Raw genomic sequence first — 48593 nt, 5'->3', positions numbered from 1 at the left:
CTCTCATCCCACCCCTAAAGGGGGTGCTATCGCACCGTAGTGGACTTTCCCGTTCGGAAAATCTGTAATAGCTCATAGGATTAAGGGTGGCTGAAAAAAAGATTCGAGACTTAAAGCTTTTTCCTGCCTGTTTAATCAAATGAGAGGGATCCAGACAAAACTGTTTAATTCGCACATCATTTTTTCGATTTCAGCATATAAAATGAACCGTTCATCATATAATCTGGTGATTCTTTGCCAATTTTGGGCAACGAAAAAAGTTTCAAGCAGTAAGTCTGATTCTCCTGCTCTAATGAGTTCATTTTCAGCATGTTCAATGAACTCTGCCACCAACTGATTCAATTCCTCGAGCGGCTCCTCAAACTCCATAGTTTTTGATGAACCAACCTGTTTTCTTAATTGAATAAAATAGTTATTAAGACGTTTGGATATATCACCTAATGAATGATTTTTTTCTTTAAATTCCCTTTTCAACTGAAGAAAAGGTGATTTTTCCAATGTCGCAGAGAATATATCCCGTCCTCGATCCACGAGATTATGTGCCTCATCGACAAGAAGGATGGTTTTCCTTTTTTGTTCATCGAACAGTTTTTTCAATGAGACTTTTGGATCAAATATATAATTATAATCGCATATGACCGCATCTGCGGCATATGCCAGGTCCAATGAAAACTCAAAAGGGCAGACTCTATGTTTTTTGGCATATTTTTCAATGCAGCTTCTATCCAGAATTGCTTCCTTGCGGAGGATATCAAGCACTGCATCGATTTATCCTGTCATAATATCCATTTGCATATTCACAATCGTTCTTGTTGCACTTTCCCTCACTGGTAAAACACACCTTAGCTTTTGCGGTGATTGTCACCGTCCTTATTTCCAAGCCTTTTTTTATCATAAGACTGAACGCTTCCTCCGCGGTTTGCCTTGTTGTTGTTTTGGCAGTTAAATAAAATAACTTCCTAATTCGTTCCTCCCTTATTGCCTTAACTGCAGGAAATATCGTTGAAATGGTTTTGCCAATCCCAGTCGGTGCATTGGCAAATAACGTCCTTCCTTCCGTGACTGTCTTATAGACGGCCCCAGCAAGCTGTCGCTGGCCCTGCCGATATCGTGGAAATGGAAAGTTCAGCTTTTTTATGCTCAGATCCCTTTTCAAACCATGTTCCACCTGCAATCGGGCATATGGTGCAAAATTTGCGATCATTTCTCTAACGGAATCTTCTAATTCAACTAAGGAAAATGTTCTTGTGAAAAACTTCTTGTCACCAGAAATTTTGTGAACATAAGTCAGCCGGAGATCTATCTGGTCTTTCCCCTGTTCCTTTAAAAACATAAAGCCATAGCATTGTGCTTGCGCCCAGTGAGCAGGATTTGTTCGCTCATCCATACTCTCCAAAGGCAAAGACGTCGACTTAATTTCTTCAATCGTGATATTATACTCTCCCGAAAAAAGCAATCCGTCACAACGGCCTTCAAGCAGAAATAAAAGATTCTCAAATTCCATTTCTGCTTTTAAAAAAACTTCACTTCGATCCCTCTTTTAATACGTTTTTTGGATTTCCCGATGGATCCTTGAGCCTTCAGAGAAAGAGGATGCGGATTTAAAACCCAATTCAATGCTTCCGGTTTTAAATACATATTCAGCCAGTACCCTTACCGGAATTTTTATTATCTTCTTCATCCTGTTCACTCCCTGCTTAACCTTCTATTCCATTATAGTACATATGTTCTCTATGATTCAATCAAAAAAAACCGCCCAGCAAGACCTGGAACGGATTTATTTCTAATTTACCAATGTCGTGTATCTTCAAGCAAACTGTCAATTTCAATCTGGCTCAGTGAAAAACGTAAATCATCGTCAGCCTTTTCCGTTGTTTCTTCTAACAGCTCGTCAATATCCGTGCTAATTCTTCCCATACCGAACCTCCTCAGTCAATAAGACGATCGATTGTCCATGCGGGCTTCATGAATATAGTTCGGTTTTTATTTGAGGGGTCTGGGGGTTAATGAACGCAGTAAAAATTTTCCCAAGTCATTGCTACATTTTTTAACACCGTAATTAAATTTGAAAGAAGTGTCTTTGATTTATTAAAAACAAAAAGGCCTAAATTAGGCCTTTTTGATAGTTATTCATGCTGGAGGTAAAATTGGCGGCATGCTCGCTGCCATAGCACTTGTCTGTAATGCTGTTACCATCTTTTTCATACAATTTCCTCCTCAATTAATTTTTTCTATATATTTTACTGCTTGATCAAATCTTCCCATCTTTCGATAGTGATTTGATAGCATTTTGTAAAACCAAATTAATTCTTCACTTTTGCCATCACTTTTTTCAAGAAATGGTATCACCAAGGTTTCAGAGTAGTCTAACGATTTTTCTGGAGCATCCCAAGTCAGTAAATAATAATTTGCTAATAATCTATACTTTCGATTTTCTGTGTCTTTAGATAATTCGTATACTTCCTCAAAAGCTTTCCTTGCTTTTTCTTTATTTTGCAGCTCATATTGGATTTCTCCGATTGAAAAGAGAGTAATGAGATAGTGTTGTGTTCCTTTAGTTTGTAAAGACAAGCTTTTCTCAAAGAAGAAAATCGCCTTTTTATAGTTTTTAAGCTTTTTTTGAAGATATGCCATATTGTGATATATTTCAGGTAATAATTTCTTTTCCTGTAAAATTTCTGCGTTTCTGATGAGATTTTTATAGCAATCTTCGGCTTCTTCATAGATCTTAGAATTGGTGTAGTTGATACCAAGCAACATCAACGCATGCAAAATTCTTTTAAAATTATGTTGTTCCATGAATTCTTGCAGTGCCATCTTCCCATAATAAATAGCGTAACCTAAATCTTCTGGAGAAGTTTTAGCCAAAGCACGATGATAAAGTAATTCTCCATCCGGTATGTCAAACTTTGATCCCTTACCAATAGTGTCTAAGATCTTATCTGCTTTCTTATATATTCTCTTCTTTAATAACATTACAGCATGCAGATAGGAAAATAAAGTCATTTGAGGTTGGGAAAATATTTTCTTTTGTTTCTTCAATGATTCATATTGTTCATGGGCTTCGGTAAATCTGTGCTTGAAAATCAAATACCTAAATTTGGTAAGTTCATATGTATGTAAATAGGTCGTGAATGGAATAATTTCTTCGAATTGCTTTCCTAATTGCATAATTGTATCTGCTTCTTCCTCTTGTATAAAATCGATTTTTTCATTTAGTTCTTTAATTAGCTGCTTAATCTGTTCTTCATTTTTTGTGATGGATACCAGGTTGACGCCCAGCCTTTCGAGGAGGAGGCTCATTGTTTCGCCATTCGCTTCTTTTGAGTTGCTTTCAATTTTGCTTAAATGTGAAACTGAACATATGCCTTTAGCCAGTTCCGTTTGTGTTAGCCCATGCCGGATTCTGTAAAATTTGATTAATGGTCCAAATTGCATACGTTCACCTACTGTTTTCTTATTAATCTACCACCTTTTCCAGAAATTAAAACTGTCCAAAAGTACTATTTTTAAAAAATTCTATATTTTAAAAATTATACCTTCAGATAATACTGTAAATAAAAAAATAAAGCCACTGGAATCAATCTTTTCATCCAGATGGCTTTCAAGTGTAAGCATTTAAATTATTTTACCCGAGAGAAACCGAATCCGGATGCGTAGTCATCACCTGTGCTAGCTCCTGTTCCTCCTTTAATGTCATAAAGTTTTGCCCGCCTTTGGATTTCCGAACGAAGTTGGGCGTTGCTCCATGATTTATTCGAAGACCATAGTTTCGCAGCAAGTCCAGAAACATGCGGAGTTGCCATGGAAGTTCCGCTCATAGTCGTATAGTTGCCATCTACTGCAGTAGAATAAATTCCGCCGCCAGGTGCTGCAACTTCAACATCCTTTTCCTGAATATAATAATCCCCATCAGTATTTGGGTTGCCACGAGAAGAAAAGTCGGATACTTTATAGGTACCATTTACAAATGTATTATCAAGTGATGCAACAGCAATTGCATTCGTAAGTGCACCTGGATACCCGATTGTATTGGCACTCGGACCACTGTTTCCAGCTGCAGCAACCACTAAAGCACCTTTGCTGTATGCATAGTCAACTGCGCTTGCAATCATCGAATCTTTGCCGCTAGATCCTAAAGACATGGAGATGACAACCCGCGTTCCGGTTCGGACACCTTCATCAGCAGCATGACGGATTGCTCCAGCGATATCATCAGAATACCCAGATCCATTGTCTCCAAGAACCTTATATCCCCATAGTTCAGCTTCCGGTGCTACACCGTAAACCCCAGCACCATCATAACCTCCATTCGCTACGGCCGTTCCGGCAACGTGTGTACCATGTCCTTGGCGGTCAGTACAAGACCCATCGACCAGTGAAGAGGAAGATTGGGTAAAGTCCTTACACTGTTCAACATTGTCTGTCAAATCAATGTGATCTCGGTTGATGCCTGTGTCCAGAACAGCTACCTTGATTCCGTCTCCACCACTAGTTGATTGGATATAGTTATCGTTATAGACTGCTTGAATGCCCCATGGTGTCTGGTCGGATGGGTAGGATGCCTGGACAGTATAGTCACCCTTGCCTTTCCCCTTTCCATTGCTATTTCCTTCGACTCGGCCATCGACTGTATACATACCAACTTGAGAGATTTCGATATTCTTATTTTTCAACAATGCCTGATATTGCTTGCTGTTCACTTCAGTCGTAAAACCTTGTTTTCCAAATTCCCACCGTTTGCCGTATTGTCCTTTCACTTTTGCTTTTTCTGCACTCGGACCCTGAATTAACACTCGGTAAGTATCCTGACTTTCCTGTGTACCGGCGCCAAAAGCACCTGTTGCGAACATGGAAATACCCATTGCCAAACTAAGTACAGCGGCTCCGAACACTCTTTTCTTCTTCATCCTTATGCTCCTCTCCTCTTAAAAAATTTGCAGCATGCCAGGCTACACTATTAGTATATTTCAAATTTTCTGTTTTCAGCAAGCCCGCATAGTTGGGAAAAAAGCAGAGCACTACTCTTTTCCCATTAGGAGAAATATATAATATATAGTCCATTTATAAATTCCGCTCTCACTTCTACCTTTCAAAATACCATTTTAAAGAATTTCTAAGCTAGTAATAAAATGGAATGAAAAAATAGCTAACTCCGCATCAACTATTAAGAAAACTCATTATCAGCGATTGTACGCGCAAGGAATGAAGAAGAAAAAAGCTTCCAAAGCTCTTCATAGATCTAAAAAATTCTTTTCTATGATAATTCTGGTCCACAACAAATATCGGCATGTGGATAACGTTTAGAAAAGAATCAAGGCTGGATGCAGAACATCCAGCCTTCTTTTAATCTTTGGCTACTTTTGCAATTGCTTCAATCGCCTTCTGAATTTGATCCTCACTTACATCGTAATGAGTAACGAAACGCACAAGGGTTGGACCAAAAGTTCCAGAAATTACTCCTTCTGACCGCAGTTTTTTCACAAATTCCTCAGAGGTGATATTTAAATCTGTAACATCGGCGACTACAATATTTGTTTCTGGCTGCCTAGCCAGTTTCATCCCTGGAATCGATTCGATTCCTTCTGCGAGAATCCTGGCATTCCATTGATCTTCTCCAAGCCGATCTTTCATTTTCGTCAAAGCTATTAATCCTGGCGCAGCGATGATACCAGCCTGTCTCATTCCGCCACCTAATCGTTTTCTCCATTTTCTTGCTGTTTTAATAAAATCGGAACTTCCTGCAATAATGGAACCAATTGGGGCTCCTAATCCCTTTGAAAGACATATTTGAACTGTATCCGTGTATTTAGCAAATTCCTTTACATCGACTCCCGCTGCAGCCGCAGCATTGAATAATCTGGCACCATCGAGATGAACAGGTACATTATTTGCTTTTGCGGTATTGTAAACTGCTTCCATGTTTTCAACTGGGATAACTGCCCCTCCCGCCCTATTATGGGTATTTTCGAGGCAAATCAATCCTGTTTCGGGATAATGGATATCTTCTGTACGGATGGCGTTTAGAACATCGTTTGGATCCATAGCCCCTTTTTTTCCTGCGATTGTCCTCGTTTGGACTCCAGCAAGTGCAGCTACTGCTCCTGATTCGTAATAAAAAATATGGGATTCTTCTTCAAGCAACAGTTCCTGACCCGGACGGCAATGAGTAAGTACCGCAATTTGATTTCCCTGTGTTCCACTAGTAACAAATAACGCTTTTTCTTTTCCAAGTATCTCAGCAGCAGTTTCTTCTAGTTCATTAACAGTGGGATCTTCCTGATATACATCATCACCCACTTCTGCAGCATACATTGCTCTGCGCATTTCATCAGTCGGTTTGGTAACGGTATCACTTCGTAAATCGATCATTCTTATTCCTCATTTCTATGTAAATTTTACAATTTTCCCCTTTTGCGTTTTTCTACTTTTTCGTTGCGTGGAAAAATTTCATTATTTGGACAAATATCATATGTTGGTTAAATTTAACATAATTTTCCGCAGAACACAATGAAAAAAATTCTTGTTCGTGGAAAATTTAGATATTTCTATTTCTTCAGCGTAATTTATTTTTTTGCACTTTCAGCGTACGGCTTCCAATATTTTTTTCGATTCCATCAAAAAGAATAAAAGGTCTTTCTTGGGTAGAAACAGGATAATAACTTCGGTTATCTTATCCATTTCGTAATGATGATTTTTGTTCCGACACCAACCGTTGAGTCAATATCAAAAGTATCCATTAACCTTTTCACTCCAGGAAGGCCTGCACCAAGTCCGCCAGATGTTGAATAGCCATCTTGCAATACCATCCTGATATCATTAATTCCTGTTCCATTATCAGCAGCTATAATTTTGATTCCTTTTCTGCCGTTTTCATGCAATATCTCTATCGTGATCTGACCGCTGCCTGCATACAAATATATATTCCTGGCAAGTTCAGAAATTGCTGTCGTGATCCTTGCCTGATCGACCCCTCCAAATTGAAGCTTTTTTGAAACTTCTCTCCCTTTTTGCCGAGCAAGTACTATATCGAATTCATTTTTTATATTTACTAAAATCGATTCGGTCATGTGGTTAAACCTCTAACAACTGACTTAATATCGAAATGCCCTGTTCCAGATCCAGAGCGGTATGGACATTATCCAATGTAATGCCCAATTCGATCAAAGTTATGGCTACTGCTGGCTGTATGCCTGTAACAACGGACTTTGTTCCCATCAAGCTTGTCATTACGATAACATCGCCCAAAACCTTTGCTATGAAGGAATCAACCATATCAACAGAAGTAAGATCGATCACAACACCTTTTGCACTTGTAGCTTTAATTTTATCCAACAAATCCTCCTGAAAGGTCAATACAGTCTGGTCATCCAATTCAACTTGGATAGAAACCAGCAGATAATCTTTTAATTTTAAGATCGGGATCCTCACTTTATATGCCTCCAAGTCGTAAACTAACAAGAAATCTTTTTGACTTAAAAAAGATTTTAATTGGATTATACGTTATGTAAGATATGCTTTACAAATTAAAAGCAGTATTTATAGTACTAAAGTGTAAGTTACTCATGATAAAACAATAAAATAAAAAAACCTCCCCTAAAGGAGGTTTCCAGCACCAAAATTACGGATAACGAGTTAAAAAGTAGTTTTTGCACCAAGGTAACGAGCTTTCCAGTAAGAGTTATTCATATCACTAATTTCTACTCCTCTAGAGGACCCGGCATGAATAAATTTGCCATTGCCAAGATAAATGCCTGCATGTGATGGACCAGTTTTATATGTTTCATAAAATACTAGGTCTCCTACACGTGGGGAGGAAACAGATTTAGTTGCGTCCCAAATGGAAGATACTGTTCTTGGAATAGAAATTCCTGCTTTATTATAGACATAGTTCAGAAATCCAGAACAATCAAATCCAGATGGAGAGCTACCAGCCCAAACGTATGGCACTCCCAAGTATTTTTTTGATTCTGCAATCAATCTATTCACCTGTGAAGTGGAGCCGTATGTTGCAACTACAGGTGCAGATGCAGTTGACACTTTTGTTGCAATCGGAGTGGCAACAGTTCCTGATAATCTCAATACTTGCCCCGGAAAAATAAGGTCTGATTTAAGATTATTGATCGATTTCAACTTCGACACCGTTTGTTGATGGCGAGAAGCAATCGTTGACAAATTATCACCGCTACGGACTGTGTATGTATTCGATGTACTTGCAGGCACGACTGAAGCAGGCTGAGCAGCCGTATCAGAAACCTTTAATTTTTGACCAGGATAAAGAACATCAGAAGATAATCGATTGAGAGATTTTAAGGTACTGATCGACATTCCGTTTGATTTTGCAATCCCCCATAAAGTGTCCCCTGACTTTACAATATAGCCGTCTACACTCGCACTTTGAGCGGCAGTATTGGAGTGACCATGTGGGGCCTGGACGGAAAGTTTTTGATTTACATAGATTGTCGAATTTGATAGATCATTCCATTTTTGAAGATCATTCACCGCAACATTGTATGTGTTAGAAAGCTTCCATAAAGAATCTCCAGATTGTACCGTGTATACTTTTTCATGTGCACTAGCAGAACCATTGAATGATGTAAATAAAATGCCAGCTGTTGCAGCTACCGTCAGAATTTGTTTTTTCATGTTGAGCAACTCCCTTTGATTTCGTTTACAAATTAATAGTAGAGTTTCTCAAACTAGTTTTGAATCTATAAATATTGGTTTACAAGGAATAGTTTTCCTGTGATCATTCATTCGTTCTCTTCTCAAACTATTCAATAAACCTTTTATTTACAGGCTATACAGTCTATATTTTTCACTTTTATTTTTTTGTTGTAATGTTCTTGCAACAAAAGCTTAACTTCATTGTAATGTAATCTAACTATGTAACTATTCCTATTTTGAGTGTAAGACAAGAGGAAAAAGGACTAATAACATGGCAATCTCGTAACATTTTATAAAATAACGCAGAACGGCCCGCTAAATTTCAGCGGGCCGTTCTGCATTTCCTGTTAGAGATTTCGCTTAATTAATTGTTCTGTCATTTGGTCAACCTTTTGCCCATTTCCTTCTTGCTTAGCGGCTGCAGCAATTTGATTGATCATATTACTGCTCTCAGGATCAGTCGCATTTTGAGCATGGTCAACAGAAGTATTGTTTGTTTTTTGAGAATTCGGCATGCCTGAGGTTATTTCTTTGGCGAACTCCGTTAATCCGGCAGATATGGGCTGGTTTTGCGAATTTCCAGTGCTTGTGTTCTGAAAAAGCTGCCTCATTCCATTTCCCATTCTATTTCGGAAAGCAAATGCGGCTGCGGCACTTGCTACAACACCCATAACTGAAAACGTCATGGAGCGTGATTTCTTGCGTTTATACCCAAACATCTTCAGTAAAGATTGAAGAATATTCGACTTCATCAACCCAGACATCCAAGCAGTTCGATTCATCGAAAGCACCCCTTTATAATTTAGAGGAGAAAAAATATCCCCTCCTCTCTTTAGTATTAGGCATTGGACATTCAATATACGGGAAAAGTTCTTCATTCTTTTTGTTGCTATCATGTAACATTCCTTACATGCAAACCTACCCGCCTATTTTATAATGTAGGAATAAAACGATAAAAGCAGGTGATGAAAGTGCAAAATACAGGAAATGGTCATTCCACAAACAGTTCATTAGCTGAACTGGATTTTAACATAAATCCTTTTATTGTTATTTGGGAAGTAACTAGAGCTTGTCAGTTAAAATGTATCCACTGCCGGGCTGATGCACAAAACAAGCCTGATCCTATGGAGTTAAGTCCTGAGGAAGGACTGAAGCTTATCGATCAAATTCATGAAATGGGCAACCCTATGCTTGTGTTTACAGGCGGCGACTGCATGATGCGAGAAGATCTATTCGAACTGGCTGAATATGCGGTGAAGAAGGGCATGCGCGTCTCGATGACACCAAGTGCTACTGAAAATGTTACAAAAGAAAAAATGCTACGAGCCAAGGAAGTTGGTTTATCCAGATGGGCTTTCAGCCTTGACGGACCAACTCCAGAGATACATGATCATTTTCGTGGTACTCCAGGGTCATTCCATCTGACAATTGAAAAAGTCAAATATTTAAATGAATTAAAAATGCCGCTGCAGCTTAATACTGTCATCTCACGTTATAATTATGATCATTTAGAACAAATGGCGGAACTGATGAAAGAACTAAAAGTTGTGATGTGGTACATATTCCTTTTGGTTCCTACCGGCAGAGGTCAGCTAGATGCCTGCTTGACACCTGCAGAGCATGAAAAAGTGTTCCGTTGGCTGTACGAAGTAAGTAAGACTGCTCCATATGATATTAAAACAACAGCAGCTCAGCATTACCGCAGGGTTGTATTCCAACAAAAAGCCAAAGAACATCGCGTGAACAAAGATGAAATTCGTTATGAAGACACATTAACAAAAGATATGGCTTCCGTCGTCGATGGCCTGAAACGCGCCCCAAAAGGTGTCAATGATGGCAATGGATTTGTTTTCATTTCTCACACAGGAGATGTGATGCCATCCGGATTGCTGCCTTTAGTTGGCGGAAATGTTCGGGAGAAACCTTTGGCGGAGATTTATCGACACTCTCCGATCTTCAAGAATCTCCGAAGTCCTGATCAATACAAAGGAAAATGCGGTGTTTGCGAATTCCGTTATGTCTGTGGGGGTTCCCGTTCACGAACCTATGCAGTCACAGGAGACTACATGGAAAGCGAGCCATTCTGTGTCTATATCCCGGAAGTTTTTCGCAAAGGAAAAAATCGTTAATAATATTGCCTGAAAGCTCCGGTTTAAGGAGCTTTCTTTATAAAAATCCATCGAATTCCTTTAGTGAAATATTGATCCTTTTATGACATCTTTTTTTCTGTGACATAAAGCATGGAAAAAGATAGCTTCCAACCTATACAATATAGGTAACGAAAGGATGGTGCCAAGATGACAATCAAAATTGATCAAGAAGCATTAAAATGGTTTGAAAGAGAATTCGATACTTCAAAACCGTTTCACATCCGCCTTTATCCTCAATATGCAGGGTTTGGTGACAAGAATAAAGGCTACAGCTTAGCATTTTCGCTAGAAGCTCCAGCCGTTGCTGCCGAACAGCAGGAACTGAACGGAATAACCTTTTATGTTGAATCCAATGACACATGGTTTTTTGATGATACAGAAGTAGAAATCAAATACAGCGATACTGATGGTGAAATATTCACAAACTATAAGGAGCATCATTAATCATACACTTTTGCAATCTGGCTGAGCTCCCGGAGGCCCAGGAGCTCTTTCGTATTTCATTTTATCGAACGTTGGTTCTCAAATTATTCTTTTTTTATTTCTTGATGATCACCTGAATAACATGACCAGTTCCCCTGTGCAATTCTCCTTCTACTCTTTCTTGCTCTCCATAAAAAAAATGAAGAACATGATAGTCCTTAATCCATTGCAATACATCAAATGGGTTATAAAGCATATCAACGGACTTTGGTCCGCCTGTACCGTATTTCACTTGGTCTTCTGAGTATACTTCAAACATGATGATCCCCTCTGGTTTGACAGTGGAAATCAATTTGTTGATCACGTTTTTTTGATCGTTTTTACTAAAATGTCCAAACACCATAAAGGCTGCTTCAAATTCTTCAACGGGTACTGAGTCTCGTGTTAAATCCTTTAGCTCCGTTGACAATTTCACCTCATACCGTTTTGCTAACGCCTCAGTTTTACTCAAACCATTTTCCGCATAATCATATGCTGTAACATGATGCCCCTGCCTCGCAATAAATACTGCATTTCGTCCTTCGCCTTCTGCAAACGCGACAATACTGCTACCCTTTTTCAGTCTGTGGAACTGTTCTCTGATAAATTGATTTGGTTCTTCCCCATAAATATATTGGTCTGAACCAAAACGTTCATGCCAAGTATTTCCCATACGATCACTCCTCCTTATTATTATACCCTTTCCCCTTTTTTTAGTATGATAAAAGTTCAAGTGGCTATTCTATTTTAAAGAAAGGAGTTTATTTCAGATGAAGGAATTAACATCCATGGATGAGGTTACAAAGTTGATCAACGAAAACGAATTAAGTTTTATTTACGTTTTAACCGATAGTTGAAGTGTCTGTCATGGATTGCTTCCTCAGGTCGAGGATGTTTTGAAAGATTTTCCTAAAATCGAGACAGGACTGGTTAATGCGGGGAAGGTCACCGAAATTGCTGGATTCCTAATGGTGTTCACAGTACCTGTTCTCGTCCTGTATGCAGATGGCAGAGAATATATTAGGGAGGCAAGGATCGTCCAAGTTGAAAAATTAAGGGCGGATGTCTCGAAGGTATATGAAGGTTTTTTTGGAGAATAAGTGAGCCGTATTAATTTTAAACTATTGACAATAATAATGTTATGTAAACAAATACATGATGAAAAGAACAGCAGACCTCTTTCTCTTGGCTTCTGCTGTTCTTCTGGTTATTTCTTTTTCCAGATCCTCTTATTGTCGATTCTTTTTGTATATCCTAGTGAATCGAGACGTTCAAGAAATGGAATCAAATACTTACGTGATAACTCTACTGCTTCCTTGGCTTGTGAAACTTCAAATTCATCCTTTGTATGGTCTTTTAACTTCCGGACAGCTTCTGCAAAATGTTCTCCATACCAGGCATATTGGTCATCTAGCATCACAATTACTCCCTGGTCTTCCAAGAATCGTTTTAACTCTATGGAAATGGAGTCAGGAATGCCTGCTTTTTTTAAATAATCATTCAAATAGGCCACCTGCAAGCCGTCCTTTTTCAGTTCATTGACCAGAGTTTCTGTCCGTTTTTCCCAACTTTTTGGGACATGTGGAGAAAATGCGGAAAGAGAGATATATTGGTCTTTTCTCACAAATAAGCCCTTGCTAATACCATTATCGATTATGAATTCCAGCAATGATCTCGAGAATGCTGTTTGCAAAGTTTGCAGCAATTCAGCTTTGTACATGCCCGGACGCATTGCATTTCCCGAGTGATAGTCTTCCAGTCGATCTTTGATATCTTCTTCGATAAAGTCAATGACTGATGTCAAGGCATATTCTTTATTAGAAATTTTGACAAACTGATCATCTTTAAGATTGGCTAAAATAGATTGCTCATCCAGTGCTGTCCGCTTAATAAGCTCTTCGATCGTCAGGCTTTTTGCCTCATATAAGGCAGCGTTCATTCTTTCGATTGGGGTTCCTGCTTTCTTTTTTTCCAACTCCTCCATTGTCTGCTGGCCAAAACGATACTTGTTTCCACGCGGGTCGATTACCCAACCGCCTCCGATCGTCTCTTGCGGACTTGGCCTGCGAACAATGAACCGATCTCCACGTTTAGTGACGATCTTTTCATCAAGACGCAGCTGACAAAGAATTTCCCCATTGTCTTCTTTTAGTTCGTTTCGGTCAAAAAAGACAATCCGTCCCATTACTTCAGCAGTACCGATATGGCATTTAATCGGTGTCCTTTGTTTTACCAGGTGGTCGAGATCCTCCACCACTCTTATTGCAACATCTATTGTGTTGGTAACGATAAAATGTTCAGATGAAACTAGCACTTCTCCCCGTTCAAGTTCATCCCTAGATATCCCGGAAAGATTAATGGCAGCCCGCTGACCCGCGAACGCTTTTTTGGCAGGCTGATGATGAACCTGAAGCTGACGAGCCCTTACTTCGAGCCCCGTTGGCAAGACTCTTAATTGCTGTCCTTCTTCGACTGTTCCCTCGTAAACCGTGCCTCTAACAACAGTGCCCTGGCCTTTTACGGTAAATACCTGGTCGATTGGCAGCCGGAATGCCCCCTTAACGTCCCGCATTTCTTGCTCTTTCAGTGTGTCAATGATTCTTTCTTTCAATTCGCTAATTCCTTTTTTAGAAAGGCTATCAACCAACATAAAAGGCGCATTTTCAAAAACCGTATCTTTAAGCTCTCCAAGAATGTCGTCTTTCACAAGTTCGATGAAGTCTTCCTCCACCCTGTCAATTTTTGTAATCGCTATAATTCCTGAACGGATGCCCAGGAACCCAAGAATGTCCAGGTGCTCACGGGTTTGCGGCATAACCCCTTCATCTGCTGCAACAACAAGAACAACAAGGTCAATCCCTGCAACACCAGCAATCATCTGGCGGATAAAGCGCTCATGACCGGGTACGTCTACTACGGAAATTTGCAATTCTTCATCTTCATATAGTGGCGCAAAACCCAGCTCAATCGAAATTTGCCGTTCCTTTTCTTCCTTCAGTCGGTCTGTGTCGACATTGGTCAACGCCTTGGTCAACGACGTTTTCCCGTGATCAATATGCCCTGCCATCCCGATGGTAAAATACCTCTTGCTCAACTGCAGACACCTTCTTTTACTATATATAAAACAACTCTAACTTTAAATCCAAAATAGTTCAAGCTACGAAAACCAGACACTTTTTACATATGCCATTATGCAAACTGTTTTCCGATCAACCTAACAAAACAACTTCAACATATAGCTTCTGTTGCGGATAAGAAAAAGCTTTGTCCACTTAGCCAACGGGTGGCTGCATATTTCTGTAAGTAAAGTACATAACCTGCAGACACTTCATTCGTCTGCAGGTTATGTTGGTTGTGTCAAACAGTATACATAAAACGCAACATTGCTGCAGCTGCCAATCGGCTTGTCATATCACGGAAATCTTTCGAAGGATCTATTTCTACGAGATCCATTGCTTTTACCTTTTGATGAGATGCTGCAGCAGATATGCTTGAAAGTAATTCCCTACTGGTTATGCCCCCCGGACCGATCGCCGGGCATCCTGGTGCAAAAGCCTGGTCGACTACATCCATATCGACTGATAAATAAATAATATCGACAAAATTAGATAATCTGTCTAGCTCCTTTTTTATGATTGGCTCTATTCCTGTACATTCAATATCGTCTATTGTATAAATGGTAACGCCTTTTTCCTTCGTATATTCATGATAAACCTTTGCATTCGCAAAATCCCGTATTCCTATTTGAATCAGATTATCCCCTTTAAGATGGCCTCCTTCCATGAGACTGCGGAAAGGAGTGCCATTTGTCCGTCCGCCATCTTCCAGATTTCTGACGTCATGGTGTGCATCCCATTGGATGACTCCTATTTTCCCATAGTGCTCACCGAATGCGCGGATTGAAGGGTAGCTGATTCCATGGTCTCCACCAAGCAAAATATACCTGTTGCAGGCATTCCTTGTAAGCATCTCCCTGACGCTTATGCGGATTCTTTCGATGGATTCTTCCATGTCGGTTGGATGTACCTGCACATCACCAAAGTCAAGGACCTTTATATTCTTATAATCTGTGTCTTTTTTTCCGGAAAAAGTAGTGAAAGCACTCAGACATGCTCTTATAGAGTTAGGCGCTTCAGATGACTGTGACAAAGAAATAGACGTTTTAGAGAGCGGAAGACCCAGTACCCCAACCTCCCCTCTTGCTCCATCTGAATAGGATGTCAGACACTCATTGACCTTGGTGACAAATTTGTCCTTGAATGCTGCTGGCCTATCTGGCTGGAGAAAGCTGAATTCCACGATAATCGATCCTTTCCCAAAGGTTTTTGCCAGCATGGAATACGCTTTGAGCATGATTCACACCAAAGTGGTAAGGAATGTATTGATAATTAGGCACATCCCAGATCACGAAATCTGCTGAGCGTCCTATATCCAATGTTCCAGCCTCTTTAGCCTTGCCGATTGCATGAGCAGCATTGATGGTTACACTATTCCATATTTCTTCCGCTGACATCTTTAGTTTTAAAGCTGCGAGTGACATGATCATTTGCAGATTTTCCGTCACACAGCTTCCTGGATTAAAATCTGTAGCCAGAGCAACCGCTGCACCCTCATCAATCATTTTCCTGGCACGTGCAAACTGGTCTTTCCCTAAATAAAACGTGGTACCCGGCAGTAAGACAGCCACTGTACTATTTTTAGCTAGCCGTTTTATTCCCTCGTTTGATGCCGCTACTAGATGGTCCGCGCTTGCAGCTCCCAGTGACACCGCCAGCTCAGCACCGCCTAGAGGATCGATTTCATCTGCGTGAACCTTCAATCCAAAACCCTTGTCTTTTGCAATCTGTAAGTATTCCCTTGATTGTTCAATCGTAAATACCCCTGTTTCACAAAATATGTCGACGAAATCCGCTAGCCTATTTTCTCTGATTTCATCGAATAACGCTGACATTTCTTCAAGAAATAGAGCTTCTTTTCCTTTCCATTCAGGAGGAACAGCATGTGCTCCTAGGAATGTCGGTACAATCGAAACCGGATAGTTTTCTTTTAACAGTTGAATGACGCGCAATTGCTTTAGCTCCGTGTCCGCATCCAGACCATATCCGCTTTTTGCCTCCAGGGTTGTCACACCAAACGAAATCATCCTTTCAAGGTGAAAGGACGCTTTTTCGAGTAATTCTTCCTCGGATGCGTTTTTCGTGGCTGAGACAGTGGACAAAATCCCCCCGCCTTGAGCCAATATTTCCAAGTAAGGAATACCAGCTTGCTTAAGCGAAAGCTCATGCTCACGAGATCCGGCAAAAACCAAATGCGTATGTGGATCAACAAGTCCAGGAGAAACAACTTTTCCCTTAATATCGATTCGCACAGATGCTTTAAATGATTCCGCCTCAGCGCTGGAGCCTAGCCAGGCCACTTTTCCTTCGATGATCCCCATTGCAGCATTCGCTTTTAAAGGTAGCTCTTTCATTTCCTTCCCTTTTAGGGGGCGATCCTTAAACACCGGCAAAATCAGCTGTCCAATATTGTATAAAATCAAGTCATATATCAATAGTTTCCCGCCCTTTCTATATGCACTTGAAAACTTCTCTATCGAAATAAGAATGATAGCCTTTAGACCGTTGAGAAACTGAATTGTGTATCTCCCACGTTCTCTTCTAATTACGAAAGCATTGGTATATCTACGCCTTTTTCTTTTGCTGTTTCAATCGCCCTTTCGTACCCGGCGTCAGCGTGGCGTGCAACGCCCATTCCTGGGTCCGTGGTCAACACTCTTCTCAATTTTTCTTCGGCCAGTTCCGTTCCATCAGCGACTACAACCATACCGGCATGAAGAGAATAACCCATGCCTACTCCGCCTCCATGGTGGAAAGAGACCCACGAGGCACCCGCAGCGACATTGATGAGCGCATTAAGGATAGCCCAATCGGCGACTGCATCACTACCATCTTTCATCGCTTCAGTTTCCCGGTTTGGTGAAGCAACAGACCCGCTGTCCAAATGGTCGCGGCCTATGACAATCGGCGCCTTCAATTCACCATTCCGTACTAGCTCATTGATTGCCAATCCCATCTTAACTCGCTCACCGTAGCCTAGCCAGCAAATCCGTGCCGGCAGACCCTGGAATTCGACTTTTTCCTGAGCCAGATCAATCCAGCGCTGAAGGCCTTCATTTTCAGGGAAAAGTTCTTTGATCAGTTCATCTGTCCGATGAATGTCAGCAGGATCACCTGACAAAGCGGCCCAGCGGAAAGGGCCTTTTCCTTCACAGAACAGCGGACGGATATAAGCAGGGACGAATCCTGGAAAATCAAAAGCATGCTTTTCTCCGTTATCTTTGGCTACCTGGCGAATATTGTTCCCATAATCGAAAGTAACAGCACCTAGCCGCTGGAACTCAAGCATGGATGCAACATGCTTTACCATGGAAAAGGATGATTGCTTAATATATTCTCCGGGGTTGTTTTCCCTCAGTTGTGCTGCCTCCTCCAGGTTTAAACCGACAGGTATATAGCCATTCAACGGGTCATGTGCCGAAGTCTGGTCCGTTACAATATCAACCTGGAAGTTTCTTGACAAAAATTCATGATGGACTTCGGCTGCATTTCCTACAAGACCAATCGAAAGTGCTTCACCTTTAAGTTTCGCTTCCTTTGCCCATTGAATCGCCTCATCGATGGAATAGGTCACCCTGTCGCAATAACGCGTATCAAGACGTTTTTGGATACGATTCGGGTCGATTTCCACTGCTATGCAAACGCCTCCGTTCATCGTGACAGCAAGCGGCTGGGCTCCTCCCATTCCTCCGAGGCCCGCTGTCAAGGTAATCGTATTTTTTAGCGTTCCGCCAAAATGCTGTCTCGCAACCTCGGCGAATGTTTCATAGGTTCCCTGCAAAATCCCTTGTGAACCAATATAAATCCAGCTTCCCGCAGTCATCTGCCCATACATCATCAACCCTTTTTTATCAAGCTCATGGAAATGATCCCAATTTGCCCATTTAGGGACCAAGACTGAATTCGAAATCAAGACGCGAGGGGCTGCTTTATGTGTTTTGAATACTGCAACAGGTTTACCAGATTGAACTAGCATTGTTTCATCATTTTCGAGTCTTCTTAAGGTTTTGACAATTGCATCGAATGCCGCCCAGTTACGTGCGGCTTTGCCAATTCCTCCATAAACAATAAGGTCTTGCGGTTTTTCAGCAACCTCAGGGTCAAGATTGTTACAAAGCATTCTTAATGCCGCTTCCTGTTCCCAGCCTTTACATTCTAGTTCCAAGCCTTTTTTCGCTTTAATCAACCGTTTGGCTTCGATTGTCATCTTTTTCACTCCTCTTGATAAATTATTGATCAAGCTAGACTCACATGTCTTTTTATTCCTGTCCACTGCCAATTATTTTTTTTTAGCCACTCTGTCAGTCTCTCTATATCTTCAGAGAATACGCGGTCTTCTGTGATCGATGGAACAATTTTTCTGACATCCTCATAAAATGCTCTTGTTTTTGGCGCCATTTTTTCAATCCCCCGGAGTTGAACCGCCTGGAGTGCACAAATACATTCTATGGCCAACACACGCCTGACATTCTGAATTATGGTGTATGCATGGCGGGCTGCAATGGTCCCCATGCTCACATGGTCTTCTTGGTTAGCTGAGGACGGGATAGAATCTACACTGGCTGGGTGCGCTAGCGTCTTGTTTTCAGAAACAAGAGAGGCAGCGCTGTATTGCATGATCATCGCACCAGACTGGAGTCCAGGCTGCGGGCTTAAGAATGGCGGAAGGTCATTCAACTGAGGATTGACAAGCCGCTCAATCCGCCTTTCAGAAATACTCGCAAATTCCGCCACAGCAATTTTCATGAAGTCCATCGCAATGGCGATTGGTTGGCCGTGGAAATTGCCGCCCGATATTACAGTCTTGCCATCGTCAAAAATAAGCGGATTATCCGTAGCAGCATTCATTTCTATTTCAAGCTTTTCTTTTACATAATCGAGAGCCTGCCAGGAGGCACCATGTACCTGGGGGATGCATCTTAGCGAATAAGCGTCCTGGACACGTTTTTCCCCTTGACGTGTCGTCAGTTTGCTACCTGCCAGCAAGTTCCGCATACGTTCTGCTACATCCACTTGCTGCTGGTAACCTCGCACCGCATGTACCGCAGGGTGGAATGCGTCAATGATTCCTTCTAGTCCTTCCATGGTAAGAGCCGCAATCCACTCTGACTGATAAGCCAAATCGTTTGCTTCCAACCAATTGATCACTCCCATTGCCGTCATTGCCTGCGTACCATTGATTAATGCCAGGCCCTCTTTTGCTTTTAGCTCGATCGCTACCAGGCCCTCTTTTTCATAAGCTTCTGAAGTGGCACACATCTTCCCCTGATAAAAAACCTTGCCTTCTCCAAGCAAAACCAATGCCAAATGGGAAAGCGGAGCTAAATCTCCAGAAGCACCAAGCGAACCTTGCTGCGGTACAACTGGATGGATTTGCAGGTTCAGCAATTCCAGTAATCGTTCTACAATGGCTGGCCTGATTCCGGAATATCCTTTGATTAAAGCGTTAAGTCGCAGCAAAAGCATCGCTCGGGAAACCACTTCTGGAAAAGGGTCTCCCACTCCGCAGGCATGTGAACGAATCAAATTCAATTGCAGGGAGTTGACATCTCGTTCATCGATGACGACATCACTGAATTTGCCAAAACCCGTGTTGATTCCATAAATCGTCCGCTTTTCCGCAACGATTTTTTCTACAGCTTCCCTGCTTTTTTTCACTCTTTCCATACTTTCCGCACCAATCGCCACGATTTCATCCTGATAACAAACCTGCCTGATTTGTTCCAGGGATAATGATTCACCTGTTAACACAACCATTTTACGTACCCCCTGTTCAGTAAAATAAAAAGAAGACGATAATGGCAAAGATAACCATCATCGCCTCCTTATGACTGCTGGACTATAGGCAATGCAACATTTCTTTTTCTGAATTTTAACTATTGACTAATAACTTACATTAATTTTATTTTTTCAGCTGACTGCTGTCAACTATTTTTGGAAAATTTTAGTAATCTAATATAGTAGTATGATACTCTGTTAAAGCGTTAAAAAAAAGCGCAAGCAACCTTTATGATTGTCGCAACTTCCTAGTGGCAATCACCTTTCTACGCCGTTTCCTTCTCCTGCTTGAAACGGAACTTAATCGGAACGGAGATTGTATGCTAGGTGTATTTATGTGAAAAGACATTTTTAGCACCAATACAGCTTATTGGTGACATCTTTTCCCGTTTTCTGGTTTTTTAGGTCACCAATACAGCTTATTGGTTGCCTATTTTCCCAATTTCTGGTTTTTTAGGGCACCAATACGGCTTATTGGGTTCGAAAGAGATTTTCCATGAAGAAAATGCTTGAAATTTATCAGACTGCCAGCAAATTGGATGGGACTCTTTACCTTTACAGCCGTCAAAAGCCAGTGGAGGCAACCTCTTTGTCCAAACTTGTATCCTTCTTGTTAACTGTCGAACTTATGGAAGGTATCGATGTAGAACCTAAATGGACACAGCTGACAAAATTGGTATCAAATGAAGCTTCTGTTGTACGGGTGTAGCGCAAGCATCTGATTGAGACTACCGAATCTTTTCAAATATAGTCATAGTATTTAAGCATATTATAATAGAGGGGATGTTTTGTATTCTAATGATCATTGGGGCAATTGTCGTGATCGGTTTTTTGTTCAGTTTGTTATAAGGTTAGTGAAAAGGGCTGCCATTGGGATAAAAAGGACCTAGGCTAGCCTCTTCTTCATGGGTTAGCTTCTTTTAAAGCTAAAAATGGTTTGTGCTGCGGCTTCACAAAAAAGGGTCAACACATAAATTCCGATATTATAAAAAAGCACCTTGAAGGCGCTTTTCATTGCTTTTGTTCTATCGATTCCACCATTCTGAATAGAAAATCATAAATTAGAGAAAATGCTTCCTTTATGGTTAAACTCTCCTTGTATCCTTCCAGGCCATTCAATGCGAAGTTAAGACTCCATATTCCCTCGTCGCCGTCGAACAGTAAGTCGTATCCATCTTCCCGGAGGTGTTGCTCCAAATAGACCTTAATGGCTGGCGCCAGCTTTTTTTGCCGCTTTAGGCCAAGCATAACATCGTACGTCCCAAAAACTTCATCTTTTTCAAAACTCACAGCATCGACTCCAATCAAATCAAACCATTTCGATTCTATGTACATGAATTCATTTTTCCGGTCTTTAAAATAGGTGATAGGCTGCTCAAGAAAATCGAATGACTCCTTTCCTAGGAAATCCTCCGTTTCTTTGTCCCCTCTTTCGATGTATGCTTGAGCAAAAAGGCTGCCTGAATCTATCACCTTAGCATCTTTTCCCTCGATCAATCCCTGTTGTTTGGCATATTCTTTCATGACATTTGGTAATTCGACAGATCCATCCTGTGTTGCGAGATACTTCTCCACCTGGTTTTTCAACATTTTTTTCCCTCCATAATTGGGTTTCCTATTATGTATATTGAATGGTTATTTTAGAAATAGCAACTAATCTTGATGATTATTGCCAAACTCGTTTACATTCTACCCTAACAGCAAAAGAAAAAGGCAATGATAGTCATTGCCTGGTTCGTCCTAAAATCTTCCTGATCTAATAATCGAATAATGTCTTTTCTGAACCAGCATAAGCTTCGAATCCAAACCTTTTCAAACCAGCTCCCCTATATGATCTCGACCTTATGAAGATAAGCCCAGTTTTGCGGAGCTTTGTAGCTCAATTGCCAGTATGTTGCTCCATACAATCCATATAAATCGATTAGTTTGTATTTTTCTATATAACTGCGGATATCTTCAAACCAGACGATGTGTTCCTCCGTCCCTCTCCAAAATCTGAACCATGGTGATTGTGCAGCATTGTCATACTCGATGACGGAGCCTGTTGAGATGGCTAGGTTTTGGGCAGCCAGCACGGAAACAGCATGATACCGACTAGTTAAACTTATCTTGTCATGTCCATATAACGATAGGCCAATCTGCAGTTTGTCACGCGGTATCAATGTTAAAGAATACCTGACAACAAACGCGATCCACCAAAGCGGTGAAACTGGATCTGGCGGGCCGCCTGGATACCCATAATCAATGGTCATAACAGCGACAATATCAGCGATCTCTCCAATTTTTTTATAATCATGCGCACCTACAATTGGGTTGGATGGAAGATCTTCCGTCTTTGCATGTACATTTACATGCAAAATAAGACTTCCCATTGCTGTTTTTAGTTCCTTGAGGAATGAGGTGAACTCCTCTCGTTGAGGAGGAGGAATAAATTCAATGTCTACACTAATTCCCCTGTATCCTCTTTTTAACGCCAGATTCACCAGGCTTGCTACCAGATTCCTTCGGTAAGCCGGAGTGGACAGAACTCTTCCTGCAAGCTCTTTGCTGAATCCAGACAATGTTGTATTTTGAATCAATAATAAGGGAAGGATATTCAACTCTGTGCTCTTTCGGACAATTGGGAGGTCATCGCCTGCTACATAGGCATATCCTTCTTCCGTGAAGGAAAATGCTGCAACTGCAAGGTAGGTAAGCTGGGGTGCGATTTCCATTAAATCGGTAAGGAATGTTGGAGAAGATCCAGGTACGATGAATCCTAAGGTGGCAAAACGCGGTTTAATAGGAGAAGGTATGTTGATGTTCTGGCCAATGAATAATCTTTTTGGATCTAGACCCGGATTAGCAGTCAATATATTGGCGATACTCGTCTGGAATTGTATGGAAAGTTTCCACAATGTATCGCCAGCTTTTACTTTATAATACCTGATGATTGGTTGCTGATCTGGGATGTAAAGGGCGAGACCAGGCACGATAAGATTTACGGAAGGAAGGCCATTCGTTTCCACAATATGTTGAATCGTTACACCATACATTTTAGAAAGAGTCCAGAGGTTTTCCCCTGATTTCACAATGTGCACAGCCATTTGATCACACCTTTTTGTATTATCATATGGCTGGTGTTCCGAAATATATTCCTTTCGTTTTGCAATAGGTTCCGCAAGATAGAAAAAGGCCGCACAAAAATGATGAATGTGCGAACCTTCCTGTTACATCAGAGCAATGGGTATCTTACGCATTTTTTAACTTTAATTTTTTCATTACCTTAGTTGTTATCTTTTTATCATCTTTGGTTACCGACTTTGGTTTATATGGCAATACTGTTTTTATCGCATTATTATTTTCGATACTTAGAATTTCCAGATAAAATGCTGTGCTTTTCCGATTGCCATTTAAATATCCCCGAAGGATCTTCATTTTATCAGGAGTTCCTGTTAAATCCCCTTGATAATCCCATTCAATTTCATTTTCATATCTTGAATCCATTTTTTCCTTTAATGCGAATGCCTCTGACAATGCATCCTCTGGTGTCGAAAAGTAAGATTTTGTTCTTCGTAGCCCCTTCTTTTTGTTGCCATCGCCTGCTTTTGCCTGATATAGTTTGATTAACATTTTCCTCATCCTCTCTGGTTTAGTCTCACGCCTTCTCATGGTAAGTCCAAATACCAGAAGACCCGAGGAATTACTTATAATACAGTATACCCTTTTTTCCATCAGTTACCTATTAATAAGGAAATAAAGTCTATCGCGAAAGAAAAGGAGCGTGGTTTTAGCGCACGCCCCATAGATCGCTATTTTGCTGTTACAGCTTCTTTGTGGTTATTTTTACCAAAACGGATGGTTGCCTGTGCTGCAGCAAGTCTCGCAAGTGGCACGCGGTAAGGAGAGCAACTGACGTAGTCAAGTCCAGCCTTATAGCAGAATTCAATCGAACTCTTCTCCCCGCCATGTTCCCCGCAAATTCCAGTCTTCAAACCTGGCTTTGTTTTGCGGCCAAGTTCCACGCCTATCTCCACTAACTTGCCCACTCCCTCACGGTCCAAAACGGCAAATGGATTTTCAGGAAGGACTTTTTGATCGATATAAGTCTGTAGAAATTTTCCCTCTGCATCGTCTCGGCTGTATCCAAATGTTGTTTGCGTGAGATCATTTGTTCCAAATGAGAAGAAATCTGCTTCCTCGGCAATTTGATCTGCAGTTAGTGCTGCACGAGGAATTTCAATCATCGTTCCCACTGTATATTCAAACTGCTTGCCTGTTTCTTCTTTTATGCTAAGTGCAGCTGCGTTCACAAGCTCACGCATTTCTTTCAACTCATTTACATGGCCTACTAACGGAATCATGATTTCAGGCTTTGCCTCAATCCCTTCGTCAGCGAGGTTCGCTACTGCATAAAAGATTGCTCTAGCCTGCATTTCATATATTTCGGGATGAATCATCCCTAGGCGACAGCCACGGTGTCCAAGCATTGGATTGAACTCATCCAGCTGGCGCACTTTCTTCAGCAATGCTTCTTTTTCCTTAAGTTCCTTTGATTTCGGATCCAAAATTTGCAGTTTTGTAATCTCCACCAAAAGTTCTTCTTTATCAGGCAGGAACTCGTGCAATGGAGGATCAAGCAAGCGAATCGTCACAGGCAGTCCCTGCATCACTTCCAAGATTCCTTCAAAATCCCCTTGTTGCATTGGCAGGAGTTCATCAAGTGCGGCATTGCGCTCGTCAAAAGTTTCCGCAAGAATCATTTTCTGGACAATTGGTACCCTGGCAGCGTCCATGAACATATGCTCTGTACGGCAAAGGCCGATACCGCCAGCACCAAACTCCAGTGCTTTAGCAGAATCCTGTGGATTATCTGCATTCGCACGAACGCCAATTTTTCGCTCCTCATCTGCCCACGACAGTAATAATTGGAACTCGGCAGAAAGCTCAGGTTCAATCATTGGGATTTCGCCGAGCATGATTTCACCTGTTCCCCCATCAATCGTGATGATATCCCCGTGCTTCACGATAACTTCGCCAACTTGAAACTTTCTTTCGTGCAAATCGATTTTCATCGCTTCGCATCCGCAAATACAGGCTTTCCCCATGCCTCTAGCCACTACTGCAGCATGACTTGTCATTCCGCCGCGGCTGGTCACAACAGCCTGGGCAGAAATAATCCCATGGATATCATCAGGAGTCGTTTCCGGGCGCACAAGAATGACTTTTTGGCCTTCATTTGCCAGCAACTCAGCTTCATCTGCATCAAAAACAACCTTGCCGGTAGCGGCACCAGGTGACGCAGGAAGACCTTTCGCTAGCTGGTTGCGTTCATGATTTTCATCAATCCTGCGGTGAAGAAGCTGGTCAAGCTGTTCCGGATCTACACGGAGCAAGGCAGTTTTTTTATCAATAATTCCTTCTTTCACAAGCTCTGTGGCAATTCGGATAGCCGCCTGTGCCGTGCGTTTCCCCGTCCGTGTCTGGAGGATGAAAAGTTTCCCGCGTTCTACCGTAAATTCAATATCCTGCATGTCCTCGTAATGCTGTTCAAGCCGGTTGCAAGTGTCCACGAATTGCCGATACACAGCAGGCATTTCATCTTTTAATGTCTGGATTGGCTGTGGAGTCCGGATGCCTGCCACGACATCTTCTCCCTGTGCGTTGATCAAGTATTCTCCATACAGGATGCTTTCGCCAGTTGATGGATCCCTCGTAAAAGCAACCCCGGTTCCCGAGTCATTTCCCATATTCCCAAATACCATGCTCTGAATATTTACCGCTGTTCCTAAATGGGATGGAATTTTATTTAAACGTCGATACACGATCGCCCGTTGATTGTTCCATGAGTCAAATACAGCATTGATCGAAAGGAAAAGCTGTTCCTTTGGATCCTGAGGAAAATGTTTCCTCGTATGCTTTGTCACGATCTTCTTATATTCTTCGATGACTTCCATCCAATCTTCTGCCATCATTTGAGGATCTGAATGATAGCCTTTTGCTTTCCTTGTTTCTTCTAGCAAACGCTCGAAGAAGAACACGTCGATATCAAGCACGACATTGCTGAACATCTGGATGAAACGGCGATATGAATCGTACGCAAATCTTGGATTATTTGTAAGCTTCGCCATTCCTTCAACCGTTTCATCGTTCATGCCGAGGTTCAGAACGGTATCCATCATTCCCGGCATGGAGAATACTGCACCAGACCGTACAGAGACTAGGAGCGGGTTCTCAGGATTCCCGAGCTTCTTTCCCGTTTTTTCTTCGAGCTCATCAAGTGCTTCTAGCACCTGAGCTTTCACTTCTGCGGTGATCATCTTTCCAGCGTCATAATAAGCGGTACATGCCTCAGTCGAAATCGTGAATCCGTAAGGCACTGGAAGTCCAATACGTGTCATTTCCGCCAGATTGGCACCCTTTCCACCCAGTATTTCTTTCATTCCGCTATTTCCTTCATTAAAAAGATGCACATATTTAGACATTCGCTTAGCTCCTCTCGCTTTTTAAAATATCCAGTATTAGCCCTGCAGTTTCTTCAATCGCCTTATTGGAAACATTGATGACCGGGCAGCCAACACGTTTCATGATTTTTTCTGCATAATCCAGTTCTTCAAGAATTCTTTCATAACTGGCATAGTTCGCTCTGGCCCCAAGGCCAAGTGCTTTCAGCCTTTCCGTCCTGATTGCATTCAGCTTATCTGGCGAAATGATCAATCCTACACATTTGTTTCTAGAAATCTGGAACAATTCATCCGGCGGTTTGACTTCAGGAACGATTGGTACATTGGCTACCTTGTAACGCTTATGGGCAAGGTACATGGATAATGGGGTTTTTGATGTTCGGGAAACGCCGATCAAGACAATATCAGCCCTTACTATTCCTCGTGGATCCCGGCCGTCGTCGTATTTGACCGCAAATTCGATTGCTTCGATCTTGCGGAAGTACTCGTCGTCCAATTTGCGCATCAATCCCGGCCGATGGTTAGGTTCTTTGTTGAACTTCTTTTCAAAGGCTTTCATCAGTGGATTCAACAAGTCAACTGCGTATATCCCCTCCTCTTGAGCCCTTCGATCCAAATAGGCTTTCAGTGCCGGTACAACAATGGTATAAGCGATGATGGAATATCCTTGCCTAGCTATCAACAATATGTCCTCAATGTCTTCCTCGTTTTCAACATATGAATGCTTTCTAATATCTACCTGTCCGCCGTTAAACTGTGTTGCCACTGCTTTCACTACAAATTCTGCTGTTTCTCCGACAGAGTCGGATACCACATAGACAACTTCCTTCCGTTCCAAAGTTCGCTCACATCCTAGACAAATTTTTGCTCAGCAATTTCTAAAAATACCTTAGTAATCGTTGTTTTCGTTATTCGTCCGATGACTTCATATAAATCAGGATTACTGTTGAGTTCCCGAACGACAGGAAGTGAATCAATTTTGTTCGTTATCAGTTTCCTTGCAGCCTGAATTAGCTTTTCTTCTGGCTTTACCGTTATGATGTTCGGCATTCTGGTCATGATCACGCTAACTGGGAGATACTCAAGGTTCTTATTTCCAATCGAAGCCCTTAGTAAATCCTTTCGCGAAATAACTCCAGCCAGCCCCCCCTCTGAAGTGACTGCATACAAAGTTCCCACATCCTCAAGGAACATCTGGACGATTGCATCATACACAGAGGAAGATTTTTGTACCACAATCGGATGTCCTTTATAATCATTTACTTTTAAGTTTAGTATCTCTGTCGGTTGAAATGGTCTCTCTTTGTCCTTATTGAAGAAATAGCCGACTCTCGGCCTTGCTTCAAGACTGCCCGCCATCGTCAGAATCGCCAGGTCGGGACGAAGGGTTGCCCGTGTCAGCTTCAGCTTCTCAGCAATCTGTTCACCAGTAATCGGTCCGTCCTCTTTGACGATTTGCACGATTTCCTCCTGCCGTTTTGTAAGTTTAATAGAACTCACCACCAACGTCCCCCAATAATAATTATGTAATATTATCAAGGATTTTTTAATGTGTTATCCTTATTAATTTATAGTATATAACATTTGGGAGGAAAGCAAAAGAAAAGGTTTTATTATTTATGAATTTCTTTTAAAAGCGTTGTTTTCAGCTCGTTTACCCTCCATTTTATAAAGGGGATTAGGTCATACTGTTTAATTTTTATGCAAAAAAATCCCCTGGAACACTATCCAGAGGACTCAAAAAACTTATTTATTTAATTCAAGTATCACAGGACAGTGGTCGCTGCCCATGACGAAACATTCTGCTCCTGCTTGATGAATGGCTGGTGCCAGTTTTTCTGACACAATGAAGTAATCAATCCGCCAGCCAATATTTCTTTCTCTCACCTTATTCATATACGACCACCAAGTGTACACATCCCTGGCATCAGGGTGCAAATATCGGAATGAATCAACAAAACCGCTGTTGAGCAGTTCTGTCATTTTCCCTCGTTCCTCCTCTGTAAAACCGGAGTTCCCGTGATTCGATTTAGGATTTTTTAAGTCCTCTTCTTTGTGTGCGACATTAAGGTCCCCGCAAAGGACCACAGGTTTCGCAATTTCTAATTCAAGCAAGTATTCCCGCAGCTTAACTTCCCACGATAAACGGTAGCCTAAACGAGCAAGATCACGTTGTGAGTTTGGGGTATAGACATTGACGACATAAAAACTGTCGAACTCGAGGGTGATGGCCCTGCCCTCATGATCGTGTTCAGTTGACCCAATACCGTATGTTACTGATACAGGCTCTTGCCTCGAAAAAACTGCAGTCCCTGAATACCCTTTCTTCTCCGCATAGTTCCAGAACTGGTGATACCCTTCTAATTCAAGGCTGATTTGGCCTTCCTGAAGCTTCGTTTCCTGAATGCAAAACAAATCTGCGTCCGCTTCCCGAAAAAAATCCAAAAAACCCTTTTGGGCACAAGCCCTTATGCCATTCACATTCCATGATACTAATTTCATAAATCCTATTCTCCTCGGTGTTTTTTTATTTAGCTGCTATGTGGACAATCTCCTATTCTTTTATTCTAACAGTCTTTAATCAACGATTCTAATACAGCGATTCCCTTAACAATGTCATCAATCCGGCCATTTGCAAAAGAGAGCCTGAAATACTGGTTTTTTTGGTTTGAATAGATCTTGCCAGGATTAATCAGTACTCCATGCGCGAGAGCTTTCCGGTATAAATCAGACAAAGCAACTTCCGGATTGAATTTAACCCAGATGAAAAATCCCCCTGCAGGCTGTTCCCATTCAGCATACCGGCTTAAGTGAGTATCCAATGCCTGCAGTGCTGCATTTCTGCGCGCCTTCAAATGCTTTCTTACTGTTAGTAAATGCTGCTCATACAATCCGCTTGAAAGCCATTCTGCAGCTGCTCTTTGAGAAATGGAACTTGTCCCATAGTCCGTTTGCATTTTCAGGTCTGCCAGGCGATCCATTACGGCTTCCGGACCGACAATCCAGCCAATCCTAAGTCCTGGATTCAGGCTTTTTGACAGGCTGCCTAAATATAAGACATTGCCATTCCTGTCATGAGATTTGATAGGCAAAGGCGGCGGACTGTCCAGCCAAAGGTCACTATAAACATCGTCCTCTATTATTGGAATTTGTTTATGCTCCGCTAGCTTGAGCAGCTCCTGTCTTCTTTTCCATCCCATTAATGCACCAGTAGGATTATGAAAAGTAGGGTGACAATATAATACAGAATTTTTATTTTGATGAGCAACTTCTATTTTTTCGGGAAGGATGCCTTCTTTGTCCATTGAGATTCCTTGAAGCTTCATGCCAGCTGATTGAAAAGTAGATAAAGAATTTACATAAGAGGGATCCTCCAGGAAAACTGTTGATCCCCTTTCCAGCAAGCCTATAGAAATAAGATGGAGCGCTTGCAAAGCACCAGAAACTACTATGATGGAAGAGGTTGAAACTTTGATGTCTTTTTGACTAAGGTATTTCGAGATTGCCTCTCTTAAAAGTAGATTCCCCTTCGGATCCTCATACCCGAAAGGTTCCAAATTTCGTCCCACTTTTGTGATTACAGCCCTCATATCGTCTAGCGGGAATAAATCTTTTGAGAGCTCACCCTTACTGAGCTGAATCAAGTTTTCATTTGATTCTGCCTGGTTTATCGCCTGAACAGTTGGTATGCTCGCTTGATGAGCGCCAAGCTTTACCTGTTCATTCCAATTCACAAGAGGAACTGCCCGCATCAACGTCCACGTGTTATTGATTACCACAGTCCCCATTCCGAGTTTTCCTTCAATCAGTCCATCTGCTGCCAATTCGTCGAGCGCTGTAATAATAGTACTACGGTTCACTTCAAATTGCCTGGCGAGCTCGCGCTGGCTTGGAAGTCTGCTGCCCACTGGCCAGGTACCGTTCGTAATCTGTTCTTTTATATAGGCACTAATCAGTTTGTACTTCGGTGCTTTCATTGGCAGGCTTCCTTCCAAAATTGGTTGGTTTTATAAAACTCCTATTGGATGGATACATTTTACCAAGCACAATGTATATTGGGAAGACATAAGAGAAATGAAGATTAAGTTGGTAGGGTTTTTTAGGGGTGAATGACATGAATATTAGACTGACAATAGCGCACTTGCTCGTCATCTTATTATGGGGTTCGGCATTCGCCGGTATAAAACATGGGCTTGAAGGATATTCTCCTGAGCAACTGAGCTTCCTTCGGCTCCTAGTAGGCTCTCTTACACTAGCTTTTTATGCTGCTATCACCAAAATGAAGCTGCCGGAAATGAAGGATTTACCCGTCATCTTCCTGTTTGGATTTCTGGGATTTGCAGTTTATCAAACAGCCCTGAATTTCGGGGAACAAACGGTCAACGCTGGTGCAGCTAGTTTGCTTGTATCTACATCGCCTGTTTTCATAGGATTGTTAGGGAGGATCTTCTTTCAGGAGCGTGTTGGAAGAATGTACTGGACCGGCGCTGCCATCAGTATGGTAGGAATCTTTCTTATATCCACTGAATCTGGTGGCGGGTTCGAACTAGGAATGGGAGTCGTTTTCATCTTGATTGCTTCCTTGTCAGAATCACTCTACTTTGTATTCCAAAAAAAATATCTGAAAAAATACGGTCCCCTTCCTTTTACTGCGTATACGATCTGGACGGCTGCCTTCTTAATGAGTTTCTTTGCTCCCGGAACTTTAACACAAATCGCTTCGGCACCTTTAGGGTCTACAGTAAGCGCTGTCTATCTAGGGGTTTTCCCTACAGTAATAGCCTACTTCGCTCTAGCCTATATAATGGCCAAATCCGGCGCGTCTGAAGCAGCCAGTTCATTGTATCTTACACCTGCCGCTTCTTTTCTGGTAGCCTGGGTGTGGTTGGGAGAAATCCCAAGCTTTTTGACCATTGCGGGAGGTATGACCACATTACTCGGAGTTTCCCTTACTTACCTCCCTAAAAGGAAGGAACTGCCGAAGTCCTTATTAGAGATCAAAGGGTAGCTGTTCGGTCTCTCCTCCTGTCTAGTTAATCAGCAGTAATCTTCCTTTGCTCAGTTAGTTGAGTAATTCCCTTAGAAGGATACCGAACAGGATGCCCAGAAACATGGAAGTCAATGTTCCGAGCAAGAAATATTCAGCCCAGTCCCGGTCATCCATCTGCTTGAAACGCGCAATCGACTTAGCAGTGACAATGAAGGCAATTGCCGGGTAAGAACTATAATAAGTCAGAAGAATGACCAGCAGCCGTTCAATATAGCCAATTAGTTTCCCTCGGGACATATCATGCTTATTGAAGATCATGTAGCTGTATTGTTCGGAAAGTCCACTTTCTCCTTTATTCCGGGGGGTTAAAGGCTCCTTCCATTCATTTTTAAAGCTATATTTCCCTTCAAAGGTCAATAGTTGCCCAGGAAGAGAGCCAAGCAGGATCCTGACGATATGCCCACTGACCGTTGTACCCAAGATCAAAATGATAAAAATAACCAGTAGCACTGTAGCAGCATCCAGTTGCCGGCCTTCTGTAAAAAGAAGCTCTAAAAACCTTTGTATACTTGAAACCATGGGAACCCTATAAAACAATTGCAGTGCAGCCAGCAGCATTGTCCCATGAAGAAGCTGATCGAGAACAAAAAACCAAAGACTATTAAAGTTATAACTTGCTGTATATTGATCAATCAGCTTAATTTTGAACAAGTCTATGATCAAATGAGAAGAAGTAATAAATATTATCGGTAAAACGACGGCCATCATCGGATCCGTTTGCTTGTTAAAAAGGAACCATCCTCCAACTAGGACAATTGTATTGACGATAAAATGATGTAATAAATGCTTTTTCAAACTCCCGAGCTTGTCCTCCACCATTCGATCCGTCTGCAGGTAAAAGTCAGCTAGTAAATGAGCAACAATAAGACTTAATAAAAGCATGCCTTCTCCTTTCTCCAAAACCTAGAGGCTGAAAACTTCCCGCAACTGGCTTTTAATGTCATCTTTTATTTTAACTTCGACACTGTTCTCTGAGTCAGCATAATTTCTCCTTTGAAGAGATTCCAATACACTGAGAATGTCCTGAAAACTTTTCAGAACCTGTTCACTGTGACCCTTTTTAAAATGACTGTAAACAGTAGGAGCAGACCGCCCAAGAATATCGGCGACTGCCTTCTGCTTGCCATAAATAAGGTACAGGGAACAAACCAATCTCTGTATATCTGTTTGATGGGTGATTAATACATTTTGAAGGCTAAGCATGCCATTCATCAAAATCTGATGCTCTTGTTGACAACCATCAGTCAGGAAAAAAAAAGATTCTCTGTCTTTTTGCTTTTTTAGATGCTCGTTTGCGATTCTTGCCTGTTTAACGATCGGATGAATCCATTTTTCAATCTCAATAGCTTCTATGCTTTTCTCAATGTTGCCAAACGACAATCCGAAATATGGTGCATTCTGTTGAAACTTCCATATTCGGCTGATGTAAAAAGCAGTAATAAAAGCAGTTGAATATCCTTCGGCCAAAAAAATCAATTCATCTCCGGCCCGGTGATGAACCTGAATACTTCCGGAATTTACGTACCATTTTTTCACCGTCGATTCAAGCTGACCTATATAATTGCTCAATGTTTCTCCATTCTTCACTGAGGAAGAATTCGATACATCCATTATAAAAACTGAAGCCGGTCGCATTGTCATTCCACCCTGCTAATAAATTAGATCTCATAATCTAATTTATAATAAATTAGATAGTATAGTCAAATTTATTTATTATTAGCTTGACAAGCCATATCTCAATTCCATTTTAACAGGATCATACGTTCGGTTCAATGATTAAAAAAAGAGCTTTAAAGCTCTTTTTTACATTGACTATTCTTCTGTTACGACGACCTTTTCCATTACATCCCCATTGCTCATCGTTTTTGCTGCTTCCAAATTGGAAGTAACTTTTCCAAAAACAGTGTGAACACCGTTTAAATGCGGCTGAGATTCATGAACGATGAAGAACTGGCTTCCTCCTGTATCTTTACCTGCATGCGCCATAGAAAGTGAACCCGGTACATGCTTGTGCGGGTTGCCTTCTGTTTCACATTTGATGGTATATCCTGGTCCGCCAGTACCTGTTCCCTGAGGACATCCCCCCTGGCTTACAAAACCAGGAATAACGCGGTGGAACGTTAATCCATTATAAAAGCCTTCGTTCGCAAGCTTTTCAAAGTTCGCAACTGTTCCAGGAGCTTCGTTTGGATAAAGTTCAAATTCAATTTTTTCACCATTTTGCATTTCTATGTATCCTTTTTTAGCCATGAAAATCATCTCCTTAAGGTAAAATCATTGTTATCATACCATTATTCCTTTTGAAAATAAAAGTATCCACCTTGAAATTGTATTTTTTTATAAAGTATGTGTTAAAATATAACTGCCTCTGCCGGACATTAGCTTGTTGCGGGACACTTAACCACTGTACGGAAGGCAGAGGCCCTGCTTTGCAGGTTCACCGCAATAATCTGTGAAGCCTTGCCACAGTAAGGTTTTTATTTTTGATATAGTGAAAATCAAAATAGATAGCAAATATAAAATTTATCAGCCATATCTTACAGCCTCTTGTTTGACAGTTTTGTTATTCCTCAGTCTTTATTATTTAGAAAATTCTTGTTGGTCACCAATCACGCTTATTGGTGACCTCTTTTTCTCTTTTTCAATATTTTGCTCGCTAATCTGTTTTTAATTGTTCAATCCAATCTGGCAATTGTTTATAAATAGCGACTATTTCATCTAGCTTCATTCTGACAAGGCCACTTGAGGATGGGGCGACGAAATCGATTGTTCCTGCAACAACAGATTCGTTCTGCTTTCCCCATGGTAAATCTTTCTTTCCGCTGTATTGCTGATAAACTCCTTTCCCAACAAAGCAGACAATTTTTGGACGGTATTCCTCGATTTTCTGTCGGAGTGCCAGCTTTCCCTCCTGGTATTCGTCTTTCGTAATTTCATCTGCTGCCTTGGTCGGTCTCGCCACGATATTTGTCATGCCGAATCCTAGTTCCAAAAGCTTGAAATCCTCTGAGGAATCATATTTGATAGGGGTAATTCCGGCTTCAAAAAGAATCTTCCAAAACCTGTTATTTGGATTGGCGTAATGATGCCCTGTTTCGGATGAGCGGATGCTTGGATTGAAACCGACAAAGACAATATCTAGATTTTTCTTTAAATGGTCTGATATTGGCTGCATAAGCTCTCCCCTCTTTCTCTCTATATCTCCCTGTACAACAAGGTCTAAAAATTCATAATTGGAACAGAAAATCATAGTACATCGTATCGGCATTCTCAAATGAATATGCATCTGCAACGTGATCTAACAGTTCGGCATCGATGCTGTCTTCAAGCGCGCTGATCCACATTTTGTAGCCATGTTGATCATAAACAGTGGAGAAGCCTGCACGTTCGAACATCTCTTTTTTCACCCATTCTATCACCCTTCCGCTCTCCCCTCCATTTTCCCATACTTTCACATCCCTTATACCATCTCAAGGATGGAAGGAAAAAAGAAAAGCCAGGGGTTTATACCTGACTTTCTATGACATTATTGTTTGCTTCTACAATGCGTTCTGGATGGGTATAAACATTCAGTGAACCATTTCTGATAAAACCTATTGTTGTTATTCCTAGTTCATCGGCTAGCTTAAGGGCAAGCTCGGTTGGAGCGGACTTCGATAATACGATCGGGCAACCGATCTTGGCAACTTTCAACAGAATCTCAGAGGAAATCCGGCCGCTGAAAACAATCACTTTATCCTGAATCGAAATATCATTCTTCAGGCAATGCCCAAAAATTTTATCGAGTGCATTGTGGCGTCCTATATCCATTCGTGACACGACTGGGCCAAACAGACTGCAAAGAGACGCGTTATGGACTCCTCCTGTATTTTGAAAAAGTTCCGCGGATTCTTGCATTTCCTCCATAAGCCTGAAGCAATCCTCAACTTCGAGCTCCGTCCTTACCCCGTGAAGTTTTTTTGCTATCATAGCATCTGTCGCAAATACAAATCCAGATCTGCTTGCTCCACAGCATGATGTTAAATAACGTTTCCCCTGTAGATCCTTATAAATAGAATTGGATCGAGAAGTTTTTACATGAACAAATCCCTCTTTTTCCTGAATCCATAAATCTTCTATATCGGTATATTTTTTGATGATTCCTTCCGAAGCGAGATACCCTATGACCATTTCTTCGATATAATCTGGCGTGCAGACCATTGTCACGAGTTCTTCTCCATTCACTTTCACAGTGATAGTGAATTCTGTAACAATGCTGTCTTCCAGTCTTTCGGCTTGGCCATTCCCGAAACGAAGGATTTCCCTTTTCACTTCGACTGGTTTCACAACAACCATCCTCTCTATTTGAGTTTACCTTATCGTCCTTTACTTTTATCCCATTAAAAAATTTTCAAACTTGAAAAAGCAGGGAGCACTGATTTCAAATGAGATCAGGATGCCCCCTGCATTATCTTTTTTACCGATTCTCCAGCCTGCCATCCTTGCTCTGATGAAGATCCTGATTTTCCGGAAGCTGGGTCGTCCTTTCCAGCCCTTCCGTTTTTTCCCCCATGCCTTTGAGGAATTCAAAAAGCAGAGACAGAGCGCGATTGATTTCCGGATCCTTCAATGAACGGACGATGTCGAAGTAACCAAGCTTGTCATCATCACTATCCCTGTATTCTGCCACTCTGGCAACCCCGGAATTCAATTTCAACAATAGCGGCTCAAGCTGCTGGACATTGATGGTTCCGAGAACACCTACCATCAGCAATAAGTTTTTTAAGGTATTGGTAGCTTCAGCATTATCCGCTGCTTTAACTAGAACATTAAGGACTTTATCCCCTTCGCTGAACAATCCATCAAGAAGCGACAGAACGCCGCGCTCCTTCATATGCTTGATGATGTCTAGTGATTGTAATATGGATTCTTTGTTATCAATTAATGCCGTCTCGATTTCTTCCAGATCTAACTTTCTTTTCTGTTCCGCTGTCAACTCGATCCGGTTAATAGTTGTGATTGCTTTAGCCATGCTGTGCCCTCTCCTTTTTCACAAGATCCCCAGGGAAAATATAATCTGGACGAGCCCACTTTTTCTGGACTTGGACACCGATTTGCGGCTGTGGATTTCCGTACCTGAAGTTGGTCCTTGGCAATGGATTGACGCCTTCATATTGAAGAATTTCCATTTTCGCTTTCGTTTCCTTATAAGCAGGTGTGTCTGTGTCCTTATCTGCAAAGCTGCTTGTTAGGAGATTGATTGCCGCATCGCCCTGATCGTTCATTGGCAGATAGACTTCCTTTCCCTTAACTCTGTCTGTTACCACACATCTAACTTTGGCATTTCCATAGGGAGAGGTTAATCTGACTAAAGTTCCATCTTTCAAGCCTCTTTCTTCGGCAAGCTCAGGTGAGACTTCAAGGAATGTTTCTGGTGTTTTTGAAGAAATTCCTTTTGATTTATAAGTAAGATTTCCTTCATGGAAATGCTCCAACAAACGGCCATTATTGACATGAATGTCATATTGTTCACCAAACTGAATAGGAATGGACCATTTTACTGGGTATAGCCTTGCCTTTCCATCAGGAAACGGAAATCCATCCAAATAAAGAACGGGACTGTCAGTACCATCCGGTTGTACCGGCCATTGAAGGCTGTTGTATCCTTCCATACGTTCATAACTGACACCAGCGTAGATCGGCATTAGGCTTGCTGCTTCTGCCATAATTTCACTTGGGTGTTCATACGTCCACCCTGCACCGAGGCGGTTTGCCACTTCCATCAAAATCTGCCAATCTGGTTTTGACTCACCTGCTGGCTCAAACACCTGGTACAAGCGCTGAATTCTGCGCTCCGTATTCGTGAAGGTGCCTTCTTTTTCAAAACTAGGGCTTGCCGGCAGCACTACATCAGCGAATTGTGCTGTCTTTGTGAAAAAAACATCCTGGACAACAAAGAAATCTAGCTTTTCATAGCCTGCCTGGACATGATTAATGTTGGAGTCGACAAGTCCCATCTCTTCCCCTTTAACATAAAGCGCTTTGAGCGAACCATCATGCATGCCTTCTACCATTTCATGATTGTTAAAGCCTGGCTTTGCTGGTAGCACTGTGCCCCATGACTGTTCGAATTTTTGCCGCACTGCATCATCATATACCTTTTGATACCCTGGCAATGAATCTGGTGAACTGCCAAAATCGCCTGCACCCTGTACATTATTGTGCCCTCGAAGTGGGTACGCACCAGTGCCGGGGCGACCATAGTTTCCTGTGATCAACAATAAGTTGGAAATTGCAGTACTAGTATCACTTCCACCAAGATGCTGTGTAACTCCCATTGCCCATAGTGCACATACCCTTTTGGCATCATGAATGTTTTTAGCGATTTCAATGAGTGTATCTTTTGATAGTCCGGAAGTTTTTTCGGCATAATCAAGGGTAAAACCACCTAGGCTGTCAACGTACTCACCAAGACCCTTTACTTTATTTTCCAAAAACTCTTTATCAGCCCAGCCTTGATCAATAATATATTTCGTTACCGCCGAGATCCAAACTAAGTCGCTCCCTGCTTTTGGTCTAACGAACAGATCCGCACGGCTTGCCATTTCATGCTCACGAAGATCTGCTACAATCACTTTTTGCCCATTTAATTTTTGAGCACGTTTTACCCTTGTAGCTAGGACCGGATGTGCTTCAGCTGTATTCGATCCGATGATGATAACCAAATCAGCCATTGCGATATCTTCGAATGATCCTGCATCCCCTCCATACCCAACTGTTCTGAACAACCCTACTGTAGCAGGCGTCTGACAGTATCTGGAGCAATTGTCGATATTATTTGTACCGATTACCGATCTGGCAAGCTTTTGCATTAAATAAGACTCTTCGTTTGTGCATTTGGATGAACTAATGAAGCCTAGGGAATCAGGACCATATTCCTTTTTGATTTCAGTGAATTTCTTCGCCATCAGTTCCAATGCTTCCTCCCATTCAGCCTCCCGAAAACTGTCACCTTCCCGAATAAGCGGCTTCGTCAAACGTTCCTCGCTATTGACATAATCCCAGCCAAACTTCCCTTTTATACAAGTTGAAATGCCATTTGCAGGTGCTTCTGCGGGTGGTTCCACCTTCAGGATGTGCCGTCCTTTCGTCCATACGTCGAAACTGCAACCAACACCACAGTAGGTGCAAACAGTCTTGGTTTTCTTAATTCTTGAGTCCCTCATCTCCGATTCTATATCGGAAATAGTTAAAATTGAACCATATCCCGTTTCTACTCCTTTGGTAATCTCAATCATCGGACGTAGAGTTTCTTTTGCAATTCCTGTCAAGAAACCAGCTTCGCCTTCCATTCCTTTTTCCATCATCGCATTACAAGGACAAACTGTTGAACAATGTCCGCAAGATACACAGGATGATTCATTGATCGGAACACCATTGTCCCAAATAACTCTCGGACGATCACTGTCCCAGTCAATTCTCAAGGTTTCCGTTACCTGGACATCCTGGCATGCTTCGACACATCTTCCGCATAAAATACATTGATCCGGATCATAACGATAGAAAGGGTTGGATTCATCCTTTTCATATGGTTTCTGATCAAATGGAATACTCTGATGGTTGATTTTCATTTCTTTAACTGTGTTATGTACCTCACAAGTCCCATTATTGTAATCACAGACTGTACAGTACAGTTCATGGTTATGAAGGATGTTATCCATTGCGATCGTTTGTGCCTGCTTGACGTCAGGCGCAACTGTGTCAATGACATCCCCATCTTTTAGAACGGTTGAGCATGATCTAACCAATTGTCCATTTACTTCTACAATACAGGTATCGCATGTCTCGATCGGTCCAAGACTTGGATGAAAGCACACACTTGGTACCTCAATCGAGCTGTCTGAAAGGTATTGAAGAATTGTTTGATTTCCATCAGCCATCACTTCGGCTCCGTTGATTGTTACGTTCATTTTGCCAGACAAAGCTTCATCTTCCTTTCTGTATATAAATCACTCTTTTTTTTCCTACCCTTTTAGTAAGCATTCCTAACCAATTTTTTGTTGTTTTTTTAAAAGATTGTTGGAATTGGAATATTAATGATGAGAAAAATGGAGTTGTGTTTGCATGATTTTTATCAGAAAAGGGAAAAATCCAATGAGGAGGTTGATCCGAGTGAAAAAAGAGCAAAACAAAGACGATGCATCGGAGCAGGACCAGCAGCACAGCATGGTATGCAATGATCAATTATTTTTCCAGGAACTTAGAATTGCCGCTGAAGAGGCAGAACGTGATCATATTGAAGAGGTTGAGAATGAGTAGAAATATTTACAAAAAAAGAGAAAGGTCATTTGTAAAATGGCCTTTCTCTGTCACGATCAGTTAAGAAATCTGTCCCTTTGTGCAGCTTCTTCTTCTCGCTGAGCTTCACGGTCTTCATACCAAAATTTTATGTGGGTTAAAATGGAGAACACCAGAAAAAAATTCATTGTCCAGACACTAACAAACGGGGCAATCCCTCCAAAATCAATCGCTTCATATTTTTTCAGGCTCATAACAATATAGGACTCAATAAACACTAGGACAAATCCGGCTACGCCTGCAATCGACATCCGCATCATAATCAATAACCACCTTATCGTTTATTCAGATTATTTAAATAATACGATTAATTATTGATTGCTGCAACTGTTTTGTTCACTTTATTGTCACTTTTATTTATTGACAATTTGTCATATTAATTTATCGATTTAACCGCTTCTGTTTCAGCATGATTTCATATGATTTTTCGATAATATCTGATAAAACATCCCCTTTGTATATTCTGCCAATCTTCGTATGTTCTTGATAGTATTCTACGATTTCATCAAGCTTGTCCGAGGTTTCCCTAGTGACCCTGACGTTTAATTGAATCCTCTGAGTTTCATTCATTTGCCAAACTTCCCTTCAAAATTAAAACACTTATCTATCAGCTAGCAATTTGATAGTATATAGTTATATACTGCTATTGATTCTTAGTCACTGTTTATTTTAGCATATTCACATACTTACATATCATTTTATTTAATGATAATATAGAGAAACCCAGCACCTACTTAAAAGTGCTGGGTTTCTCTATGTCCTTATTTCTTTACCGTAACCATTGCCTCCCAATCGATTGTCCCGTTCTTAATTTGCTCTCGTTTTTCGTTATTCATAATATCTGCTGGTCTGCCGCCTTTTGGCCAGTCCTTTTCATGCCCTTTAAACTCTGGCCGATCATGGCTAAGGATATATGCAGCCACATCGATTGCCTGCTGATCCGTCAATGTTCCTCCCTGTCCCTTAGGCATATTTTTTTGAACATATCCTGCCATGTTCGTCAGTCTTGACATGCCCGCTCCATCATTAAAGGAATTTTCTCCCCATAGAGCCGGTCCCGTGTTAGGACCAGTACCTCCTCCATCTGCTGCATGACAGCTTGCACAGGATTGTGCATACACCTTTTCTCCATCCTCTATACTTGGAACTGGAAATTGTTTTTGCTCTTTGGCTGCTCTCCAGGGAATATCCGCCCCTGCTGGTATTCCTTCAGACAAATAATGCAAATAAGCAATCATTGCCCTCATTTCTTTACTGTCTTCAGGAATCATTTGGCCATTCATACTTCGGATCATACATCCGTTAATTCGATCCTCAAGTGTAAATACTTCTCCTTCACGAGGCCTATACTCTGGGTAAACAGCAGTTAAGCCGATCATAGGGGCACCATTTTGGACTGTGCCTCCATTTGCGTGACAGCTTGCACAGGATAAATTATTGCCTACATATTCATCGGCTATTGTATTCGTATCCATCATTAAATCATAACCATATTTTATGCTTTCACCTAGTGGCCCATCTGGAACATCCTCGATGCTTGGCGGATTAAACTCAATTGTATTGCTAGCCGTTCCTTCTGACTGCTGTGGCGCAGTCGTTGTTTCTGAGGCTCCAAGATCTTGACTGATTTTCCAGCCGATAAATAACGATCCTAAGATCAAAAATCCAATAATAATTGCGAGACCGTTCTTCATTTCTATTCCTCCCTATGTAGATTTTCCAATACAAAAATTCATTTTCCCTATACCCATTCTAGTGTAAAATACACTAGAATTTTTCTATTAAATGTGTAGAAACAGTGAAAACTTCGATGCCATACCCAAAAAGCATTGTGCCTTATTATTGCCTTTATGTATTTCAAAATGAATATTATCCTTTCTGGTGTATAAAAAATAGGAACTAGAAATCTCCAGTTCCTACTTCTCTTTCTCGTAAAAATAAAGGAACCACACTGCGTGGTTTTGCTCGTCATATGCTGCGCGCCTAAAAACTTCTTTAATGACGGAGTTTGTAGCTTTATTTGCGATATCATGGTAAAAATCAGTCGTCTCTTGTTCATCCTTAAAGGATGCTTCAAGTCCTTGAACATAAGAATTCTTACACTCTTCCATCATCTGCAACTGAGGCTGCTTTCCTGTTACTGCTGAATAAATTTGAGAGATTTGCTGCAAATGTCTTTTTTCATCATTTAATATTTCCTTGATTCGCTTTTTCTGTTCTGCACTTGGTGCCATTGCGGCTAGCTCTGCATAACATTTTGTTGCAGCGTATTCACCATTGATTGCTCTGGATAAGTTATTGATTAATTTTTGATTTTGCCTGTAGTAATTATAATAAGGATACATCTGGAATCCTCCCCAAAAGCATTTATACCAGTGTATGGAGAGGACGCTACTGATGTTCTTGTTTCAAGTTATTCAATCGAATTTCAAAAGGGGGTTTGACAATAAATCGTTCACCGTACGAAACGCTAAACGGAATGACTACCCCGTCTCCCTTTTTTCCATTCTGAACACCTGGTCCTGCTTTTTCTACTGTTCCCACTGGGTAAACAAAACAGCAGGAATGAAATCCTGCTGTTTTACCCGTTTGCTGAAATTTTTTGATCTTTATTCATTTGTTTTTCCCCCATCTTGTCTCTATGGTAAATCGCATTTATTTCACCACCTAGTACGAGTGCCAATCCTGTCAGAAACAACCAAAGCATTAACACGATCACTCCGCCAAGACTACCGTATGTTGCCGAGTAGTTTGAAAAATTGCTGACATAAAATGAAAATCCGAGAGAAATCAGCTGCCAAACAATAGTAGAAAAAATTGCTCCTGGCAATACATGCGTAAATGGATAATGCTTGTTTGGAGCAATTCGATACAATCCTGTCAGTACAATTACCATAACAGCAATCCCTGTAATCCACCTGATCACTTGGAAGATTATATCATATGGTTCCGGAATGGGAATGATCGTTTGGATCATATTTAATATGACATTCCCGAAAACCGGGAGCAATAACGCAACTACAAAAGCGAGGATTAACCCAAGTGTCAATAGAATCGAGACAAGCCTTGCCTTAAGGAAGGATCTCGTTTCCTTTATATCATAGGCAACATTTATCGCTTTCATAAATGCGTTCATCCCATTTGACGCAGACCAGATCGTACCGATGATCCCGAAAGTAAGCAGTCCGCCATTTCGTTCACTTACGAGCTTTACTACATTATCTCTTAATAATTGTGCGGATTCTTCTGGCAACATTTGATTGATTACATCGATTGCCTTTTGCTGGTCGATATTTAAGTAGGGAACGATGGCAATTAACAAAATCAGCAATGGAAACAAGGCAAGCATATAATAATATGCCTGTTGGGCAGCAAGACCGGTTACTCGATCTTTTTTCAGCTCGCCGAACAAACTTTTCCCATAACGTTTCATTTTCTCTTTCACTAAACGCACACCTCATTTCTCCATTTACAATATGCTTGTCTATTCCCCGACTTAAGCGATTTTAATCATCGTCGACAGCCAAAAAAAAGACCAGCTTGGTCTTTTTTTTGGCGTTCTCTACTTATCTTTTTCAACATACGGATCGTGTTCGTAAGCAGGTAGGTCTCCAAATGACGTCATGATATTTTCTTTGTCCAACTCCTCTTCGTATTTTTCGTGCTGTTTATTTGGATATATCTTTATTTCTTTTCCGGTGATATCATTGCCAACAAAGTTTTCAAAATCCTCGACATATCCAATGTTTTCTTCCGATTCAATATACATTTCATTATAATCTGCTTTCGGTTCAATGAAATCGGAGGGAGTTTCTGAAGTGCCCCAACTGGCTACTTCCTGCCACGAATCTTCTGCGTCAAACCCAACATTTTCCTCTTTATCATCTAAATCAAATTTCCCAAATGGCGGGATTAATACTCCTTCTTCAATCGGACGATTATGTGAAACGGTCCTGTCAAGTGTGTGTTCTATACAAAACCTCGTATCCGGCACTGCTTTTAACCGCTCAAAAGGAATGTCGTTTCCGCATGTTTCACACTTTCCATAACTTCCTGCCTCGATCGCCTGTAATGCTAAATTGATATTATTTAGCAGGTATTCCGCGTGATCGTTAAGTGCAATATCTTTCTCACGTTCAAATAACTCTGTTCCTTCATCACCTGGGTGGTTATCATAACTAGAAAGCTCTCCTGTTGATTCATGGGTATGGCCACTCCTTAAATCGAAATGGTCGTTGGCAGCTAGATGGCCTTCTAGCTCCTTTTTATTTTTAAGTAGTTCTGCTTGTAATTCCCTTACCTGCTCGTCTGGTAGCATATTTGCCGCCCCTTTCCTTGTCCCAGTTTTTATTAGCTTGCTGCATCTGCCTGTTTTCATGAACGGTAATTAGTGTTATCTTTCGCAAGTACCAATTAAAGGGGAAAACACATAAGATGTAAGAAACTTATTTTATGGAGTGATTATCCCATGCCTTTATTTGTCAATGATTTTGTCTCCCCACAAGTTTTCAGCAACCAACAAAAAGTTGAGGAACCTGAAAATCAGGCAAAATTTCACATAAATTACCTTCATGAAGTGTTAAATGAACAGGAAAAACTTAACAATGAGTTTTCTGGAAGTGTTATAAAATTTGAAAATACATTTCAAGAGAACAGACAGGAACAACTGCAACAGTTTAAGTCACTGTTTTCCACACTTGCAAAGCAGGAAACAATATCCGAGAAAGTGATCGAGAATATATACGAGCAAAAAGAATCGACTTCTGATCTGGACGAAAAATTAATGAAGTTAGAAAAAATGCATGAACAACTTTCAAAAACACTCTTAAGCGAGGAACTGACAAACCAGGCAATTTTGGACCAGCTGGCCTATCAGCAGTCGATGATCGTCGACTTAAACAGAAAACTGCTCGAATACGAGGATGTCACCAAGTCACTTTTTATTCAGGAGCAGAAGCAGGAACTACTACAAAATATGGTTAAAAATCATATGGACTTGCAAGGAGTTTACCATGAAACCGTTATGGAACAACTCTGTAAGCAGGATGCTGTCGGAGAAAGAATTTCAGATCAATTGAGTGAAATAAAAAACGTCCATTCAAATATGGCTAATGATTTCCTCGAAAAGCTTGAAAACCATTATTCCAAATGGACCAGTTTTCTTTTCAGCTTCATCCTACCAAACATCCGCCAACAGAAAAAAATAATAAAAAAAGAAAAGAGCCAGAAAGAGCATTGACTACGGTCAATGCTCTTTTATCCTAATCATTATTAATCGAGAATTGTCACCTTTACTTGCTTTCGGCCCCATTCGACTGCTCCGTCCTGCGAAGGTATAAATACATCTATGCGATTGCCTTTGATCGCTCCACCGGTATCTTCAGCTGTTGCGTAACCGTATCCTTCCACATAAACTTTTGAGCCAAGTGGAATCACAGAAGGATCAACAGCAATAACTTTCGCATCAGAATTTGCCTTCAGATTTACTCCAGTCTTGGTAATCCCTGAGCATCCGGGGCAATTTGCTGTATACGCAGTCGCCTCAACGGTTAATCGGTTCGTTGTAGCAGCAGGCTTTACTGCGGTTGTCGTTTTTTCAACAGGTGCTGACACCGGAGTTACTACTGGAGCAGCTGGTTGCTTTTTAGCAGAAGATTTCTCTGTCTTTATTTCAATTGGAATATCGGTATAAACTTCCAGCTTCATCCCAGGATAGATCAGGTCAGAAGATAATTTATTTGATTTTTTTAGTTCCTCAACAGTAACGTTATATGCTTTAGATAGTTTCCAAAGGGTATCCCCTTTTCGCACTTGCACGTATTTTATAGGGGAAACTTCTAATAAATCATTTGGGTGGATTACATTATTCGAAAGATTATTCCATTTCTTTAATAAATTTACTGACACGCCGTATTCCTTCGAAAGACCCCAAAGTGTATCCCCTTTATGTACGACGATCTCCTCTGCCTGTGCTTGTGTCCCGGCAGCCACAGAAATTGCCGCAGCTGCAACCAAAGATACTATTGATTTTTTCATTTGTTTGCCTCCCATCGGCTAATTTTTATCACGTGAATTATCGTACCATAGAATTTCAGGAGAAAAAGAACAACCACATATAAGTTTGATGACGAGAATAACAGTAATATAACGAGAACATGTCAAAAAGTCTGAATAGTTTGATTATTACTAACGTTTTCTGTTATATTTCTCCTTTTCATACTAAAATGTACAGAATTCACTGCTCCTTTTGGGAAAAATAGCATTAAAAAAGCAAAAATCCCTTAAATAAGGGATTTTTGTTTCATCAGGTAATGTTTTCGATTTTAACCGCACATGCTTTAAATTCTGCTGTTCCAGAGATTGGATCAAATTCATTCAAAGTTAGCACATTGGTAGGTACCTCCGACCAATGGAAGCTCATAAACACAAGTCCAGGGACTACTTGTTCCGTTATTTTCACTTTTACAACAAGTGTGCCTCTCCGAGAAGTTACTCGAACGAGTTGACCATCGACCATTGATAACCGCAAAGCGTCTTCAGGATGGAGATCCAATGTTTCTTCTGTTTGTTTTATTTTTACACCAGGTGCGTAATAACGAGTTTGGGTATTGGTATTATACGACTCATAACGTCTGCCTGTTGTCAGTGTAAAAGGATAGTCTTCATCTGGGGTTTCCAGCGGCGGCGTGAAGTCAACAGGAACAAAACTTGAGCGTTCGCTGTTGTCTGTTCCAGCATAAAATCGCTCATGCATGATTTTCGTACCAGGATGATTTTCATTAGGGCATGGATAATGTACCCCATATTCCTCTTCCAAACGTTCGTAGGAAATTCCGCCGTACATCTCCCATGCAAGTTCTCTTACTTCATTCCAAATCTCTTTACTGGAATGATAACTCATTTGATAGCCCATCTTCGTAGACAGTTCTGATAATATCTCCCAATCTTCTTTTACACCAGACTGTGCCTTAACTGCTGTTCGGACCCGCTGGATTCTGCGGTCCGTATTTGTATAAGTTCCATCAACCTCTCCCCATGATTTCGCAGGGAGCACCACATCAGCCATTTCAGCCGTTTCGGTCAGGAAAATATCCTGGACAATAAGTAAATCGAGTTTTTCTAATAATCTCCTTGTATGATTCATGTGGACATCTGCTACCAATGGATTCTCACCAATGCAGTATAAAGCTTTAACCTCTCCAGTTTCCATTTTATCCAATGCCCTTGTTTGGGTATCACCAATTTTTTGGCTGATTTCTGTTTCCCACGCTGCCTCAAATCGTGCCCGGTATTCCTGATCCAGCAAACTGACTGCACCTGGAAGCTGATTAGGCAGGCACCCCATATCACCTGCACCCTGGACATTATTTTGTCCGCGAAGAGGCATGATACCTGCTCCTTTCTTCCCAATATGTCCTGTCAACAATGCCAGATTTGCGATATCAAATACATTGTTTACACCACAGTGGTGCTCGGTGATCCCAAGTGTATAGGCAATCATCGAACGATTTGACACAGCATACAGACGTGCCACTTCGATGATGTCTTCTGCCTTTAATCCCGTGATTTCTGCTGCATATTCAGGGGTATACCTATTGACTTTTTCCAGCAGAGCATCAAACTCTTCCGTGTTCTTACCGATGAAATCCGGGTCGAATAAATTTTCAGTTATGATAATCCGGATCAGCGCATTGATTAAGGCAATGTCTGTACCAACCTTAATTTGTAAATGTTTATGTGCGGATTTGACCATATCAATTCTTCTAGGATCAATAACCACGATTTTAAGTCCATTTTTGGCGGCCTTCTTCATTTTATTCCCAATGATTGGATGAGCTTCAGTCGTATTTGAACCCATTAGCAATAAAACCTCAGCCTCATCGATATCTTCTAAAGTATTGGTAGGGAAACCACTGCCAAAAACAGTCGCCAGACCGGCGACACTTGGAGCGTGTCAGGTTCGGTTACAGCCATCAATATTATTGCTGCCGATAGCTGTTCTCATGAATTTTTGGGTAACATAATTAGATTCGTTAGTAGTCCTTGCACAAGCAAACATAGAGATGGCTTCTGGGCCAAATCGATCTTTAATCGACGTTAAATGGCTAGCGATATACTCATATGCTTCTTCCCATGTTACCTTAACAAGCTCGCCTGCTTTTCGAATCAACGGTGTATCCAATCTTTTAGGTGAATGAACATATTGATAGGCAAAAGCCCCTTTCACACAAGTTTGCCCTTTGTTAACAGGCGCCTCTTTATCTCCTCTGATTTTAACAATCTTATTATCTTCCACCTCCAAAATCAGTCCACAACCTGTACCGCAATAACCACAAACGGTTTTAACCTGACTAATCGATGACATACTTTCCCCTCCGTTATGTTTTTTATACAAACCATTACTTTCATATTAGTCTAAATCTTTGTAACGATGTGATAAAGGAAAGAGATTTTTTTGTCATTTTCCCAACAATTTCTCGAAAATGCGCTAGAAATTTCACAACTCTTTAAGTAAAAAAGGGCAAAAACCGCCCGGTCCTTTTTGGTTTGGCTGATAATCGTTTTCCACTCCAGAAACTCGCTTTCCGCG

At 41.2% G+C, this 48593-nt stretch carries 48 protein-coding genes and 1 pseudogene; 7 read left to right on the top strand and 42 right to left on the bottom strand.

Annotation, left to right across the window (positions count from 1 at the left end; all coding sequences use genetic code 11):
- Positions 1-135: 135 nt before the first annotated feature.
- From UB32_RS19085 to UB32_RS14415, 11 genes are all read right to left on the bottom strand, one after another.
- Complete coding sequence (locus UB32_RS19085) at positions 136-759, bottom strand: hypothetical protein (protein WP_052807052.1); 624 nt, start codon at positions 757-759, stop codon at positions 136-138.
- Positions 752-1504: a DEAD/DEAH box helicase gene (locus tag UB32_RS19080; protein WP_052807051.1), complete on the bottom strand. Its 753-nt coding sequence runs from the start codon at positions 1502-1504 to the stop codon at positions 752-754. Before UB32_RS19080 ends, UB32_RS19085 begins: the two co-directional genes overlap by 8 nt.
- A gap of 36 nt (positions 1505-1540) precedes the next feature.
- On the bottom strand, positions 1541-1681 hold the full coding sequence (locus UB32_RS20065) for a hypothetical protein (protein ID WP_157841633.1): 141 nt from the start codon (positions 1679-1681) through the stop codon (positions 1541-1543).
- Positions 1682-1788: 107 nt separating this feature from the next.
- Complete coding sequence (locus UB32_RS20730; protein ID WP_277813889.1) at positions 1789-1917, bottom strand: hypothetical protein; 129 nt, start codon at positions 1915-1917, stop codon at positions 1789-1791.
- A 300-nt stretch (positions 1918-2217) separates the two neighbouring features.
- Positions 2218-3438, bottom strand: coding sequence for a tetratricopeptide repeat protein (locus UB32_RS14445; protein ID WP_044394795.1), 1221 nt, complete (start codon positions 3436-3438; stop codon positions 2218-2220).
- A gap of 185 nt (positions 3439-3623) precedes the next feature.
- Positions 3624-4910 carry a S8 family peptidase gene (locus tag UB32_RS14440; RefSeq protein ID WP_044394793.1) on the bottom strand — a complete coding sequence of 429 codons (1287 nt, stop codon included), beginning with the start codon at positions 4908-4910 and terminating at the stop codon, positions 3624-3626.
- Between the two features lie 436 nt (positions 4911-5346).
- On the bottom strand, positions 5347-6372 hold the full coding sequence (gene ltaE, locus UB32_RS14435; RefSeq protein ID WP_044394791.1) for a low-specificity L-threonine aldolase: 1026 nt from the start codon (positions 6370-6372) through the stop codon (positions 5347-5349).
- A 296-nt stretch (positions 6373-6668) separates the two neighbouring features.
- Positions 6669-7070: an anti-sigma regulatory factor gene (locus UB32_RS14430; protein ID WP_044394788.1), complete on the bottom strand. Its 402-nt coding sequence runs from the start codon at positions 7068-7070 to the stop codon at positions 6669-6671.
- Positions 7071-7074: 4 nt separating this feature from the next.
- Positions 7075-7431 carry an STAS domain-containing protein gene (locus tag UB32_RS14425; RefSeq protein ID WP_044394785.1) on the bottom strand — a complete coding sequence of 119 codons (357 nt, stop codon included), beginning with the start codon at positions 7429-7431 and terminating at the stop codon, positions 7075-7077.
- 204 nt (positions 7432-7635) lie between these two features.
- Positions 7636-8646 carry a LysM peptidoglycan-binding domain-containing protein gene (locus UB32_RS14420; RefSeq protein WP_044394782.1) on the bottom strand — a complete coding sequence of 337 codons (1011 nt, stop codon included), beginning with the start codon at positions 8644-8646 and terminating at the stop codon, positions 7636-7638.
- Positions 8647-9014: 368 nt separating this feature from the next.
- Complete coding sequence (locus UB32_RS14415) at positions 9015-9449, bottom strand: hypothetical protein (RefSeq protein ID WP_044394779.1); 435 nt, start codon at positions 9447-9449, stop codon at positions 9015-9017.
- A gap of 189 nt (positions 9450-9638) precedes the next feature.
- On the opposite strand from UB32_RS14415, the gene UB32_RS14410 reads away from it, so the two are divergent.
- Both UB32_RS14410 and UB32_RS14405 read left to right on the top strand, forming a co-directional pair.
- Entirely contained in the window at positions 9639-10796 is a 1158-nt protein-coding gene (locus UB32_RS14410) for a TIGR04053 family radical SAM/SPASM domain-containing protein (protein WP_431305973.1), read from the top strand.
- A gap of 168 nt (positions 10797-10964) precedes the next feature.
- Positions 10965-11261 (top strand): HesB/YadR/YfhF family protein, encoded by a 297-nt coding sequence (locus UB32_RS14405; RefSeq protein WP_044394775.1) that lies wholly within the window; start codon positions 10965-10967, stop codon positions 11259-11261.
- Positions 11262-11355: 94 nt separating this feature from the next.
- Here the strand turns inward: UB32_RS14405 and UB32_RS14400 are convergent, their stop codons facing one another.
- Positions 11356-11952, bottom strand: coding sequence for a class I SAM-dependent methyltransferase (locus tag UB32_RS14400; protein WP_044394772.1), 597 nt, complete (start codon positions 11950-11952; stop codon positions 11356-11358).
- A gap of 223 nt (positions 11953-12175) precedes the next feature.
- On the opposite strand from UB32_RS14400, the gene UB32_RS19560 reads away from it, so the two are divergent.
- On the top strand, positions 12176-12379 hold the full coding sequence (locus UB32_RS19560) for a hypothetical protein (protein WP_084221859.1): 204 nt from the start codon (positions 12176-12178) through the stop codon (positions 12377-12379).
- 107 nt (positions 12380-12486) lie between these two features.
- Here the strand turns inward: UB32_RS19560 and selB are convergent, their stop codons facing one another.
- The 5 genes from selB to hutH form a co-directional block, all read right to left on the bottom strand.
- Positions 12487-14373 (bottom strand): selenocysteine-specific translation elongation factor, encoded by a 1887-nt coding sequence (selB, locus tag UB32_RS14390; RefSeq protein ID WP_084221857.1) that lies wholly within the window; start codon positions 14371-14373, stop codon positions 12487-12489.
- Between the two features lie 263 nt (positions 14374-14636).
- Positions 14637-15632, bottom strand: coding sequence for a formimidoylglutamase (gene hutG / locus UB32_RS14385; RefSeq protein ID WP_241768517.1), 996 nt, complete (start codon positions 15630-15632; stop codon positions 14637-14639).
- Positions 15550-16827 carry an imidazolonepropionase gene (gene hutI, locus UB32_RS14380; protein WP_044394802.1) on the bottom strand — a complete coding sequence of 426 codons (1278 nt, stop codon included), beginning with the start codon at positions 16825-16827 and terminating at the stop codon, positions 15550-15552. Before hutI ends, hutG begins: the two co-directional genes overlap by 83 nt.
- A gap of 113 nt (positions 16828-16940) precedes the next feature.
- On the bottom strand, positions 16941-18602 hold the full coding sequence (hutU, locus tag UB32_RS14375) for a urocanate hydratase (protein WP_044394770.1): 1662 nt from the start codon (positions 18600-18602) through the stop codon (positions 16941-16943).
- A 29-nt stretch (positions 18603-18631) separates the two neighbouring features.
- On the bottom strand, positions 18632-20152 hold the full coding sequence (gene hutH, locus UB32_RS14370; protein WP_044394768.1) for a histidine ammonia-lyase: 1521 nt from the start codon (positions 20150-20152) through the stop codon (positions 18632-18634).
- 517 nt (positions 20153-20669) lie between these two features.
- On the opposite strand from hutH, the gene UB32_RS14365 reads away from it, so the two are divergent.
- Complete coding sequence (locus UB32_RS14365; RefSeq protein WP_044394766.1) at positions 20670-20882, top strand: hypothetical protein; 213 nt, start codon at positions 20670-20672, stop codon at positions 20880-20882.
- Positions 20883-21184: 302 nt separating this feature from the next.
- On the opposite strand, the gene UB32_RS14360 is transcribed toward UB32_RS14365, so the two are convergent.
- The 8 genes from UB32_RS14360 to UB32_RS14325 form a co-directional block, all read right to left on the bottom strand.
- Entirely contained in the window at positions 21185-21763 is a 579-nt protein-coding gene (locus UB32_RS14360; protein WP_044394764.1) for a hypothetical protein, read from the bottom strand.
- 236 nt (positions 21764-21999) lie between these two features.
- Positions 22000-23259, bottom strand: a complete 1260-nt coding sequence (locus UB32_RS14355) for a LysM peptidoglycan-binding domain-containing protein (protein ID WP_044394762.1) — start codon at positions 23257-23259, stop codon at positions 22000-22002.
- A gap of 145 nt (positions 23260-23404) precedes the next feature.
- A complete protein-coding gene (locus UB32_RS14350) occupies positions 23405-23887 on the bottom strand; it encodes a hypothetical protein (protein ID WP_241768516.1) in 483 nt (160 codons plus the stop codon).
- Positions 23888-23964: 77 nt separating this feature from the next.
- On the bottom strand, positions 23965-26637 hold the full coding sequence (ppdK, locus tag UB32_RS14345) for a pyruvate, phosphate dikinase (RefSeq protein WP_044394758.1): 2673 nt from the start codon (positions 26635-26637) through the stop codon (positions 23965-23967).
- Between the two features lie 4 nt (positions 26638-26641).
- Positions 26642-27454, bottom strand: coding sequence for a pyruvate, water dikinase regulatory protein (locus UB32_RS14340; protein ID WP_044394756.1), 813 nt, complete (start codon positions 27452-27454; stop codon positions 26642-26644).
- A gap of 14 nt (positions 27455-27468) precedes the next feature.
- The gene (locus UB32_RS14335) at positions 27469-28116 is read right to left on the bottom strand and encodes a helix-turn-helix transcriptional regulator (protein ID WP_044394800.1); all 648 of its coding nucleotides are present in this window, start codon (positions 28114-28116) and stop codon (positions 27469-27471) included.
- Positions 28117-28362: 246 nt separating this feature from the next.
- Positions 28363-29118: an exodeoxyribonuclease III gene (locus tag UB32_RS14330; RefSeq protein WP_044394754.1), complete on the bottom strand. Its 756-nt coding sequence runs from the start codon at positions 29116-29118 to the stop codon at positions 28363-28365.
- Positions 29119-29183: 65 nt separating this feature from the next.
- Positions 29184-30593: a PLP-dependent aminotransferase family protein gene (locus UB32_RS14325; protein ID WP_044394752.1), complete on the bottom strand. Its 1410-nt coding sequence runs from the start codon at positions 30591-30593 to the stop codon at positions 29184-29186.
- A gap of 137 nt (positions 30594-30730) precedes the next feature.
- On the opposite strand from UB32_RS14325, the gene UB32_RS14320 reads away from it, so the two are divergent.
- Positions 30731-31624: a DMT family transporter gene (locus UB32_RS14320; RefSeq protein ID WP_044394750.1), complete on the top strand. Its 894-nt coding sequence runs from the start codon at positions 30731-30733 to the stop codon at positions 31622-31624.
- Between the two features lie 54 nt (positions 31625-31678).
- On the opposite strand, the gene UB32_RS14315 is transcribed toward UB32_RS14320, so the two are convergent.
- From UB32_RS14315 to fdhF (UB32_RS14280), 8 genes are all read right to left on the bottom strand, one after another.
- Entirely contained in the window at positions 31679-32548 is an 870-nt protein-coding gene (locus tag UB32_RS14315; RefSeq protein WP_044394748.1) for a DUF3307 domain-containing protein, read from the bottom strand.
- Positions 32549-32569: 21 nt separating this feature from the next.
- A complete protein-coding gene (locus UB32_RS14310; protein ID WP_128721560.1) occupies positions 32570-33307 on the bottom strand; it encodes a hypothetical protein in 738 nt (245 codons plus the stop codon).
- A 171-nt stretch (positions 33308-33478) separates the two neighbouring features.
- Positions 33479-33916, bottom strand: coding sequence for a peptidylprolyl isomerase (locus tag UB32_RS14305; protein ID WP_044394743.1), 438 nt, complete (start codon positions 33914-33916; stop codon positions 33479-33481).
- A 406-nt stretch (positions 33917-34322) separates the two neighbouring features.
- Positions 34323-34841, bottom strand: coding sequence for a G/U mismatch-specific DNA glycosylase (gene mug, locus UB32_RS14300; protein WP_044394741.1), 519 nt, complete (start codon positions 34839-34841; stop codon positions 34323-34325).
- A gap of 52 nt (positions 34842-34893) precedes the next feature.
- The gene (locus UB32_RS14295) at positions 34894-35121 is read right to left on the bottom strand and encodes a hypothetical protein (RefSeq protein ID WP_044394739.1); all 228 of its coding nucleotides are present in this window, start codon (positions 35119-35121) and stop codon (positions 34894-34896) included.
- A 49-nt stretch (positions 35122-35170) separates the two neighbouring features.
- Positions 35171-35992, bottom strand: a complete 822-nt coding sequence (gene fdhD / locus UB32_RS14290; RefSeq protein WP_044394737.1) for a formate dehydrogenase accessory sulfurtransferase FdhD — start codon at positions 35990-35992, stop codon at positions 35171-35173.
- A 130-nt stretch (positions 35993-36122) separates the two neighbouring features.
- Positions 36123-36677 (bottom strand): DUF1641 domain-containing protein, encoded by a 555-nt coding sequence (locus UB32_RS14285; RefSeq protein ID WP_044394735.1) that lies wholly within the window; start codon positions 36675-36677, stop codon positions 36123-36125.
- Positions 36670-39615 carry a formate dehydrogenase subunit alpha gene (gene fdhF / locus UB32_RS14280; protein ID WP_431305974.1) on the bottom strand — a complete coding sequence of 982 codons (2946 nt, stop codon included), beginning with the start codon at positions 39613-39615 and terminating at the stop codon, positions 36670-36672. Before fdhF (UB32_RS14280) ends, UB32_RS14285 begins: the two co-directional genes overlap by 8 nt.
- Before the next feature lie 202 nt (positions 39616-39817).
- Here fdhF (UB32_RS14280) and UB32_RS20060 point away from each other — a divergent pair, with 202 nt between their 5' ends.
- The gene (locus tag UB32_RS20060; protein ID WP_157841632.1) at positions 39818-39964 is read left to right on the top strand and encodes a hypothetical protein; all 147 of its coding nucleotides are present in this window, start codon (positions 39818-39820) and stop codon (positions 39962-39964) included.
- 56 nt (positions 39965-40020) lie between these two features.
- Here UB32_RS20060 and UB32_RS14270 read toward each other — a convergent pair whose 3' ends face one another.
- The 6 genes from UB32_RS14270 to UB32_RS14245 form a co-directional block, all read right to left on the bottom strand.
- Positions 40021-40263, bottom strand: a complete 243-nt coding sequence (locus tag UB32_RS14270) for a hypothetical protein (protein WP_044394728.1) — start codon at positions 40261-40263, stop codon at positions 40021-40023.
- A 121-nt stretch (positions 40264-40384) separates the two neighbouring features.
- The gene (locus UB32_RS14265; RefSeq protein WP_044394726.1) at positions 40385-40573 is read right to left on the bottom strand and encodes a hypothetical protein; all 189 of its coding nucleotides are present in this window, start codon (positions 40571-40573) and stop codon (positions 40385-40387) included.
- Between the two features lie 191 nt (positions 40574-40764).
- On the bottom strand, positions 40765-41697 hold the full coding sequence (locus UB32_RS14260) for a c-type cytochrome (protein ID WP_044394724.1): 933 nt from the start codon (positions 41695-41697) through the stop codon (positions 40765-40767).
- Between the two features lie 222 nt (positions 41698-41919).
- Complete coding sequence (locus tag UB32_RS14255; RefSeq protein WP_044394721.1) at positions 41920-42348, bottom strand: ferritin-like domain-containing protein; 429 nt, start codon at positions 42346-42348, stop codon at positions 41920-41922.
- A gap of 236 nt (positions 42349-42584) precedes the next feature.
- On the bottom strand, positions 42585-43436 hold the full coding sequence (locus UB32_RS14250) for a YihY/virulence factor BrkB family protein (protein ID WP_044394797.1): 852 nt from the start codon (positions 43434-43436) through the stop codon (positions 42585-42587).
- Between the two features lie 129 nt (positions 43437-43565).
- Complete coding sequence (locus tag UB32_RS14245; protein WP_044394719.1) at positions 43566-44321, bottom strand: TraR/DksA C4-type zinc finger protein; 756 nt, start codon at positions 44319-44321, stop codon at positions 43566-43568.
- A gap of 150 nt (positions 44322-44471) precedes the next feature.
- Here UB32_RS14245 and UB32_RS14240 point away from each other — a divergent pair, with 150 nt between their 5' ends.
- Positions 44472-45242: a hypothetical protein gene (locus UB32_RS14240; RefSeq protein WP_044394717.1), complete on the top strand. Its 771-nt coding sequence runs from the start codon at positions 44472-44474 to the stop codon at positions 45240-45242.
- Between the two features lie 32 nt (positions 45243-45274).
- Here UB32_RS14240 and UB32_RS14235 read toward each other — a convergent pair whose 3' ends face one another.
- From UB32_RS14235 to UB32_RS20790, 3 genes and pseudogenes are all read right to left on the bottom strand, one after another.
- Positions 45275-46039, bottom strand: a complete 765-nt coding sequence (locus UB32_RS14235) for a LysM peptidoglycan-binding and 3D domain-containing protein (protein ID WP_044394715.1) — start codon at positions 46037-46039, stop codon at positions 45275-45277.
- 268 nt (positions 46040-46307) lie between these two features.
- Complete coding sequence (gene fdhF, locus UB32_RS20795) at positions 46308-48230, bottom strand: formate dehydrogenase subunit alpha (protein ID WP_347230919.1); 1923 nt, start codon at positions 48228-48230, stop codon at positions 46308-46310.
- Positions 48207-48368 (bottom strand): annotated as a pseudogene (locus tag UB32_RS20790) (hypothetical protein); the annotation flags it as partial. The pseudogene UB32_RS20790 and the gene fdhF (UB32_RS20795), both read right to left, overlap by 24 nt.
- Positions 48369-48593: the final 225 nt, after the last annotated feature.

The sequence above is a fragment of the Mesobacillus subterraneus genome (assembly GCF_000934845.1).
In the GTDB taxonomy this organism is placed as follows: domain Bacteria; phylum Bacillota; class Bacilli; order Bacillales; family Cytobacillaceae; genus Mesobacillus; species Mesobacillus stamsii.
This window is presented reverse-complemented; position numbering and strand designations above follow the sequence as displayed.

What these genes read in the sequence shown, in the direction of transcription:
- UB32_RS14270 (WP_044394728.1), bottom strand. Translation starts at nt 40,263, where the DNA reads ATGATGCGGATGTCGATTGCAGGCGTAGCCGGATTTGTCCTAGTGTTT.
- UB32_RS14310 (WP_128721560.1), bottom strand. Translation starts at nt 33,307, where the DNA reads ATGACAATGCGACCGGCTTCAGTTTTTATAATGGATGTATCGAATTCT.
- UB32_RS14325 (WP_044394752.1), bottom strand. Translation starts at nt 30,593, where the DNA reads ATGAAAGCACCGAAGTACAAACTGATTAGTGCCTATATAAAAGAACAG.
- UB32_RS14420 (WP_044394782.1), bottom strand. Translation starts at nt 8,646, where the DNA reads ATGAAAAAACAAATTCTGACGGTAGCTGCAACAGCTGGCATTTTATTT.
- UB32_RS14285 (WP_044394735.1), bottom strand. Translation starts at nt 36,677, where the DNA reads ATGGCTAAAGCAATCACAACTATTAACCGGATCGAGTTGACAGCGGAA.
- UB32_RS14320 (WP_044394750.1), top strand. Translation starts at nt 30,731, where the DNA reads ATGAATATTAGACTGACAATAGCGCACTTGCTCGTCATCTTATTATGG.
- UB32_RS14235 (WP_044394715.1), bottom strand. Translation starts at nt 46,039, where the DNA reads ATGAAAAAATCAATAGTATCTTTGGTTGCAGCTGCGGCAATTTCTGTG.
- UB32_RS14445 (WP_044394795.1), bottom strand. Translation starts at nt 3,438, where the DNA reads ATGCAATTTGGACCATTAATCAAATTTTACAGAATCCGGCATGGGCTA.
- UB32_RS14430 (WP_044394788.1), bottom strand. Translation starts at nt 7,070, where the DNA reads ATGACCGAATCGATTTTAGTAAATATAAAAAATGAATTCGATATAGTA.
- UB32_RS20065 (WP_157841633.1), bottom strand. Translation starts at nt 1,681, where the DNA reads ATGAAGAAGATAATAAAAATTCCGGTAAGGGTACTGGCTGAATATGTA.
- mug (WP_044394741.1), bottom strand. Translation starts at nt 34,841, where the DNA reads ATGCAGCCAATATCAGACCATTTAAAGAAAAATCTAGATATTGTCTTT.
- UB32_RS14355 (WP_044394762.1), bottom strand. Translation starts at nt 23,259, where the DNA reads ATGGCTGTGCACATTGTGAAATCAGGGGAAAACCTCTGGACTCTTTCT.
- UB32_RS14265 (WP_044394726.1), bottom strand. Translation starts at nt 40,573, where the DNA reads ATGAATGAAACTCAGAGGATTCAATTAAACGTCAGGGTCACTAGGGAA.
- UB32_RS20730 (WP_277813889.1), bottom strand. Translation starts at nt 1,917, where the DNA reads ATGGGAAGAATTAGCACGGATATTGACGAGCTGTTAGAAGAAACAACG.
- UB32_RS14415 (WP_044394779.1), bottom strand. Translation starts at nt 9,449, where the DNA reads ATGAATCGAACTGCTTGGATGTCTGGGTTGATGAAGTCGAATATTCTT.
- UB32_RS14440 (WP_044394793.1), bottom strand. Translation starts at nt 4,910, where the DNA reads ATGAAGAAGAAAAGAGTGTTCGGAGCCGCTGTACTTAGTTTGGCAATG.
- fdhF (WP_431305974.1), bottom strand. Translation starts at nt 39,615, where the DNA reads ATGAACGTAACAATCAACGGAGCCGAAGTGATGGCTGATGGAAATCAA.
- UB32_RS14360 (WP_044394764.1), bottom strand. Translation starts at nt 21,763, where the DNA reads ATGTTGAAAAACCAGGTGGAGAAGTATCTCGCAACACAGGATGGATCT.
- UB32_RS14315 (WP_044394748.1), bottom strand. Translation starts at nt 32,548, where the DNA reads ATGCTTTTATTAAGTCTTATTGTTGCTCATTTACTAGCTGACTTTTAC.
- UB32_RS14400 (WP_044394772.1), bottom strand. Translation starts at nt 11,952, where the DNA reads ATGGGAAATACTTGGCATGAACGTTTTGGTTCAGACCAATATATTTAT.
- UB32_RS14255 (WP_044394721.1), bottom strand. Translation starts at nt 42,348, where the DNA reads ATGTATCCTTATTATAATTACTACAGGCAAAATCAAAAATTAATCAAT.
- hutH (WP_044394768.1), bottom strand. Translation starts at nt 20,152, where the DNA reads ATGGTTGTGTTAACAGGTGAATCATTATCCCTGGAACAAATCAGGCAG.
- UB32_RS14330 (WP_044394754.1), bottom strand. Translation starts at nt 29,118, where the DNA reads ATGAAATTAGTATCATGGAATGTGAATGGCATAAGGGCTTGTGCCCAA.
- UB32_RS14260 (WP_044394724.1), bottom strand. Translation starts at nt 41,697, where the DNA reads ATGAAGAACGGTCTCGCAATTATTATTGGATTTTTGATCTTAGGATCG.
- UB32_RS14405 (WP_044394775.1), top strand. Translation starts at nt 10,965, where the DNA reads ATGACAATCAAAATTGATCAAGAAGCATTAAAATGGTTTGAAAGAGAA.
- ppdK (WP_044394758.1), bottom strand. Translation starts at nt 26,637, where the DNA reads ATGTCTAAATATGTGCATCTTTTTAATGAAGGAAATAGCGGAATGAAA.
- UB32_RS14250 (WP_044394797.1), bottom strand. Translation starts at nt 43,436, where the DNA reads ATGAAACGTTATGGGAAAAGTTTGTTCGGCGAGCTGAAAAAAGATCGA.
- UB32_RS14365 (WP_044394766.1), top strand. Translation starts at nt 20,670, where the DNA reads ATGAAGAAAATGCTTGAAATTTATCAGACTGCCAGCAAATTGGATGGG.
- UB32_RS14240 (WP_044394717.1), top strand. Translation starts at nt 44,472, where the DNA reads ATGCCTTTATTTGTCAATGATTTTGTCTCCCCACAAGTTTTCAGCAAC.
- hutU (WP_044394770.1), bottom strand. Translation starts at nt 18,602, where the DNA reads ATGACAATCGAAGCCAAACGGTTGATTAAAGCGAAAAAAGGCTTGGAA.
- UB32_RS14350 (WP_241768516.1), bottom strand. Translation starts at nt 23,887, where the DNA reads ATGGAAAAAAGGGTATACTGTATTATAAGTAATTCCTCGGGTCTTCTG.
- UB32_RS19080 (WP_052807051.1), bottom strand. Translation starts at nt 1,504, where the DNA reads ATGGAATTTGAGAATCTTTTATTTCTGCTTGAAGGCCGTTGTGACGGA.
- ltaE (WP_044394791.1), bottom strand. Translation starts at nt 6,372, where the DNA reads ATGATCGATTTACGAAGTGATACCGTTACCAAACCGACTGATGAAATG.
- UB32_RS14245 (WP_044394719.1), bottom strand. Translation starts at nt 44,321, where the DNA reads ATGCTACCAGACGAGCAGGTAAGGGAATTACAAGCAGAACTACTTAAA.
- hutG (WP_241768517.1), bottom strand. Translation starts at nt 15,632, where the DNA reads ATGCTCAAAGCGTATTCCATGCTGGCAAAAACCTTTGGGAAAGGATCG.
- UB32_RS14305 (WP_044394743.1), bottom strand. Translation starts at nt 33,916, where the DNA reads ATGGCTAAAAAAGGATACATAGAAATGCAAAATGGTGAAAAAATTGAA.